48 protein-coding genes and 2 tRNA genes (2 of these 50 cut by a window edge) are annotated in these 56,689 nt (G+C 65.3%); 16 read left to right on the top strand and 34 right to left on the bottom strand.

What is annotated here, in order from left to right; all coding sequences use genetic code 11:
• The 3 genes in view from ACW177_RS08385 to ACW177_RS08375 are tightly spaced (each overlapping or abutting the next) and all read right to left on the bottom strand, a layout consistent with a single transcriptional unit that may run on beyond the window.
• On the bottom strand, positions 1-486 hold the 5' portion of the coding sequence (locus ACW177_RS08385; RefSeq protein ID WP_492025274.1) for an NADH-quinone oxidoreductase subunit C. The gene continues 144 nt to the left of window position 1, outside the view; the window shows 486 of its 630 coding nt (coding positions 1-486); it begins with the start codon at positions 484-486; its stop codon lies off the left edge, out of view.
• On the bottom strand, positions 483-1,094 hold the full coding sequence (locus tag ACW177_RS08380; protein ID WP_492025273.1) for a NuoB/complex I 20 kDa subunit family protein: 612 nt from the start codon (positions 1,092-1,094) through the stop codon (positions 483-485). Before ACW177_RS08380 ends, ACW177_RS08385 begins: the two co-directional genes overlap by 4 nt.
• A complete protein-coding gene (locus tag ACW177_RS08375; RefSeq protein ID WP_492025272.1) occupies positions 1,064-1,441 on the bottom strand; it encodes an NADH-quinone oxidoreductase subunit A in 378 nt (125 codons plus the stop codon). Before ACW177_RS08375 ends, ACW177_RS08380 begins: the two co-directional genes overlap by 31 nt.
• 205 nt (positions 1,442-1,646) lie before the next feature.
• Here ACW177_RS08375 and ACW177_RS08370 point away from each other — a divergent pair, with 205 nt between their 5' ends.
• The gene (locus ACW177_RS08370; protein ID WP_492025271.1) at positions 1,647-3,278 is read left to right on the top strand and encodes an AbgT family transporter; all 1,632 of its coding nucleotides are present in this window, start codon (positions 1,647-1,649) and stop codon (positions 3,276-3,278) included.
• Here the strand turns inward: ACW177_RS08370 and ACW177_RS08365 are convergent.
• From ACW177_RS08365 to ACW177_RS08350, 4 genes are read right to left on the bottom strand one after another with little or no spacing between them, the layout of a single operon-like run.
• Positions 3,259-3,885, bottom strand: a complete 627-nt coding sequence (locus ACW177_RS08365) for a TetR/AcrR family transcriptional regulator (RefSeq protein WP_492025270.1) — start codon at positions 3,883-3,885, stop codon at positions 3,259-3,261. The genes ACW177_RS08370 and ACW177_RS08365 overlap by 20 nt on opposite strands.
• Positions 3,886-3,922: 37 nt before the next feature.
• Positions 3,923-5,335, bottom strand: coding sequence for an efflux transporter outer membrane subunit (locus ACW177_RS08360; protein ID WP_492025269.1), 1,413 nt, complete (start codon positions 5,333-5,335; stop codon positions 3,923-3,925).
• Positions 5,332-8,499, bottom strand: coding sequence for an efflux RND transporter permease subunit (locus tag ACW177_RS08355; RefSeq protein WP_492025268.1), 3,168 nt, complete (start codon positions 8,497-8,499; stop codon positions 5,332-5,334). Before ACW177_RS08355 ends, ACW177_RS08360 begins: the two co-directional genes overlap by 4 nt.
• A 3-nt stretch (positions 8,500-8,502) precedes the next feature.
• Positions 8,503-9,669, bottom strand: a complete 1,167-nt coding sequence (locus ACW177_RS08350) for an efflux RND transporter periplasmic adaptor subunit (RefSeq protein ID WP_492025267.1) — start codon at positions 9,667-9,669, stop codon at positions 8,503-8,505.
• Between the two features lie 100 nt (positions 9,670-9,769).
• Here ACW177_RS08350 and ACW177_RS08345 point away from each other — a divergent pair, with 100 nt between their 5' ends.
• Positions 9,770-10,384, top strand: coding sequence for a TetR/AcrR family transcriptional regulator (locus tag ACW177_RS08345; RefSeq protein ID WP_492025266.1), 615 nt, complete (start codon positions 9,770-9,772; stop codon positions 10,382-10,384).
• 47 nt (positions 10,385-10,431) lie between these two features.
• Here the strand turns inward: ACW177_RS08345 and ACW177_RS08340 are convergent.
• The 3 genes from ACW177_RS08340 to lon all read right to left on the bottom strand — a co-directional run bounded on the left by ACW177_RS08340 (position 10,432) and on the right by lon (position 13,322).
• Positions 10,432-10,508 (bottom strand) — tRNA-Val (locus ACW177_RS08340).
• Between the two features lie 32 nt (positions 10,509-10,540).
• On the bottom strand, positions 10,541-10,816 hold the full coding sequence (locus ACW177_RS08335; protein WP_492025265.1) for an HU family DNA-binding protein: 276 nt from the start codon (positions 10,814-10,816) through the stop codon (positions 10,541-10,543).
• 109 nt (positions 10,817-10,925) lie between these two features.
• Positions 10,926-13,322: an endopeptidase La gene (gene lon / locus ACW177_RS08330; RefSeq protein WP_492025264.1), complete on the bottom strand. Its 2,397-nt coding sequence runs from the start codon at positions 13,320-13,322 to the stop codon at positions 10,926-10,928.
• A gap of 1,091 nt (positions 13,323-14,413) precedes the next feature.
• On the opposite strand from lon, the gene ACW177_RS08325 reads away from it, so the two are divergent.
• Positions 14,414-15,352 (top strand): IS110 family RNA-guided transposase, encoded by a 939-nt coding sequence (locus tag ACW177_RS08325; RefSeq protein WP_492025263.1) that lies wholly within the window; start codon positions 14,414-14,416, stop codon positions 15,350-15,352.
• Between the two features lie 344 nt (positions 15,353-15,696).
• Here the strand turns inward: ACW177_RS08325 and clpX are convergent, their stop codons facing one another.
• Entirely contained in the window at positions 15,697-16,965 is a 1,269-nt protein-coding gene (gene clpX, locus ACW177_RS08320) for an ATP-dependent Clp protease ATP-binding subunit ClpX (RefSeq protein WP_492025262.1), read from the bottom strand.
• 194 nt (positions 16,966-17,159) lie between these two features.
• Here clpX and ACW177_RS08315 point away from each other — a divergent pair, with 194 nt between their 5' ends.
• Positions 17,160-17,816 (top strand): HAD-IB family hydrolase, encoded by a 657-nt coding sequence (locus ACW177_RS08315; RefSeq protein WP_492025261.1) that lies wholly within the window; start codon positions 17,160-17,162, stop codon positions 17,814-17,816.
• Positions 17,817-17,832: 16 nt separating this feature from the next.
• Here ACW177_RS08315 and ACW177_RS08310 read toward each other — a convergent pair whose 3' ends face one another.
• The 4 genes from ACW177_RS08310 to tig all read right to left on the bottom strand — a co-directional run bounded on the left by ACW177_RS08310 (position 17,833) and on the right by tig (position 21,420).
• Positions 17,833-18,153 carry a hypothetical protein gene (locus ACW177_RS08310; protein ID WP_492025260.1) on the bottom strand — a complete coding sequence of 107 codons (321 nt, stop codon included), beginning with the start codon at positions 18,151-18,153 and terminating at the stop codon, positions 17,833-17,835.
• A gap of 74 nt (positions 18,154-18,227) precedes the next feature.
• Entirely contained in the window at positions 18,228-18,875 is a 648-nt protein-coding gene (locus ACW177_RS08305) for an ATP-dependent Clp protease proteolytic subunit (protein ID WP_271166410.1), read from the bottom strand.
• Positions 18,876-18,972: 97 nt separating this feature from the next.
• Positions 18,973-19,890, bottom strand: coding sequence for a hypothetical protein (locus tag ACW177_RS08300; protein WP_492025259.1), 918 nt, complete (start codon positions 19,888-19,890; stop codon positions 18,973-18,975).
• Between the two features lie 186 nt (positions 19,891-20,076).
• Complete coding sequence (tig, locus tag ACW177_RS08295; RefSeq protein WP_492025258.1) at positions 20,077-21,420, bottom strand: trigger factor; 1,344 nt, start codon at positions 21,418-21,420, stop codon at positions 20,077-20,079.
• 192 nt (positions 21,421-21,612) lie between these two features.
• Here tig and ACW177_RS08290 point away from each other — a divergent pair, with 192 nt between their 5' ends.
• The gene (locus ACW177_RS08290) at positions 21,613-22,314 is read left to right on the top strand and encodes an MBL fold metallo-hydrolase (RefSeq protein ID WP_492025257.1); all 702 of its coding nucleotides are present in this window, start codon (positions 21,613-21,615) and stop codon (positions 22,312-22,314) included.
• Positions 22,315-22,472: 158 nt separating this feature from the next.
• Here the strand turns inward: ACW177_RS08290 and ACW177_RS08285 are convergent, their stop codons facing one another.
• Positions 22,473-22,766 (bottom strand): hypothetical protein, encoded by a 294-nt coding sequence (locus ACW177_RS08285; RefSeq protein ID WP_492025256.1) that lies wholly within the window; start codon positions 22,764-22,766, stop codon positions 22,473-22,475.
• A gap of 120 nt (positions 22,767-22,886) precedes the next feature.
• Here ACW177_RS08285 and ACW177_RS08280 point away from each other — a divergent pair, with 120 nt between their 5' ends.
• Together ACW177_RS08280 and ACW177_RS08275 are read left to right on the top strand one after the other, a co-directional pair.
• The gene (locus tag ACW177_RS08280) at positions 22,887-23,051 is read left to right on the top strand and encodes a hypothetical protein (RefSeq protein WP_492025255.1); all 165 of its coding nucleotides are present in this window, start codon (positions 22,887-22,889) and stop codon (positions 23,049-23,051) included.
• A 116-nt stretch (positions 23,052-23,167) separates the two neighbouring features.
• Entirely contained in the window at positions 23,168-23,386 is a 219-nt protein-coding gene (locus ACW177_RS08275; protein WP_492025254.1) for a con-10 family general stress protein, read from the top strand.
• Positions 23,387-23,513: 127 nt separating this feature from the next.
• Here ACW177_RS08275 and egtB read toward each other — a convergent pair whose 3' ends face one another.
• From egtB to ACW177_RS08245, 6 genes are all read right to left on the bottom strand, one after another.
• A complete protein-coding gene (egtB, locus tag ACW177_RS08270) occupies positions 23,514-25,676 on the bottom strand; it encodes an ergothioneine biosynthesis protein EgtB (RefSeq protein ID WP_492025253.1) in 2,163 nt (720 codons plus the stop codon).
• Between the two features lie 117 nt (positions 25,677-25,793).
• Positions 25,794-27,005 (bottom strand): acyl-CoA dehydrogenase family protein, encoded by a 1,212-nt coding sequence (locus tag ACW177_RS08265; RefSeq protein WP_492025252.1) that lies wholly within the window; start codon positions 27,003-27,005, stop codon positions 25,794-25,796.
• A gap of 102 nt (positions 27,006-27,107) precedes the next feature.
• Positions 27,108-27,413 (bottom strand): SCP2 sterol-binding domain-containing protein, encoded by a 306-nt coding sequence (locus ACW177_RS08260; protein WP_348684333.1) that lies wholly within the window; start codon positions 27,411-27,413, stop codon positions 27,108-27,110.
• A 275-nt stretch (positions 27,414-27,688) separates the two neighbouring features.
• Positions 27,689-27,967: a SemiSWEET family sugar transporter gene (locus tag ACW177_RS08255; protein WP_492025251.1), complete on the bottom strand. Its 279-nt coding sequence runs from the start codon at positions 27,965-27,967 to the stop codon at positions 27,689-27,691.
• Positions 27,968-28,013: 46 nt separating this feature from the next.
• Positions 28,014-29,657 carry an amidase gene (locus tag ACW177_RS08250; protein ID WP_492025250.1) on the bottom strand — a complete coding sequence of 548 codons (1,644 nt, stop codon included), beginning with the start codon at positions 29,655-29,657 and terminating at the stop codon, positions 28,014-28,016.
• Positions 29,658-29,685: 28 nt separating this feature from the next.
• Positions 29,686-31,947 (bottom strand): S9 family peptidase, encoded by a 2,262-nt coding sequence (locus ACW177_RS08245; RefSeq protein ID WP_492025249.1) that lies wholly within the window; start codon positions 31,945-31,947, stop codon positions 29,686-29,688.
• A gap of 108 nt (positions 31,948-32,055) precedes the next feature.
• Between ACW177_RS08245 and ACW177_RS08240 the strand changes: the two genes are divergently transcribed.
• Complete coding sequence (locus ACW177_RS08240; protein ID WP_492025248.1) at positions 32,056-32,883, top strand: ferredoxin--NADP reductase; 828 nt, start codon at positions 32,056-32,058, stop codon at positions 32,881-32,883.
• A 150-nt stretch (positions 32,884-33,033) separates the two neighbouring features.
• The gene (locus ACW177_RS08235) at positions 33,034-33,378 is read left to right on the top strand and encodes a chorismate mutase (RefSeq protein WP_492025247.1); all 345 of its coding nucleotides are present in this window, start codon (positions 33,034-33,036) and stop codon (positions 33,376-33,378) included.
• Here the strand turns inward: ACW177_RS08235 and ACW177_RS08230 are convergent.
• Genes ACW177_RS08230 through ACW177_RS08215 form a run of 4 tightly spaced genes read right to left on the bottom strand, consistent with a single transcriptional unit; the run spans position 33,375 to position 35,618 of the window.
• Positions 33,375-33,641, bottom strand: a complete 267-nt coding sequence (locus tag ACW177_RS08230) for a type II toxin-antitoxin system RelE/ParE family toxin (protein WP_492025246.1) — start codon at positions 33,639-33,641, stop codon at positions 33,375-33,377. The two genes, ACW177_RS08235 and ACW177_RS08230, sit on opposite strands and share 4 nt — an antisense overlap.
• The gene (locus ACW177_RS08225; protein WP_492025245.1) at positions 33,629-33,811 is read right to left on the bottom strand and encodes an antitoxin; all 183 of its coding nucleotides are present in this window, start codon (positions 33,809-33,811) and stop codon (positions 33,629-33,631) included. The genes ACW177_RS08230 and ACW177_RS08225 overlap by 13 nt, the downstream gene beginning before the upstream one ends.
• Before the next feature lie 32 nt (positions 33,812-33,843).
• Positions 33,844-34,197: an Hpt domain-containing protein gene (locus ACW177_RS08220; protein ID WP_492025244.1), complete on the bottom strand. Its 354-nt coding sequence runs from the start codon at positions 34,195-34,197 to the stop codon at positions 33,844-33,846.
• Positions 34,197-35,618: an amino acid permease gene (locus tag ACW177_RS08215; RefSeq protein ID WP_492025243.1), complete on the bottom strand. Its 1,422-nt coding sequence runs from the start codon at positions 35,616-35,618 to the stop codon at positions 34,197-34,199. Before ACW177_RS08215 ends, ACW177_RS08220 begins: the two co-directional genes overlap by 1 nt.
• Positions 35,619-35,775: 157 nt before the next feature.
• Between ACW177_RS08215 and ACW177_RS08210 the strand changes: the two genes are divergently transcribed.
• The 4 genes from ACW177_RS08210 (at position 35,776) to ACW177_RS08195 (ending at position 40,411) form a co-directional block, all read left to right on the top strand.
• A tRNA-Lys gene (locus ACW177_RS08210) sits at positions 35,776-35,851 on the top strand.
• Between the two features lie 275 nt (positions 35,852-36,126).
• The gene (locus tag ACW177_RS08205; protein WP_492025242.1) at positions 36,127-36,687 is read left to right on the top strand and encodes a hypothetical protein; all 561 of its coding nucleotides are present in this window, start codon (positions 36,127-36,129) and stop codon (positions 36,685-36,687) included.
• 1 nt (position 36,688) lies between these two features.
• A complete protein-coding gene (locus tag ACW177_RS08200) occupies positions 36,689-38,209 on the top strand; it encodes a PepSY-associated TM helix domain-containing protein (RefSeq protein ID WP_492025241.1) in 1,521 nt (506 codons plus the stop codon).
• Between the two features lie 123 nt (positions 38,210-38,332).
• Complete coding sequence (locus tag ACW177_RS08195; protein ID WP_492025240.1) at positions 38,333-40,411, top strand: TonB-dependent siderophore receptor; 2,079 nt, start codon at positions 38,333-38,335, stop codon at positions 40,409-40,411.
• A gap of 2 nt (positions 40,412-40,413) precedes the next feature.
• Here ACW177_RS08195 and ACW177_RS08190 read toward each other — a convergent pair whose 3' ends face one another.
• Together ACW177_RS08190 and ACW177_RS08185 are read right to left on the bottom strand one after the other, a co-directional pair.
• Positions 40,414-42,234, bottom strand: coding sequence for a phosphocholine-specific phospholipase C (locus ACW177_RS08190; RefSeq protein WP_492028099.1), 1,821 nt, complete (start codon positions 42,232-42,234; stop codon positions 40,414-40,416).
• A gap of 75 nt (positions 42,235-42,309) precedes the next feature.
• Positions 42,310-44,958, bottom strand: coding sequence for a TonB-dependent receptor (locus ACW177_RS08185; RefSeq protein WP_492025239.1), 2,649 nt, complete (start codon positions 44,956-44,958; stop codon positions 42,310-42,312).
• A gap of 161 nt (positions 44,959-45,119) precedes the next feature.
• On the opposite strand from ACW177_RS08185, the gene ACW177_RS08180 reads away from it, so the two are divergent.
• The gene (locus ACW177_RS08180) at positions 45,120-45,881 is read left to right on the top strand and encodes a DeoR/GlpR family DNA-binding transcription regulator (protein WP_492025238.1); all 762 of its coding nucleotides are present in this window, start codon (positions 45,120-45,122) and stop codon (positions 45,879-45,881) included.
• A 116-nt stretch (positions 45,882-45,997) separates the two neighbouring features.
• On the opposite strand, the gene ACW177_RS08175 is transcribed toward ACW177_RS08180, so the two are convergent.
• From ACW177_RS08175 to ACW177_RS08165, 3 genes are all read right to left on the bottom strand, one after another.
• On the bottom strand, positions 45,998-48,862 hold the full coding sequence (locus ACW177_RS08175; RefSeq protein ID WP_492025237.1) for a TonB-dependent receptor: 2,865 nt from the start codon (positions 48,860-48,862) through the stop codon (positions 45,998-46,000).
• A gap of 254 nt (positions 48,863-49,116) precedes the next feature.
• Complete coding sequence (locus ACW177_RS08170; RefSeq protein WP_492025236.1) at positions 49,117-49,692, bottom strand: HD domain-containing protein; 576 nt, start codon at positions 49,690-49,692, stop codon at positions 49,117-49,119.
• Positions 49,693-49,745: 53 nt separating this feature from the next.
• Positions 49,746-51,884, bottom strand: a complete 2,139-nt coding sequence (locus ACW177_RS08165) for a phosphocholine-specific phospholipase C (protein WP_492025235.1) — start codon at positions 51,882-51,884, stop codon at positions 49,746-49,748.
• A gap of 183 nt (positions 51,885-52,067) precedes the next feature.
• Between ACW177_RS08165 and ACW177_RS08160 the strand changes: the two genes are divergently transcribed.
• On the top strand, positions 52,068-52,787 hold the full coding sequence (locus tag ACW177_RS08160) for a UTRA domain-containing protein (RefSeq protein ID WP_492025234.1): 720 nt from the start codon (positions 52,068-52,070) through the stop codon (positions 52,785-52,787).
• Here ACW177_RS08160 and phnX read toward each other — a convergent pair.
• Both phnX and ACW177_RS08150 read right to left on the bottom strand, forming a co-directional pair.
• On the bottom strand, positions 52,774-53,589 hold the full coding sequence (gene phnX / locus ACW177_RS08155; RefSeq protein WP_492025233.1) for a phosphonoacetaldehyde hydrolase: 816 nt from the start codon (positions 53,587-53,589) through the stop codon (positions 52,774-52,776). The two genes, ACW177_RS08160 and phnX, sit on opposite strands and share 14 nt — an antisense overlap.
• The gene (locus ACW177_RS08150; protein ID WP_492025232.1) at positions 53,586-54,719 is read right to left on the bottom strand and encodes a TIGR03364 family FAD-dependent oxidoreductase; all 1,134 of its coding nucleotides are present in this window, start codon (positions 54,717-54,719) and stop codon (positions 53,586-53,588) included. Before ACW177_RS08150 ends, phnX begins: the two co-directional genes overlap by 4 nt.
• Positions 54,720-54,793: 74 nt before the next feature.
• Between ACW177_RS08150 and ACW177_RS08145 the strand changes: the two genes are divergently transcribed.
• The gene (locus ACW177_RS08145) at positions 54,794-56,080 is read left to right on the top strand and encodes a DUF5690 family protein (protein ID WP_492025231.1); all 1,287 of its coding nucleotides are present in this window, start codon (positions 54,794-54,796) and stop codon (positions 56,078-56,080) included.
• 28 nt (positions 56,081-56,108) lie between these two features.
• Here the strand turns inward: ACW177_RS08145 and ACW177_RS08140 are convergent, their stop codons facing one another.
• Positions 56,109-56,689: the 3' end of an MFS transporter gene (locus tag ACW177_RS08140; protein ID WP_492025230.1), read on the bottom strand. The gene runs 712 nt beyond the window's last position; only the last 581 of its 1,293 coding nucleotides appear in the window; the start codon falls outside the window, past its right edge — the gene reads right to left on this strand; the stop codon is at positions 56,109-56,111.

The raw sequence follows: 56,689 nt of genomic DNA, 5'->3' as shown, positions 1-56,689 counted from the left end.
GTAACGGACCTCGACATAGCCCGACATCGGGAAATCCTTGCGCAGCGGATGCCCCTCGAACCCATAGTCGGTCAGCAGGCGGCGCATGTCGGGGTGGCCCGAGAAGGTCACGCCATACATGTCGTAGGCTTCCCGCTCGAACCAGCCGGCGGACGGATAGACATGGCAGACGGTGGGGACGGGCTGGACCTCATCGGTCACGACCTTGACGCGAACGCGCGCGTTCCGGGTCAGCGACAGCAGATGATAGACAACCTCGAACCGCTCTTCGCGGTCCGGATAGTCCGCGCCGCAGACGTCCAGCAGCTGCTGGAAGCCGAAACGGTCACGCAGGCCGGTCATGACCTCGACGATCCGCTCGCGCGGCGCCACCAGGGTCAGCTCGCCGAACGCCACCTGAGCCTCGACGCCCAGCGCGCCCACCAGCTCGGCGCCCATCGGCGTCAATGCGGCCTCAAACTGGGCCTGAACAGCCAGCGAGCTCATCGTTCGATGGTCCCCGTGCGGCGAATCTTCTTCTGCAGTTGCAGCAGCCCATAGAGCAGCGCCTCCGCCGTCGGCGGGCAGCCAGGCACGTACACGTCCACCGGCACCACGCGATCGCAGCCGCGAACGACGCTGTAGCTGTAGTGGTAGTAGCCGCCGCCGTTGGCGCAGCTGCCCATGGACACGACATAGCGCGGGTCGGGCATCTGGTCGTAGACCTTGCGAAGTGCCGGGGCCATCTTGTTCGTCAAGGTGCCCGCGACGATCATCACGTCAGAGTGGCGCGGGCTGCCGCGCGGGGCCATGCCGAAGCGTTCGACGTCGAAGCGCGGCATCGACATCTGGATCATTTCGACGGCGCAGCAGGCGAGGCCGAAGGTCATCCACATCAGCGAACCGGTGCGCGCCCAAGTGATGATATCGTCCAGCGAGGCCGTCATGAAGCCGCGCTCGCCCAGCTCCGTATTGACCACCTCGAAGAATTTGTCGTGGATCTTGGGATCATAGCCCTCGACCATCGACCGGGCGGCCGAGTTGGCCGGAACCAGTGCGCCAGGGAGCGGCGATGAAGGTGCGACTATTCCCATTCCAGGGCTCCCTTCTTCCATTCGTAGATGAAGCCGATGGTCAGGACGCCGAGGAAGACCATCATCGACCAGAAGGCGAAGATCATCCCGGCGTGCGACAGGTCGAACATCGACACCGCCCACGGGAACAGGAAGGCCACTTCCAAGTCGAAGATGATGAAGAGAATCGACACCAGATAGAAGCGGACGTCGAACTTCATGCGCGCATCGTCGAAGGCGTTGAAGCCGCATTCATAGGCGGACAGCTTCTCTGAATCCGGATTTTTGGGCGCCAGCAGCATCGGCAGGGCGATGAAGAGCACGCCGATGAAGGCGGCTATGCCGGCGAAGATCAGGACCGGCAGATATTCGAGCAGAAATGCGTTCATTCAAAGAACCTCGGCCGCCGGGGAGAGGCGGGATTCGGCGCTTCTTAGACCCAACGTTCGCGCGGTTCAAACCCCTGCTGTGATTGGTTTTTTGTTGAGAATGGATCGCAAGTCGCGAGGCCATATGTCGCACCGGCGTCGCTTGCCGATTCAGGCCGGTCCGGCCCCTATTGTGACGTTGAAATCGTAACCGAAAGTCATCTGGATGAGCGCTGGCAGCCGTGTTCTGAACGCCGTCGAAAGGGTGGGAAATCGCCTGCCCGATCCCGTCTTTCTCTTTCTGTGGCTGATCGGCGCGCTGATCGTGCTCAGTCTGATCGGCGCCGGTCTGGGATGGTCCGCCGTCAATCCGGTCACGGGGGACCAGTTGGTCGCGCAGAGCCTGCTGTCGCCGGAAAACCTGGAGCGGCTGATCATCGGCATGCCCCGCACCCTGGCGGATTTCCCGCCGCTGGGAATCGTCATCACGATTATCTACGGCGCGTCAGTGGCGGAAAGGACCGGCCTGTTCGCCACAGCGATTCGCGGCGCCCTGCTGAATGCGCCGCGCGCCATACTGACGCCGGTCGTGGTGATCACCGGCATGGTCTCCCATCATGCCTCGGACGCCTCCTATGTGGTGGTGATCCCCCTGGCGGCGGTGATCTTCGCGGCCGCAGGGCGTCATCCCCTGGCCGGGCTGGCCGCGGGTTTCGCAGCCGTATCGGGCGGTTACGCTGGCAATCTGTTCCCCGGCGCGAGCGACGCCCTGATCCTGGGCATCACCGAGCCGGCGGCCCATCTGATCGATCCCTCCTATTCGGTGAACATAGCGGGCAACTGGTTCTTCATCGTCGGCGTCGTGGTCGTCTTCACGCCCATCGTCTGGTTCCTGACGGATCGGGTCATCGAGCCCAGGCTGGGTCGCTGGACGCCGTCCGAGGGCATCGCTGCACCCGCCACGTCGGAAAAACAGCCCCTGACCGCCGCAGAGAAGCGGGGCCTGTCATGGGCGGGCCTGGCCCTTGTCGGCATGATCGCTCTTTGGACCTTGATCACCCTCCTGCCCGGCTCGCCTTTCGTGGATCCTGAGGCGGTGGCGGAACAGAGGTTCAACCCGCTGTACCGCTCGCTGGTCGCCTTCTTCGCCGTGACCTTTTTCGTGCTGGGCGGGGCCTATGGAGCCGGGGCCGGCTCGATCCAGTCCCACCGCGACCTGGTGAAGATGATGCGCGACGGCATCGCTCAGCTGGCGCCCTATATCGTCCTGGCCTTCTTCGCCGCCCATTTTGTCGCCATGTTCAACTGGTCGGGCCTAGGGCCGATCCTGGCGGTCAACGCCGCCGCGGAGCTGAAGAGCCTGGCCCTCCCCGCCCCCCTGCTGCTGATCTGCGTCGTGCTGGTCTCGTGCGTCTTCGACCTGTTCATCGGCTCGGCCTCGGCCAAATGGTCCGCCCTGGCGCCTGTGGTCGTGCCGATGTTCATGCTGCTGGGGATCTCGCCCGAGATGACGACCGCCGCCTATCGGATGGGTGATTCGGTCACCAATATCGCCACGCCGCTGATGAGCTATTTCCCGCTGATCCTGACCTTCGCCCAGCGCTGGGATCCGCGTTTCGGCCTGGGGTCGTTGATGGCGACCATGCTGCCCTATGCGGGCGCCTTCCTGATCGCGGGCCTGGCCATGGTGGCGGCCTGGGTGGCGTTCGACCTGCCCGTGGGTCCGGGCGTAGGCGTCCACTATGAACCGCCGGCCCCCGCCGTCGCTGCACAGGAACCCGCAACAGGGGGATTAGCGGGGCCGCACAGCCCGCCGCAGGCCGCCGCAGTCGCCCCTGCTACTGCGCCAACACCTTAGAGGACGCAGCCATTGTCGCAGACGTGGTCGAGGCCGTCAGAAGCTCACGCACGACGCTCGTGATGAACGGCTCCATGGCGTCCGACTGAAGGGCGGAAATCGCGTGGCTGTCGCGGATCACTTCGATCCCTGCCGCCAAAGCGAGCAAGAGCCTTGCTCGCTCCTTGGCTCCATCCCCTCCCAGCGCATGCGCCAGCGGCGGGATAAGACGGCGTTCGAAAATATCGCAGATCAAGGCCGTCGCCGTCGGATCCGCAGCGGATCGAACCGCAACCAGGACCAGGTCGTCGATGCGATCCGGCGCGGCCAACAAGCGCTCTGCGGTCACATCACCGTCGGCGCCGCCTATCGCTTGATCGAAAATCTGGTTGAAGAGGTCCGTCTTGGACTCGAAATGCCGGTACACCAGGGCATGATCGATCCCCGCTTCTACCGCGATCTCGCGTAGACTTGCGCCGAACCCGCGCTGGATGAAGAGTTTGCGCCCAGCACAGAGGATGGCGTCTCGCGTGACCTGCTGACCGGGGCGGCGTCGAACAGTTCGGCCATTCTTTGTCGTCGCGGACGAACCCGCTTCCGAGGAGCCGGGGACGCGCGGACGTGTCATGATGAGATCATGGCACGGGCGACGTCCCCGGCGCAGATCACCGCAGCCCTCCGCCGAGCGCGCGGTACAGCTCCACAAGATTGGTTTCGCGGCTCAGACGCGTGGTCAGCAGTTGTTGTTCAGCACTATAGGCGGTGCGCTGAGCATCCAGAGCCACCAGGAAGGACGACACTCCGACCCGGTAACGGGCTTCGGATATGGTGGCCGCCGCCCGCGCCGATTCAGCCCGCGCCGTCTGAGACGCGACCTGTTCGTTGATCGTGCCGCGTTGGGCCAGGGCGTCGGCGACTTCGCTGAAGGCCGTCTGGATGGCCTTTTCGTAGGTCGCCACGGCGGACTGCGCATTGGCCTCAGCCAGCCTCACATTCCCAAGCCTGCGGCCTGCATCGAAGATCGGCAGGCTGACGCTCGGCGTGATCGTATGAGAATAGCTGCCGTCCGAGAACAGATCGGACAAGGCCGTGCTGGCGCTGCCGTAGGAGGCCGTCAACGAGATCGTCGGGAACAGCGCCGCACGGGCAGCGCCGATGTCGGCGTTTTCCGCGCGCAGCTCACGCTCGGCTTGCAGCACGTCAGGACGCGCCAAAAGGACCTCGGACTGAACGCCGGTCGGCAGTTCCGCCAGCGTGGCGCCGGCGGCTGTCAGACCCTCGGGCAGCAGGTCGGATGCGACCGGCGCCCCAACCAGAAGTTCCAGCGCATTGCGATCCTTGGCGACCGTGGTTTCCAGGACGGCCACGTCATTGCGCGCGGCCTGATACTGGACGTCCGCCTGACGCGCCTCCAGCTCGGACGTCGTACCCAGCCGGAACTGGGCCTGAGTCAGAGCCAAGGTCGCCGCGTAGCTGTCGAGGGTCTGGCGAGACAACTGGAGTTGGTCCTGATCCGCCGCGAGCGTCAGCCAAGCGGTCGCGATTTCCGCGATCAGGCTGATACGGGTCGAACGCTGGCCCTCCTCAGTCGCGAGATACTGCTGAAGTGCGGCCTCGCTCAGATTGCGAACCCGACCGAACAGATCGATCTCGAAGGCGGAGATCCCCAGATCAGAGGAATAGGATTCCACTTCTGAACCGGCGGCGGAGCCAGCGGCCGCGACCTGCGACGGGTTGTCCGTATAGGTCGCCGAGCCGCTGAGAGAAGCGGTCGGCAGCCGGTCGGCCCGTGTGACGCGGTACTGGGCGCGCGCGGCGAGAACATTCGCCGCCGCCACTCGCAGATCGCGATTGTTTTCGAGCCCTTGAGCAATCACGTCCCGAAGACGCGCGTCGGTGAAGAAGTCTCGCCAGCCCAGGTCAGCGACGGCCACGGGGTTGGACGCCGCGTCTGGATATACGCCGCCCTGCGGGAGCGCCGCCGGGACGACGCCTTCTGGCCGGATATAGGCGGGAGCGAGATTGCACCCCGTCAAAAGGGTCGCGCCGGCCAGGACGATTGAAATCGGCTTGATCATGGTTTGACGCTTTCAGCGGTATCGTCGCTTTGAAAAGAGGTGTCGGACGACGTCTTGCGCGACTGGAACAGGCTGGTGACGACGACGAAGAACATCGGCACGAAGAAGATTGCCAGGATGGTCGCGCTGAGCATGCCGCCGATCACAGACTGACCAATGGCGTTCTGTCCCCCTGCACCCGCGCCGGTCGAGATCGCCAGCGGCAGGACGCCGAAGATGAAGGCCAGACTGGTCATCAGGATCGGCCGCAGCCGTAGACGCGCCGCCTCGACCGCCGCCTCCATGGCGCCCATGCCTCGACGCACGCGCTCCTCGGCGAACTCGACGATCAGGATGGCGTTCTTGGCCGCCAGACCGATTGTCGTGATGATGCCGACCTGGAAGTAGATGTCGTTGTTCAGGCCGGTGAGATGCGCCGCCAGAACCGCGCCCAGCACGCCCAGCGGCACCACCAGCAGCACCGCAACGGGAACAGTCCAGCTCTCGTAAAGGGCCGCAAGGCACAGGAAGACGATCAGAAGCGACAGGCCGTAGAGCGCCGGCGCCTGGCCACCAGACATCTTCTCTTCATAGGACAGACCCGTCCATTCCAGCCCAGTCCCCGGAGGGGTCTTGGCGTGGAGTTCCTCCATGGCCGTCATGGCGGCGCCAGAGCTGACGCCAGGGCCCGATCCGCCCTGGATTTCCATGGCAGGCTCACCGTTGAAACGGGTCAGCTGGACCGGCGCCTGGGTCCACGAAGGCGTGGAGAAGGCGGTGAAGGGAGCCAGTTCGCCCGAGGCGCCGCGAACATAGAAGTCGCTCAGGCTCTCCGGCTTCAACCGATAGGGCTGGTCGGCCTGGACATAGACCTTCTTGACCCGACCGCGATCGATGAAGTCGTTGATATATGTACCGCCCCAGACCGTGGAGACGGTGCTGTTGACGGTCGCCAGATCAAGCCCAAGCGCGGCGATACGGTCTTGGTCGATGTTGATCTTCAGTTGGGCGGCGTCGTCGAGCGACAGAGGACGCACCTGGGACAGGCGCGGATCCTGAGCCGCCATGCCCAACATCATGTTTCGCGTCTGCAGCAGGCTTTCATGACCGGCGCCAGCGCGATCGACCAGCCACATGTCGAAGCCGGTGGCGTTGCCCAGTTCGGAAACAGCGGGCGGCACCAGGGCGAAGATCATGGCGTCTCGGTATTGCGAGAAGGCGCCCATGGCCCGACCTGCGATGGCCTGGGCGGTATTGGCGGGACCTTTACGCTCTTCCCAATCCTTCAGACGAACGAAAGCAAGACCGGCGTTCTGACCCTGGCCGGCGAACGAGAAGCCGCTGATCGTGAAGACGCCCTCGATGTTGGCGGCCTCAGCCTTCAGCAGATGGTCGCGAACCACGTCCAAAGCCTTGTCGGTCCGACCGAGCGTCGCGCCGGACGGTCCCTGAACCATGGCGATCATCATGCCCTGGTCTTCTTCAGGCAGGAATCCGCCCGGCAGGCGCATGAAGGCGAAAGCCATTACGCCGAAGATCAGGATATAGACCAGGCCCGAACGTTTCCAGCTGCGGGCGGTCTTACGCACTCCGCCTTCGTAGCTGACCGTCGCCCGGTCGAAACTGTCGTTGAACCAGGCGAAGAAGCGGCCCAGCGGTCCAGTCCCGTGGCCCTTGGACGGATCGTGCGGTTTCAGGATGGTGGCGCACAGAGCCGGCGTCAGGATCATGGCGACCAGCACCGACAGGACCATGGCCGTGACGATGGTGATCGAGAACTGACGGTAGATAACGCCCGTCGATCCACCGAAGAAGGCCATGGGCAGGAAGACCGCAGACAGGACCAGGGCGATACCGACCAGAGCGCTGGTGATCTCGTCCATCGACTTGCGAGCAGCCTCCTTGGGAGACAGTTTCTCGGTCTGGATCAGACGTTCGACGTTCTCGACCACAACGATGGCGTCATCGACCAGCAGGCCGATGGCCAGCACCATGCCGAACAGCGTCAAGGTGTTGATGGAGTAGCCGAACAGACTCATCACCGCGAAGGTGCCCAACAGCACGACCGGAACGGCGATGGTCGGGATCAGGGTGGCCCGCCAGTTCTGCAGGAACAGGAACATGACGATGAAGACCAGGACCACGGCTTCGATCAGGGTGTGAATGACCTGTTCGACGGAGAGCCGCACGAAGGGCGTGGTGTCATAGGGATAGGTGACCTTGACACCGGCAGGCAGGGTCTCGGCGATGCGGGCCACTTCGGCCTGAACAGCCTCAACAGTGTCCAGAGCATTGGCGCCGGGCGCCAGCTTGACGCCGAAACCGCTCGCGGGCTTGCCGTTGTACTGGCTACGGAACCCATAGGACTCCGCGCCCATTTCGACGCGGGCGACATCGCGCAGACGCACAATCGCGCCATTGGTATTGGTCTTGACGCGGATCGCGCCGAATTCTTCCGGAGTCTGAAGGCGCGACTGAACTGAAACGGTCGCGTTCAGCATCTGGTCTTCAGGCGAGGGCAATGCGCCGATCTGGCCTGCAGAGATCTGAGCGTTCTGGGCTTCGACAGCGGTGGTGACGTCGGCGGCGGTGACCCCGTAACCCGACATCTTCAGCGGATCGAGCCAGATCCGCATGGCGTATTGGGAGCCGAAGGTCTGTATCTCGCCCACGCCGTTGACCCGGCTGATCGGGTCCTGGAACTTCGAGACGACCAGATCTGACAAATCGACCTGGGTCTGGGAGCCCGTGTCGGAATAAAGGGCGGTGATCAGCAGGAAGTTGCTCGACGACTTGGCCACGGTGACGCCAAGGCGTTGCACCTCCGTAGGCAGTTGCGAGGTCGCGGCCTGCAGCTTGTTCTGGACCTGCACCTGGGCGATGTCAGGATCCGTGCCCTGTTCGAAGGTCAGGGTGATGGTCGCACTACCGGCCGAAGACGAGGACGACGAGAAGTAGCGGAGGTTATCGATCCCCTTCAGCTGCTGCTCGATCACCTGGGTCGTCGTGCGCTCCAGGGTTTCTGCGTCGGCGCCGGGATAGTTGGCCGTGATGGTCACGGCCGGCGGGGCGATGGTCGGAAACTGCGCGATAGGCAGACTGTTGATCGCCAGCACGCCGGCCAGCATCAGACCGATCGCAAGAACCCATGCGAAGATGGGTCGATCAATAAAGAAGCGGGACATGGATCAGTGCGCCTGCGCCGGAGTTTGACCGGGCTTGCCGGAGGGCGCCGACCCACCGGCCTGATAGGGCGAGGCCTTGACCGGCGTCCCCGGCATCAGGTTCTGCGCGCCCTCGACAACCACGCGGTCTCCGGGCTGAAGGCCGGACGTCACCATCCAATCCTGACCCACGGTGCGGCTGGTCGTGATGGGGCGAGGTTGCAGTTTGCCGTCAGCCCCGATCACCATGACCACGCCGGCGCCCTTCGCGTCACGGCTCACAGCGCGTTGCGGCGCGAGGATGGCGTTGGAGGTCGAACCTTCGACCAGGACCGCGCGGGCAAACATGCCCGGCAGCAGCAACCCATCCGGGTTGTTGAAGATGGCGCGAATGTTCTGACTGCCGGTGTCGGCGTCGACAGTGACGTCGGCGAACTGAAGCGTTCCGTCCTGGCCGTAGGTCGAGCCGTCTTCCAGCAGCAACTTGACCCGGGCGCCGTTTGCATCACGGGACAGAGCGCCGGACGCGATCTGCTGGCGCAGCTTCAACAGGTCCCCGCTGGACTGGGGGATATCGACGTAAACGCGATCAATCCGTTGGATCGTGGCCAGGGGCGAGGCCTGGGATGCGGTGACCAGGGCGCCGACGGTGAAGCTGGAACGACCGATCCGGCCCGAGATCGGTGCGCGGACAGTCGTCCGGGCCAGATCGATCTGAGCGGTGCGAAGCGCTGCAACCTGAGCTTGAACATCGGCTTCGGCCTGCTGCGCGCTCGTCAGGGCGTCTTCCAGCTCCTGCTGCGAGATGCCGTTGATCTTGACCAGTTCCTGATAGCGACGCGCCAGACCGGCGGTCGAGGCGACGGCTGCCCGTGCCCGGGCAAGGCTCGCCTGGGCGCTGGCGACCTGCGCCTCATAAGGGGCCGCGTCGATGCGATAGAGGGCCTGCCCAGCACGGACGAAGTCGCCCTCTTCAAACAGCCGCGCCGTCACGATGCCGTTCACCTGCGGGCGAACGTCCGATGTCTCAGCCGCGCTGATACGGCCCGGCAGTTCCGTCGTCAGGGTGACGGGGCTCGTCTTGATCGTGACAAACGAAACCTGCGGGGGCCCTGCGGGCGGCTGCTGGGGCTGAGACGAGCAGCTCGCGAGCAGCAACGCCAGACCAATCGCCGGAGCGACAACTTTCATCGTTAACCTCTCGCAAACCATATGTGAACGAACGTTCACTCACTGTTGCGCCGGTGTTAGTCGTGCGCTATGGGTCCTGTCAAGTGAGGATGAATACCTGATGGCTTTGGCGACGAAGGCGAGAGAGGAGCGGGCGGACGCGCGGCGCCAGGCGCTGATCGACGCAGGACGCGTGCGCTTTTCAAAACAGGGCTTTCACCAAACGGGTATGGCGGAACTCGCTGCGGCCTCCGGCATAAAGATGGGGCAGATCTACCGGGACTTCGGCAGCAAGGACGACATCATCGCGGCCATATGCGAGCAGGACATCTCGTTGCTGCTCTCAGACGTGAGGCTGTTCGACGACGCCAAGAGCGGCGGGCCCGAGGCTCTGCGAAACTGGATCGACGATTATGTTGAGCATCAGCCTGTGCTGGACCAGTGCCGGATGATGACCGAGATTTCAGCGGAAGCCGGAAGAAATCCGCGCGTCGCCCGCATATTGATCGACCTGGAGTCCCGCCTACTGGAAAAGTTGGACTCGACGCTGAACGCCCTTACCGAAGGCAAGATCGCCGCCGCCGACCGCCGCCGCCTCGTGAAACTCATGTTCACCCTGAACCTTGGCCTGATGATCCGCAGGGCGGCGGAACCCGATCACGACGCCAGGGCCACAATGCGCGCGGCCATGGTTTTGATTCTGCGGGACATTGAGCGCCTGATCGGCGAGAAATAGTCCCTGCCCGTCGGTTCGTTACAGCGCTGCTGGTTCTCAGCAGGATATGGTAGGCGGCGACGGGTTCGAACCGCCGACCCTCTCGGTGTAAACGAGATGCTCTGACCAGCTGAGCTAGCCGCCCTTGGACCGAAGCGGGCTTATGCCCTGCCCCCTTCAACCGTTCAAGGCGCTTTTCAGACCCTCGCCGGGGCGAAAGCGCGCGGTGCGGGAGGCGGCGCGGGCAATGGCTTCGCCGGTTTGGGGATTGCGGGCGACGCCGGCCTTGCGATCGACGGGGGTGAAACTGCCGAAGCCGATCAGTTTGACGTCCCTGCCCTGAGTTAGGGCTTCCACCACGCCCTCGGTGAAGGCTTCGAGCGCGGTCTTGGCCTGGTCGCGGCTGATGTTCGCGGCCACAGCCATGCGGCCGATAAGTTCGGCTTTTGTCATGTCGTCCTCCCAGGCCGATCAGTAAACGGCGGATCGACAGTCGCGTCAAAAGCGAAAACGCCGCCGACGGGTATGTCGGCGGCGTTTGTACTAAGACTTAGGTCGCGTCTCAGTGGCTGACGGTGGCCGTCGCCCCGTCAAGCGGGGGGACGGGCGCGGGCAGAGGCTCGGCCGCCTCGTCCCATTCGACCGGCGTCAAGATGCCGACGAGAGCCCATTTCAGGGCCTCGTCCGCCGTGGAGATCGGCACGATCTCCAGCGCCGACTTCACATTGTCGGGCACGTCGGCCAGGTCCTTCTCGTTCTCCTGCGGGATCAGCACCGTCTTGACGCCCGAGCGGAGCGCCGCGAGCAGCTTCTCCTTGAGGCCGCCGATGGCGGTGACCCGGCCACGCAGGGTGATCTCGCCGGTCATGGCGATGTCCTTGCGGATCGGGATGCCCGTCAGGACCGAGACCATGGCCACGGTCATGGCGACGCCGGCGGACGGACCGTCCTTGGGCGTGGCGCCGTCCGGCACGTGGACGTGGATGTCGGTCTTCTCAAACACCGGCGGCTTGACGCCGAAATCGAGCGCGCGCGACCGGACATAGGAGGCCGCCGCAGAGATCGACTCCTTCATCACGTCTTTCAGATTGCCGGTCACGGTCATGCGGCCGCGGCCCGGCATCTTGATGGCTTCAATCGTGAGAATGTCGCCGCCGAACTCGGTCCAGGCCAGACCGGTGACGATGCCGACCTGATCCTCCTCGTCCGTCTCGCCGTAGCGGAACTTCTTCACGCCCGCATAGTCGGCCAGCTTTTCCGCATCCACGGTGATCGAGGCGACCTTGGTCTTGGCCATCTCGCGCACGGCCTTGCGGGCCAGACCGCCCAGGGCGCGCTCCAGCGAGCGCACGCCGGCTTCACGGGTGTAGTAGCGGATCAGGTCGCGGATGGTCTCTTCCGGCACGACCAGTTCGCCGGCCTTCAGACCGTGGTCCTCAAGCTGTTTGGGCAGAACGTGACGCTTGGCGATCTCGACCTTCTCGTCCTCGGTGTAGCCCGACACCCGGATGATCTCCATCCGGTCCATCAGCGGCTGCGGCATGTTCAGGCTGTTCGCCGTCGTGACGAACATGACCTGGGACAGGTCGTAGTCGACCTCCAGATAGTGGTCGCCGAAGGTCGAGTTCTGGGCCGGGTCCAGCACCTCGAGCAGGGCCGAAGACGGGTCGCCGCGCCAGTCGGCCCCCAGCTTGTCGATCTCGTCCAGCAGGACGAAGGCGTTGGTCGTCTTGGCCTTCTTCATCGACTGGATGATCTTGCCGGGCATGGAGCCGATATAGGTCCGGCGGTGGCCGCGGATCTCGCTTTCGTCGCGCACGCCGCCCAGCGACATGCGGACATATTCACGCCCCGTCGCCTTGGCGATGGACTTGGCCAGCGAGGTCTTTCCGACGCCGGGAGGGCCTACGAGGCACAGGATCGGCCCCTTCAGACTGCCGGTGCGGGCCTGGACGGCCAGATATTCGATGATCCGTTCCTTGACCTTCTCCAGGCCGAAATGGTCCTCCTCGAGGATCGCCTCCGCCTTGTTGAGGTCGATCGGCTTCTGCTTGGCCTTGCCCCACGGCACGGACAGCAGCCAGTCGAGATAGTTGCGGACCACGGTCGATTCCGCCGACATCGGCGACATGTTGCGCAGCTTCTTGACCTCAGCCTCGGCCTTGGTGCGGGCTTCCTTGGACAGGCGCGTCTTACGGATGCGCTTCTCCAGGTCCATGATCTCGTCGCGCGCGTCGTCGGTCTCGCCCAGTTCGCGCTGGATCGCCTTCATCTGCTCGTTCAGATAATATTCGCGCTGGGTCTTCTCCATCTGACGCTTCACGCGCGAGCGGATCTTCTTCTCGACCTGGAGGACGGAGATCTCGCCCTCCATCAGACCATAGACCTTCTCCAGCCGCTTGGGCACGTCGATGGTTTCCAGCAGGCCCTGTTTGTCGGCGATCTTGACCGACAGGTGGGCGGCGACCGAATCCGCCAGCTTGGAGGCGTCGGTGATCTGGGGGATGGAGCTGAGGGCTTCGGGCGGGACCTTCTTGTTCAGCTTCACATAGTTTTCGAACTGCTCGACCACGGCGCGCAGCATGGCTTCGGCCTGGGAGGCCTCGCCCGGCTCGTCCTCGATCTCGACAGCCTCGGCCTCGAAATAGTCCTCGCGGTCGGTGAAGCGGGTCAGGCGCGCGCGGCCCTTGCCCTCGACCAGAACCTTGACGGTGCCGTCGGGCAGTTTCAGCAGCTGCAGCACGCTGGCCAGCACGCCGATGGGATAGATGGCGTCGGGCGACGGATCGTCGTCGACGCTGTTCTTCTGGGTGGCCAGAAGGATCTGCTTGTCGCCCTTCATGATCTCGTCGAGGGCCTTCACCGACTTCTCGCGGCCGACGAAGAGCGGCACGACCATGTGCGGGAAGACGACGATGTCCCGCAGCGGCAGGACGGGCAGGATCTTGGATTCAGTCATGGATGCGTACTCCAGGGCCATTGATGATCGCCGGCCCGCCGCCAGGGTCGTTCGGACAAGAGGCCCGACCGACGCATGACAGCCCGTCGATTCCGACGGCGTTCGGATGAGTATGTGGTTTGAAAGCGCTTCGGTTCAAGCGTAACGGCGGAACCACCCACATCTGCGTGGCTTGGACGCATCGGCGACGCAGACGAACGGAGGCGCCGACGCGCCTTCGCTGCGAAGTTCGGGGAGGGCGTGGGACGCCGGGTCTGCACCCGGGGTTTGGAGTTTTAAGTACCGTTTCGGCGCAGTCGTCGTCCCACGCGGTCGTTTTCCACACGCACTCCGGCTGGCGGCCCTCCTTTTAGAGCCTTGCCGGATCGGCGGGCCGCCTTGCGACGGCTTCGCCGGGGCGGACATGCCGACGAAGGTCGACAGCGGTCCGCTTTCCTAGGCGTGCGGCGAGCAGGAGACGGCATCCATCGCCGCCCCTAAGGACCCCGGCGGTCTCCTCCCCACCGGCTTCATCGCTCGACCACAGCCCCGCCGCCGTCAGGGCGCTGGATCCGACGCCCTCCCCATCGGCGGGGATGAGAGGAGGTTACGCGCGATTGTTCCTATGGCGCGGAAGTCGGGGCGAGATTCTTCTAGGACTTTGAAATTGTTCGATTCAGACCAGCGTCATTGTGCGCGTTGGCTCACCTCTCCGCGCGCGAAGGCGCGGGGGGAGGACAGGTCGCGCTTGCGACCAGGCGGGGGCGACTCCGGCAGTGGTGATGACCGACCCAGCGTCTGACACCGAGTCGCCCCCTCCTGGCGCTCGCTGACGCTCCCGCCTGTCCTCCCCGTTCGCCTTCGCGAACGGGGAGGTGAGTGTGTGGAGGCAGCGTCATTGTGCGCGGTGCGGCGTCAAAGAGCCCCTTGTGTGTTGGCATTGTGATTGAATGTGGATGCGGGCGGCTGTTCACGCAGCCGCCCGCCGCGGCCTTGAACCCGTATACCCCCTGGTCGAGAGACCGTGACGGAGCCTGGGTCAGGCTGTGATCTTCCAAACCCGAACAGTTGCACGGGACGAGGATCCCGCACTGGCAAGGAAGGGTCGCAAGATGACACAGGATAGAGTGTTTGTCGGCATTGATGTGAGCAAGGCGAGGCTGGATGTCGCCCTGACGACGGGCGAGGTCTGGTCGGTGAGCAATGATCGGGCGGGCTGGAGCGCCTTGATCGACCAACTCCAGACGATCAGGCCTGAAGCCGTCGGGCTGGAGCCTTCGGGCGGCTACGAACGGGACCTGGTCGAGGCCTTGACGCAGGCCGGCCTAGCGGTGCGGCGGGTGGAGGCCGGTCGGGTGCGCGCCTTCGCGGGTGTTCTGGGCCTGAAGGCCAAGACCGATCTGATCGACGCCCAACTGATCGCCCGCTTCGTCCAGACCCTGCCGGGACGGACGGTGGAGCCCAACGCCCGCGCCCAGGCTCTGGCTGAGTTGGTCGATGCCCGCCGCGCCCTGTGCGAGGAACAGGTTCGGGTCCGCAATCAGGTCGAACAGGTGCGCGACCCAATGCTGCGCCGCATGGCCGCCCGCCGCCTGAACCGGATGAAGGCCGACGTCGTGCTGCTGGAGAAGCGTCTGGCCGCCACCGTCGCCGCCGATCCCGACCTGGCCGAACGCGACAGGTTGATGCGCTCGGTCCCCGGCGTCGGCCCGGTGTTGAGCTGGACCCTGATGGCCCACCTGCCCGAACTTGGTCGGCTGAGCCACAAGCAGATCGCCGCCCTCGTCGGCGTCGCCCCCTATGACCGCCAGAGCGGATCCTTGAAGGGCCGAAGCATGATCCGAGGCGGACGCGCCGTGGTCCGCAACGTCGCCTATATGGCCGCCCTGATCGGGGCCCGCCACAACCCTGTCCTGGCCGCTATGAAACAGCGCCTCGCCGCAAAGGGAAAACCCGGAAAGGTCATCCTTGTCGCCCTGATCAACAAGCTGATGACCCTGCTCAACGCCGTCGTCCGCGACCGTTCCGAATGGAGGATCGCAACCCACTGACAAACACAGTTGCTCCGTCTCGCCGCTGCGCGTCGATCCACCTCCCCACTGCGTGGGGAGGAGACAGGTGGTCTGTGCGTCTCCTCCCCGCTTTGCGGGGAGGGGGACCGCCGCGCCTCTTGCGCGGTGGTGGAGGGGCTCTTGGCCGCGAATTCGCTCTCTGGCCCTGAGCGCGGCCGGGCCGAGGCGAAAGCCCACCCCGGTCATGTGCTGATGCTGGGCTAAGAACAGGCCCCTCATCCGGCCCTTCGGGCCACCTTCTCCCCCAAGGGGAGAAGGAAGACAAAAAAGGGCCGGAGCGTTGTCGCTCCGGCCCTTCATTTCAGTGCGAAGTCGATGCCCGATCAGGCGGCGCCGTCAGCCTTTTTCTTGGTGGCTTCGGAATAGATCAGCAGGGGCTGGGCCTTGCCGTCGATGACCTCGGCGTTGACCACAACCTCTTCGACGCCTTCGAAGGTCGGCAGTTCGAACATGGTTTCGAGCAGGATGCCTTCCAGGATCGAACGCAGACCGCGCGCGCCGGTCTTCCTAGTAATGGCCTTCTTGGCGACGGCGATCAGGGCGTCGTCGGTGAAGGTCAGTTCGACATTCTCCATCTCGAACAGGCGCTTGTACTGTTTGACCAGGGCGTTCTTGGGCTCGGTCAGGATGGTGACCAGGGCCGTTTCGTCCAGGTCTTCCAGGGTCGCCAGAACGGGCAGACGGCCGATGAACTCGGGGATCAGGCCGAAGCGCATCAGGTCGTCAGGCTCGACGCCCTTGAGGATGTCGCCGGTGCGACGCTCGTCGATTTCCTTGACCTGGGCGCCGAAGCCGATGGAGGCCCCTGCCCCGCGCGCCGAGATCACCTTCTCCAGGCCGGCGAAGGCGCCGCCGACGATGAAGAGGATGTTGGCGGTGTCGACCTGCAGGAACTCCTGCTGCGGATGTTTGCGACCGCCTTGCGGAGGCACGGAGGCGACGGTGCCTTCCATGATCTTCAGCAGGGCCTGCTGCACGCCCTCGCCCGAAACGTCGCGGGTGATCGAGGGGTTATCCGACTTGCGGCTGATCTTGTCGATTTCGTCGATGTAGACGATGCCGCGCTGGGCCCGTTCGACATTGTAGTCGGAGGCCTGGAGCAGCTTCAGGATGATGTTTTCGACGTCTTCGCCCACATAACCGGCTTCGGTCAGGGTGGTGGCGTCGGCCATGGTGAAGGGCACGTCGATGATGCGGGCCAGGGTCTGGGCCAGCAGCGTCTTGCCCGAACCGGTCGGGCCGATCAGCATGATGTTGGACTTGGCCAGTTCGACGTCGTTGTTCTTCGTCGCGTGGTTCAGACGCTTGTAGTGATTGTGGACCGCGACCGAGAGGACCTTCTTGGCGTGCGACTGGCCGATGACGTAGTCATCCAGGACGTCGCGAATCTCCTTCGGCGTGGGGACGCCGTCGGTGGTCTTCTTGAACCCGATCTTGTGCTCTTCACGGATGATGTCCATGCACAGTTCGACGCACTCATCGCAGATGAATACGGTCGGGCCCGCAATGAGTTTGCGGACCTCGTGCTGGCTCTTTCCGCAGAACGAGCAGTACAGGGTGCTTTTGGCGTCGGTGCCGGCTGCTTTGGTCATAGACCCTTATCTCACTCCCGCGGAGCGAACCGAAATGGTCCGAAACGCGCTTCCTCCACGTTGATTCCAGCACTCTGGACGCAAAGGTCTTCAAAAAATGACAATCACCCATCCCACGTTCGACGACAACCCCGAAGGCGGCATGGGATTGTTGCAGTGCGTGGATGGATCAGTGTCGTTGGGGATCAAGGCGAATGTCTGACATGGGAAGCCTGCAGGATTTGCGCCAGCCCCGGACCAAATCGGGACAGGCGGCGCCCATCGTGGCCTTCGATTTCGACGGCACACTGACCGTGCGCGACAGTTTCACCGAATTCCTGCGCTGGAAGGCCGGGCCGGGCGGCTGGGCCCTGGGGCTGGTCAAGCTGGCCCCTGCCCTGGCGGCCTATGGGCGGCACCGGGACCGGGGCCGGATCAAGGCCGCGTCGGTGAAGGAATTCCTGGCCGGCGAGGCCCGCGAACAGCTGGAGGCCGAGGCGGAGCGGTTCGCCGAGGTCATGTGGTCGCGGCTGATGCGGCCCGACGCCCTGGCGGTCTGGGACGACTGGGGCCGGCGCGGCGCACATCGCGTAATTGTGACCGCCTCGCCCGAGACGACGGTGGCGCCCTTTGCCCGAAGACTGGGGGCCGAGGCTCTGCTGGGGACGCGGCTGGGATTCGATTCGGAGGACCGGGTGACCGACGCCTTCGCCGGGCCGAACTGCCGGGGTGAGGAGAAGGTGGTTCGGCTGAAGGGCGCCTATGGCGAAGACATGACGTTGAGCGCCGCCTATGGCGACACCTCGGGCGACCGCGAGATGCTGGCCATGGCGCAGGAGGCGGGGTTCCGGGTGTTCAAGGCGCAGCCCTGAACGGATCCTGAGCCGATCAACGGCCGTCGGCGTCGACGTCGAAGACCACGGCCTTGCCGCGCGAGGTCGGATCCCAGCCGGCCTCGATGGCGGCCGCCACGGCGTTGCGGACGGCGTCGACATTGACCCGCTGTTTCTCGACGTCCGGCCGGCCGTTCGGCCGCAGGGGCGGCGGAAACTGGATGATGGCCTCGCGCTTGAAATCGACGTGGCGCAGGGAGACGGCCATGCCCTCCCAGGCGTTGCCGCCCTTGGGCTGGGGCTGGCGACGGATTTCCCAGGCGTAGGTCTCGCCGTCGACCTCGACCGTGCCGCTGGGATCGCGTGTGAACTGCATCTGGGTTCCGATAGTCGAAAATGGAAAAGGGCGCGCCGCCAGGACGCGCCCCCTTCGCCGTGTGGTGGAAGGGCTTAGTGGCCCGGAGTCTTGACGCCGTCGGCGTCGGCCTGTTCGCGACGGTCATAGACGTGGTCGACGATGCCCCAGGCCTTGGCCTCTTCGGCCGACATGAAGTGGTCGCGGTCCAGGGTCTTTTCGACTTCTTCGTAGGTCCGGCCGGTGTGGTGGACGTAGATCTCGTTCAGGCGGCGCTTGGTGTAACGGATGTCGGCGGCGTGCAGCTCGATGTCCGAGGCCTGGCCGCGGAAACCGCCCGACGGCTGGTGAACCATGATGCGGGCGTTCGGCAGGGCGATGCGCTGCCCCGCGGCGCCGGCCGTCAGGATCAGCGAACCGGCCGAGGCCGCCATGCCCATGACCACGGTCGAAACCGGGCTCTTGATATATTGCATGGTGTCGTAGATCGCGAGCGCCGAGGACACCTGTCCGCCGGGGCTGTTGATGTACATGGAGATTTCCTTCTTGGGGTTCTCCGACTCCAGGAACAGCAGCTGGGCGCAGATCAGCGAGGCCATGCCGTCCTCGAACGGCCCCGTCAGGAAGATGATCCGCTCGCGCAGCAGGCGCGAGAAGATGTCGAAGGAGCGCTCGCCCCGGCTGGACTGCTCGACCACCATGGGGACGAGGTTCATGTTCATCAGTTCGATCGGATCGCGCATATGGGTCCTTGGAGGGAATCGGCCGCTCTCGCAGCGCCGCTACGCCAACCATATCGCGTCGCATCGCCCACGACGCAAGCCTAGGGCAGACACAGGCCTAGGGCGAAGGCGTCCGGTCACCGGCCATGGAGCGGGCGATCTCGTTGAGCTGAAACCGCGAGCGCACGGGGGAGATGCTGCCTGAAATCCGAATTTCCGCCTTATAAAGCCCCTTCAGATAGGCCCAGTCCCAAGTCGTCATCGCCGGGAGATCCGCCTGTCCGTCCCAAAGGTTGAGGATGGTGGGAAACTTCTGCGTGTCTGCGTCGGGGTCCACTTCGGCCAAGGCGACCATGGCGATGTAGTCCGCGAGGGCTTCGCTCGAAACGCCATTGGTCTGACCCGCATCGACGACGACAATGGACCGGATGATCGCTCGGACCTGATTCTGGTTCATGTAGATCTCCCCCAGATCAGCCGCCCGGATCGGCACACTGCCGTTGTGCTCCCCGTCCAAACCAAATTGACCGCCGTCGCCTTGAGTCGGCGTCAAAAACGCACCGTGCCGCGTGCTGAAGTCGCCGGACATGGTCCACCAGCGGACAGGCGCGTTGGTCGTTTCGAACTTGCTTAGTTCACCGCGGTCGCCCTGCGGCTCGCCGGCTTTCAGTCGAAAGAGGGACGGCATGGCGGAGACCAGATCGGTCGCGGTTGCTGCGCCGTCCGACGTGAAAACCACGACCAGATTCGGTCGGCATCCCTCTCCGACCTCGATTCCGAGGTTCTGCGCCCGGGCGACGATACGCGCCGATACGATCGACTTCGCCTCAGGGGCCAGGTTTTCGACCAGCAGACACACGGGCGTCCGCCACGTGGCCAGACTTAAGGCGCGAAGGGGAGGATTGGCGACGTGATCGACATAGGATCGGGCGACCTCCGGCGTCAGGGGAGCCGCCGTCACCACCACATCGTCGAGAACGGCGGACGGATCCTGGGTCGCAAGCGCGAGAGACAGGGCTAAAAAGGCCGACGACATCTGCATACCTCCGCTTTTACTAAAGCGAGGCTACCTCAAATCAGCAGGAACACAACGGCGGGACGAAGACGTTGGTCGGCGAGGGCACGCGCTTCTTGCGGTCAAATGAAAAAGGGGCTCGCGCAAGCGCGAACCCCTTGATCATAAGCATGTTCGTCAGAACAGGACGAAGGTCGGAAAAACCGATCAGCCCTCTTCGTCTTCCTTCAGCAGCTCTTCCTTGGTGATCGGCTTGTCGGTCACTTCGGCCAGGCCGACGATCAGGTCGACGACCTTTTCCTCGTAGATCGGGGCGCGCATCTGGGCGGCGGCGTTGGGGTTCTGGCGGTAGAAGTTCAGGACGGCCTGTTCCTGGCCCGGATAGTTGCGGGCTTCCTGAAGCAGGGCGGCGTTCAGTTCCTGGTCGGTGACCTGGACGTTGTTGGCGCGGCCGATCTCGGCCAGGACCAGACCCAGACGCACGCGGCGCTCGGCGATCTTGCGGTATTCGGTCTTCAGGTCCTCGTCGGACTTGGCGGCGTCCTCTTCCGGCAGGCGGCCGGCGGTCTTGTCGGCCTCGACCTGTTGCCAGATGCCGTCGAACTCGGCCTCGACCATCTTCGGCGGCAGCGGGAAGTCATGGGCGGTGTCCAGCTGGTCCAGCAGGGCGCGCTTCAGCTTGAACCGGGCGGCGCCGGCATATTGCTGGTTCAGGTTCTGGCTCAGCAGTTCCTTCAGCTTGTCTAGCGATTCCAGACCGATGCGCTTGGCGAACTCATCGTCCACCTTGGCTTCGACCTCGGCCTTGATCGCCTTCACCTTGATGTCGAAGGTGGCCAGTTTGCCGGCCAGATGGGCGGCCTGATAGTTTTCCGGGAAGGTGACCTCGATGGTCTTTTCCTCACCGACCTTGGCGCCGGTCAGTTGCTCTTCGAAGCCGGGGATGAAGCGGCCCGAGCCGATCACCAGGTCCGCGTCCTCGGCGGCGCCGCCGTCGAAGGGCTCGCCGTCCAGCTTGCCCAGGAAGTCGATGGTCAGTTGGTCGCCCTCGGCGGCCTTGACGGTCTTGCCCTTCTTGTCCTCGTAGGACTTGGCTTGGCCGGCCAGCTCGGTCAGGGCCTCGTCCAGATCGGAGTCGGAGGCTTCGTAGGTCGGGCGTTCCAGCTTCAGGGTCTTGGGATCGACCGGGGTGAAGTCCGGCATGATTTCCAGCGCCATTTCATAGGCCAGGTCTTCCTGACCGGCCATGACCTTGTCCATGTCGGAGGTCAGTTTCATCTCGGCCGGAGCGGCCGGACGGATCTTGGCCTCGTCGAGGGCCTTCTGGCTGGTCTCGTTCAGTTCGGCGTTGATGATCTCGCCCATGAACTCGCGGCCGAAGGTCTTCTTGACGTGGGCGACCGGCACCTTGCCCGGACGGAAGCCTTTCAGCTTCACCTGCGGGGCGACTTCCTTGACGCGGGCTTCGAGCTTCTCGTTCAGCTCCGCGACGGGAATGGTGACCGCGAACACGCGGCTGAGGCCTTCGTTCGACTTTTCGACGACTTGCATGGTCGGGATTTCTGACGCTCTGGGGCGCATGGACCGTCGAAACGGTCGGCGCGAAATGGATAAAGCAAGAAGGCCGCCCCTTGCAGAGCGGCGCCTCGAAGCCCGCCCTTATGTCGAGAAGGGCCCCAAAGGTCAACGCGAGCGTGGCGTCAGGCGGTGGTTTCGCGCCGCAGGGGCGATTATGTAGGACGGATGAGCCAGCCCGCCTCCCCCATCGGCGTCTTCGTCACGCCCGTCACCCCGCTTCAGCAGAACTGCACCACCGTCTGGTGCACCGCGACCAACAAGGCGGCGGTGATCGATCCGGGCGGGTCGGTGGATGCGGTACTGGGCGAGGTGGCGCGACGCGGCCTGACCCTGGACCAGATCTGGATCACCCACGGGCACCTCGACCACGCCGGCGGCGCGGCCGAGATGCAGGAGAAGACCGGGGTCCAGATCACCGGGCCGCAGAAGGCCGATCAGTTCTGGATCGACCGGATCGTGGAAAGCGGCCGAATATACGGCCTGCCCGACGCCCGCCCCTTCACGCCCGACCGCTGGCTGGAGGACGGGGATACGGTCAGCCTGGGCGAGACGACCTGGGAGGTGCGCCACTGCCCCGGCCATACGCCAGGCCATGTGATCTTCTTCAACCGCGCAGCGCGATTCGCCCAGGTGGGGGATGTGCTGTTCAAGGGATCAGTCGGCCGCACTGACTTTCCGATGAGCGATCCGCCCGCCCTGATCCGCGCCGTGGTCGAGAAACTGTGGCCGCTGGGCGACGACGTGACCTTCGTGCCGGGGCACGGGCCGATCTCGACCTTCGGCGAGGAGCGGCGGACCAATCCGTTCGTGTCTGACGCGGCGCTGCAAAGGGCGCCGATACAGCGGGAGCCGGTGGGTCCGGCTTAGATTCCTTCCTTCTCCCCTTGCGGGAGAAGGTGGCCCGAAGGGCCGGATGAGGGGTCCGGCGGTGGGCCAGCTCGCACCACCTTACCCCTCACCCTTTCGCGCAAGACTGATCGCTACGCTCTCAGGCGCTCAAGCCCTCTCCCGGCGGGAGAGGGTATTTAGCGGCGCATCATCATGCCGATGATCACGCCGACGCCCAGGGCGTAGAGGGTGGTCTTCACCGGTTCGTCGCGGATGCCGTCGCGGGCGGTTTCGACGCGGCCGATCACCTTGCTGCGGATCAGCTCAGCGTCTTCGCGCAGGGCTTGGCGGATCGAGGTGGTGTCTTCGAAGCTGCGGGCTTCGCCTTCGGCCAGGATGGCGTCGGCCTGACGGTCCAGACGCTGGGTCAGGGTGTCGTCTTCCAGGACGATGTCGTCGGGGGATGCGGGGGCGATAGGAGTCTGGGTCATGAGGATCTCCGGGGGTTCGGACACTGAACCGGCGCGCCCCGATCCAGTTCCCCCGGCCCATCAAGGTCGGACAGTGAACATTGCGGGTCGCACAGCGTTCTCAAGCCAGAGGAGAACACCATGACCTATGTCGAACCCACGCCCCCCGGAACGCCGCAACCCGAGATCCAGCCCGAGCCGACGCCCCAGCCCGAAATCGATCCGTCCGACACGCCGGACGAAATGCCGCCAATGGAACCGGGCGGCGGCGGCGAAGGTGATTCCCGGCCCTATGGAGCCGCTTGAAGTCAAACCACAAAGTCGTTCCGAGGCGGGACAGTAAAACGGAGTTCCGCACGGAACCGTCACCGAGTCACAGGGTTCTTTCGGCAAGCGCAACGGCAGCAATGAAAGGAACACCGATGGACAGCCAGCCCACGCGACCCTCCGGCGTTTCCAAGCGGGGCTTCGCCTCCATGGATCCCGAACGTCAACGCGAGATCGCGCGAAAGGGGGGCGCCAGCGTCCCCAGCGAAAAACGAAGCTTCTCACAAGACCGCAGCCTGGCGGCTCAGGCCGGACGCAAGGGCGGCGAGGCCTCGCACGGGCCGAAGAAGGACGCGACGTCCGAGGGGGAGTGATCTCCGCTTCAGCGAAATTTCAGGGCGGCGCGTCGATGATGCGCCGCCTTTTTTGTGTCCCGCCGTTTAATCCCGTCACCCTCGGGCTTGTCCCGAGGGTGACGGGTGGGGTATCTGCGGGCAGGGCTTACTCCCGCAGCACGGCAAGGGCCACGCTGGGTTCGGGAGAGACTTCGAAACCGACTAGCGACCAGCCGGACTCCTTGGCCAGGGCGGCGACCGAATCCCGCGTGAACTTGCGCGAGCTTTCGGTGTGGATGGTCTCTCCGGCCATGAAGGTGAAGGCGCTATCGCCGACGCGGGCGGCGGTTTGGCGTGTGGCCTGGAGGTGCATCTCCATGCGCGACTGATCCGGGTTCCAGACGGCGCGGTGGGCGAAGGCGTCCAGGTCGAAGTCGGCGTCCAGCTCGGCGTTGGCGCGGACCAGGAGGTTCAGGTTGAAGGCGGCGGTGACGCCCTGGCTGTCGTCATAGGCGGCGACCAGGGTGGCGGGATCCTTGACCAGATCCACGCCCAGAATGAACAGCGCCCCCTCCCCCAGCATCCGACGCGCCGAGGCGAGGAACCGCACCGCTTCTTCGGGCTGCAGATTGCCGATGGTCGAGCCGGGGAAGAAACCGATGCGCCGGCCGTGCGGCAAATCGTCCGGCAAGGGCGCCAGATGTTCGAAATCGCCCAGCAACGGCTGGACCCGCAGGGCGGGATAGTCGGCGCGAATGCGGGTGGCCGCATCCAGCAGGGCCGACTCGCTGATGTCCAGCGGCACATAGGCGCCGAGGTCGGGCGCGGCCTCCAGCAGGAGACGGGTCTTTTCGCTGGCGCCCGATCCGAACTCGATCAGGACGGCGTCGGGGCCGAAGTCGGCGGTCAGGGCGGAGGCGCGGTCGCGCAGCAGGGCCGTCTCTTGCCGGGTCGGATAATATTCCGGCAGGGCGGTGATGTCCTCGAACAGGCGCGAGCCCTCGGCGTCGTAGAACCATTTGGGCGGTACGGCCTTCTGGTCGCGCGACAGGCCCTCGACCAGGTCCCGCCGGAAGGCGGCGGTCTGGACGTCGACCTCGGGGGAACCCCTGCGCTCGTGCGGGGCGTCTTCGGCTAGTCTCAGACCCATGAAGGCCCACCTCTGTTGGGGGTAGAAGAAGTTGCGATAGGTGATGCGGTCGTGGCCGGGGGGCGTGGCGAAGGCGCCGCCGCGCAGGACCATCTGATTGGCCATGAACTTGCCGTTGTACTCGGCCGCCGTGCCCGGCGTCGGCTGGAAGCCGGGGTATGGGGCGTAGGCGCTGGACGTCCACTGCCAGACCTCGCCCGACAGGTTGGAGAAGGCGTCGGGGGCCGTGGTCGCGGCGTGCTCCCACTCGGCCTCGAACGGCAGGCGTTTGCCGGCCCAGCGGGCGTAGGCGTCGGCCTCGTAGAAGCTGATGTGTCGCACGGGGGCGGTGAGATCGACGGGCGTGCGGCCGGTCAGGCTAAGGACCGTCCAGTCGTCGCCGTCGCGGCGCCAATAGAGGGGCGCGGTCCAGGCCTCGGCCTTGACCGTGGCCCAACCGTCGGACAGCCACAGCTCGGGCCGGGCGTAGCCGCCGTCGGCGATGAAGCCCAGCCAGTCGCCGTTGGTCACGAGGTCTGCCACCAGGGCGAAGGGCTCCAGCCAGACCCGGTGCGCCGGACCCTCATTGTCGAAGGCGAAACCGGCGCCGACGTGGCCGATCGAGACTAGGCCGCCGTCAAAGGCGACAGCGCCGCCGCGCGGGGCCTCAAGCGGAGCCTGTCGCGGCTCGACCGCATAGCCGGCCGGGTCCAGCGGCGAGCAGGACATCAGGTTCAGCAGGTCCATCAGGAACAGCTCCTGATGCTGCTGGTCGTGGTGCAGGCCCAGTTCGAACAGATAGAGTTGCTGACCGCTGGACGGCCCCGAGGCCAGCCAGGCGGCCATGCGGCGGTCGATCTCGCGCCGATAGGCCAGGACCTCATCGACGGAGGGACGGGTGATCAGGCCCCGCTGGGGCCGGGGCACCCGTTCGCCCAGGGCCTCATAGTAGGAGTTGAACAGTTGCTGGAAGCGCGGATCGACCGACTGATAGTCCGGATCGGCCGACAGGATCATGGCCTCGAAGAACCAGCTGGTGTGGGCCAGGTGCCATTTGCCGGGACTGCAATCCGGCATGGACTGGGCCGACAGATCCTCGGGCGAGAGACCCTGCGCCAGGGCGGGCATGGCGGCCCGGGTCTCCCTGAAACGGGCCACGTCGGACGCCGCCCGCGTACCGGGTTCGAAGCGAGCATTCATGTCAGCCGTTCCGTCCCGCGTCAGCCTCGCCGCCCCGCCGGGCGTCGCGTCGTCCAAGCAGAACGAACGTCACGCCTCAGCTGGAGTTCCCCTGACGTAGGAAGCGTCGGCGTGATTTCAACGCACCGGCTTGCCGCCGTGTTTGGCGTATTCCAGCCGGGCGATGGCGCGGTTGTGAACCTCGTCCGGGCCGTCGGCGATCCGCAGGGTGCGCACCGTGGCGTAGAGTTCCGCCAGCGGCGTGTCGCCCGAGACGCCGGCGCCGCCGAAGGCCTGGATGGCGTCGTCGATGACCTGAAGCGCCATGCGGGGGGCCGCGACCTTGATCTGGGCGATCTCGGAGCGGGCGTTCTTGGCCCCCGCCTCGTCCATCATCCAGGCGGCCTTCAGCACCAGGAGGCGGCACATCTCGATATTGATGCGGGCGTCGGCGACCCGCTGCTCCCAGACCGAATGCTCGGCCAGCTGTTTCCTGAAAGCGGTGCGGTTCAGCAGCCGCGTCACCATCAGCTCCAGCGCCCGCTCGGCCGCGCCGATCACGCGCATACAGTGGTGGATCCGGCCGGGGCCGAGGCGCCCCTGCGCGATCTCGAACCCCCTGCCCTCGCCGGCGATCAGGTTTTCGACGGGGACGCGGACGTTTTCCAGCACCACCTCGGCATGGCCGATGGGGCGCTCGTCATAGCCGAAGACCGACAGCATCCGCTCGACGCGGAAGCCGGGCGTGTCCACGGGGACGATGATCTGGGACTGTTGGGCGTGGGTGGCGGCGTCGGGGTCGGTCTTGCCCATGACGATGCTCACCGCGACGTTCGGGTGGGCCATATTGGTCGACCACCATTTGCGACCGTTGACGACATAGTGGTCGCCGTCGCGCTCGATCCGGGTCTGGATATTGGTGGCGTCGGACGAGGCGACCTCGGGCTCGGTCATCAGGAAGGCCGAGCGGATTTCGCCGGCCATCAGCGGCTTGAGCCAGCGGTCCTGCTGGGCCGCGTCCCCGTACATGTGCAGGACTTCCATATTGCCGGTGTCGGGGGCGTTGCAGTTGAACACCTCGGACGACCACAGATGGGCCCCCATCATCTCGGCCAGGGGGGCGTAGTCGAGGTTGGTCAGGCCGGCGCCGTGGTCTCCGGGCAGGAACATGTTCCACAGGCCCGCCTCGCGCGCGGCGGCCTTCATGGCCTCCATGACCGGGGGCTGGCGGTCCGGGTTCTCGCGCACCTGGGCGAAATATTCGGCCTCGCGCGGGATCACCTGTTCGTCGAGGAAACGGCGCACGCGGGCGTGCCAGTCCAGGGCGCGGTCGGAATGTCTGAAGTCCATGTCGTTTCCTTTTTCTCGTTCGCGCCTCTGACGGGCGCTGATACGAAAACGGCGCGGCCCCGAGGGGAGCCGCGCCGCAATCAACTGTTGCTCAGCCTGGCATCAGCGCTTCAGCAGCGGGGCCAGCTTCTGGGCGATCATCATGTCGCCGGCGATCTTCAGCTTGCCCTGCATGAAGGCCATCATCGGGTCCAGCTTGCCTTCCGACAGGGCCATGAAGTCGTCCCACTTCATCGAGACGGTGGCGTCGGCGGGCTTGTCTTCGTTGGTGACGGTGTTCGGCACCGAGGCGCCGTCGATGAAGATCTTGCCCTCGTCGCCGAGGTCGAGCTTCACGGTCTTGCCCAGACCGGAGTTGTCGCCGACGGCGTTGCGGATGTGGTCGGTGACTTGTGCGAGATCAGGCATTGGGGGCGTCTCCCTTGGACGTTGAGACCCATGCCGTAACCCGCATCGCGCGGGGCGCCAAGATCACGTCGGGTAAAGCTGTCGTCACTTATCCTCGGACGAGCGCGAATAGAGGCTGGCCAGGCCCAGCGCGCCCATGAAGAAGACGAAGGCCGCGACGATGGCGGCGACGAAGGGAATGGCGTCCTGGGGCATGAGGATATCTCCTTTACCCCACCCTGGCGCGGCCCCGCCCGCCCCGCCTTGATCCGGATCAAACCTGCAGGATCTGACCGTCAGGCCTCGGGATCGCCGTCGCGAAAACGCCATTTCATCGCCAGCACGCCCGAGGCCATGACCAGTGCGCATGAGTTGGCGACGGTCACCGGCCAGGCCTGGGTCATGACGCCATAGACGACCCACAGGGCGAAACAGGTCACCGTCAGGGAATAGGTCTTCAGACTGACCGAGGAGGCGTCGCGCTCCTTCCAGATCTTGATCGCCTGGGGCGCGAAACTGGTCACCGAACAGACCGCAGCGGCCGAGCCGACGATATTGGCGATCAGGTCGCTCATCTCAGGCTCGTCCGCTGTTCATGAAGACCCAACAGCGGACGGCGGATCAAGGTTCCTGAACTGCCGGCGCCAGGAGAGGCGCGACGGCGCGGACGGTGTTGAGAGAGGCCGCAAAGCCCGGCGCCACCCGTTGCGGTCCCAGCTGTTCATAGGCGTAGCCCAGCGCCAGCACCCTGGCGTCCTGCCATTGGCCGCCGATGAAGCTAATCCCGACGGGCAAGCCGCCCACCTGGCCCATCGGCACAGTCAGGTGCGGATAGCCCGCAACGGCCGGCAGGGTCGAGGCCGAGCCCAGATAGTTGTCGCCGTTGACGATATCGGTGGTCCAGGCCGGGCCGGTCGTGGGCGCGATCAGGACCGCAACGTCATTGTCCTTCAGCAGCCGATCGATGCCCTCAGGGCCGGCGAGACGAAGCGAGGTCTGGCGCGCCGTGACATAGGCAGGGTCGGCGAGCCCGCCCGTCGCCTCGGCCTTCTCGAACAGGTCCTGGCCGAACAGGGCCAGTTCGCGCGGCGTGGCGCGATTGAAGGCGATGACGTCGGCCAGGGTGCGGGTCTTGACCTGGGTCGGATCGGTGGTGGCGAGATAGGCGTTCAGATCGACCTTCAGCTCGGTCAGCAGGACGGTGAATTCCGCGCTGCCGATGACGTCCATATCCGGCCCGTCCTTGATCTCGACCAGAACGGCGCCGGCCTGGCGCATCCGCTCAAGATTGGCCTCGAAAACGGCGTCCGTGCCGGTGGAATATCCGGTCAGGAACCGGGCGACACCGATACGAACGCCACTCAGGCTGGCGCCGTCCAGCGCCGCCGCATAGTCGGTCTTGCGCGCGTCGGCCTCGACCGTCGCGGGATCAGCGGGATCAGTCCCGGCGATGACGGTCAGCACAATGGCGGCGTCCCGGACAGTCCGGGTCATCGGCCCGGCCGTGTCCTGGCTGTGGCTGATCGGCACGATGCCCGTCCGCGACACAAGCCCGACGGTGGGCTTGAACCCGACCAGACCGTTCATCGCCGCCGGACAGGTGATCGACCCGTCCGTCTCGGTCCCAATGGCCACAATGGCGAAACCCGCCGCCACTGCGGCGCCTGATCCCGAGGACGAGCCGCAGGTATTGCGGTCGCGGGCATGGGGATTGCGCGTCAGCCCGCCCACGGCGCTCCAGCCGCTGATCGACCCGGACGAGCGGATATTGGCCCATTCGGACAGATTGCTCTTGCCGATCAGCACCGCGCCCGCCTGGCGCAGACGGGCCGTGATCGGAGCGTCGCGGTCCGGCTGGTTTGCGGTCAGGGCCAGCGACCCCGCCGTGGTAGGCATGCCGCGCGCCTCGACATTGTCCTTGATGACCAGGGGCACGCCGTCCAGCGGCAGGGTCTGTCCGGCGAGGCGGCGGGCGTCGGAGGCGCGAGCGTCCTCAAGCGCCGAAGGGTTTATCGAGATCAGGCTGTTGATCGCGGGACCGGGGGTGCCGAACCGGCCTTCGACGTCATAGCTGCGTATCTGGCTGAGGAAGAACCGCGCCATCTCTTCCCACGAGCCGTAGGGCGTTCGTTCGCCATGAACCCAGGCGATGTCAGCGTCCGGCGGCGGAGGCGGTGGAGGCGGCGTGCGCGCCGAGGCGAACGGCGGTGCAGCGCTCGCCAGGACGACGGCGAACACGCCGGCCATAAGCTTGGTCTTCGACATGTTCGCCCCTCGCGTTCGGTTTCAGCCGTCAGTCATCCGTCGTTTCCGCCCGCTTGCCGATCGTGCGGTCGAGGAAGTCGAGATAGGTGCGCCATTGCTGAAGCTGCCTCGGTTCGCCGCGGACGCCGTGTCTCTGGCCGGGATAGAGCATCATCTCGAAGGGCGTGCTCTTGGCCTGAAGGGCGTCGATGACGCGGGTGGCGTTGCCGAAGATGACATTGTCGTCGGCCATGCCGTGCAGGATCAGCAGACGACCGGTCAGATCATCCAGGCGCGGCAGGACGTCGGTGGCGGCGTAGCCGTCCGGATTGTCCTGGGGCGTGGACATGTAGCGTTCGGTGTAATGGGTGTCGTAGAGGCTCCATTCCGTCGGCGCGGCGCCGGCGAGCGCCGAGGCCAGTCCCGCCTCCGGATCGGTCAGGGTCAGCAGGCTGAGGAAGCCGCCGAAGCTCCACCCCATGACCGCGATATGGTCTGGATCGACATAGGGCAGTGTTTTTAGCCATTTGGCGGCCAAGGTCTGATCCTCGACCGCAGGAATGCCGAGCCGGCGATAGATGCTGGTCTCGAAGGCCTGGGACCGGTCGCCCTCGCCGCGGTTGTCGACGCGGAAGACGATATAGCCGGCCTCGGTCAGCAGTTGGTTGGTCAGAGGCTGCCAGCTCTTCTGCACGCCCGCACCGGTGCCGGGGCCGCCATAGACCTGCATCACCACCGGGTATTTCTTCGACGGATCGAAGTCGGGCGGCGTGGTCATGCGCCAGACCAGGGTTTCGCCATGGCTCTGGATCGTGCCGAACTCGGGCGTCCGCAGACGCGAGACATAGGGGGCGAAGGCGTGGTCGGCGTCGAGCTTGTTTTCCTCGATCCAGCGCACGCGCGTGCCGTCGATCCGGTACAGGGCCGATTGGGGCGGGGTCTTGGGGTCGGAATAGTTGCCGACATAGGCCGTCGCCGGCCCATTGACCGAGACGTTCCACCAGCCGCCGCCCGACGTCACCGCCACCGGATCGACGGTGCGGTTCAGGCTGGCGCGGAACATCTGCTGTTCGATCGGCAGTTCCTTGCCGTCGCGCATCGAGGCGGTGAAATAGACCTCGCCGGTCTTTTCGTTGACGCCGTCCAGATGTTTGACCGGATAGTCGCCGCGCGTGATGGCCCGCAGTTGGCGCCCGTTACGGTCGTACAGATACAGGTGGCGCCAGCCGCTGTCCTCGTTCGACCAGATGAACCGACCGTCGGCCAGCACGTGGAAGTCACTGTTCAGATCGACCCAGGCCTGGGCCTTCTGGCTGAGGATCACGCGCGAGGCGCCGGTGGCCGGATCGACGCTGAGCAGGTCCAGCGTCTTCTGATCACGCGACTGGCGCTGGACGTACAGGATCTTGCCGTCGTCGGACCAGTCCACCCGCGCCAGATAGATGTCGGTGTTCGACCCCAGGTCCACCTTGACCCGTGCGCCGCTTTGCAGGTCGCGAACATAGAGCTCGACCAGGGCGTTGGGGCGGCCGGCGCGGGGATAGCGCTGCTCGACCATGGTGGCGCCGGCGCCGGTGATCTCGAAGCGGGGAACGATGTCCACCGGGCTTTCGTCCACGCGGGTCAGGGCGATGTAGCGTTCGTCCGGGCTCCACCAATAGCCGGTGTCGCGGTCCATCTCTTCCTGGGCGATGAACTCGGCCGTGGCCCAGGTGATCAGGCCGGCGCCGTCCTCGGTGATCGGCATCTCCTTGCCCGTGGCCAGATCATAGATCACCAGGTTCTGGTCGCGGACCCAGGAGACGTAATTGCCCTTGGGCGAGACCTTGGCGTCGATCTCGTCGGCGGCGGTCTCGGTCAGGCGGCGCACCTTGCCGTCGGCGCGGCTGGCCAGGAAGATGTCGCCTTCCAGCGGCGCCAGGATGTAGCGGCCCTGCTTGTCCCAGGAATAGTCCACCACGCCCCGGGCGCTGATGCGCATCCGCTCGCGCCGGGCCTTCTCGGCCTCGGACAGTTCGCCGGCGTCAGGCACCAGGGCGCGGGCGTCGATCAGCTTATAGGCCTCGCCCTCGCCGGTCGGGGCGGCCCACAGGTCCTGAACGTCCACATTGTCTTCGCGCGAGCGCAGAAAGGCGACCAGTTGGCCGTCCGGCGACAGGCTGACCCCCTTGGCCACCGGGCCGTTCAGGCTGGGGCTGGAGAAGACGCGCTCGGGCGTCAGGATGTTGGAGGGCGACTCCTGAGGGGTGGTTTGGGCGAACGCCGAACCGGCCGAGAGGAGGATGGTCGAAGCAAGGAGAACTGTGCGCATGGTCGGTGACGCTAGCGGCCCTTCTGCAAGCCGTCACGAGGAAAAGTCGCCGGTCGGACGATGGCTTTTTCTTCCCTGCGAGCGGGTCTCAGATTAGAGAGACGCACGATGACAGACGCAGCCCTCTCCCCCGCTCCTGTGCCCGCTCCTGTGAAAGCCAGCCCGTTCAACGAACTGGAGGTTCTGTGGGTCCGCCACTGGACCGACAGCCTGTTCAGTTTCGTGGTGAAACGGCCCGAGGATTTCCGCTTCCGCTCGGGCGAATTCGTGATGATCGGCCTGCCGGGCGAAGATGGCGGCAAGCCGGTGTTGCGCGCCTATTCCATCGCCAGCCCCTGCTGGGCCGAGGAACTGGAGTTTTTCTCGATCAAGGTCGCCGACGGCCCCCTGACCTCGCGGCTGCAAAAGATCGTGGCCGGCGACACGGTGCTGATGGGCAAGAAGCCGACCGGCACCCTGGTGCTGGACGCCCTGACCGGCGGCGAGCGGCTGTTCCTGATCGGCACGGGCACGGGCCTGGCCCCCTGGCTGAGCGTGGCGCGCGATCCCGAGACCTATTCCCGCTTCGGCCATGTCTATGTGATCCACACGGTGCGCGGCGTCGCCGACCTGGCTTACCGCGACTTCTTCACCCGCGAGATCCACGACGATCCGCTGATCGGGGACGAGGCCAAGGCGCAGCTGACCTATTATCCGACGGTCACGCGCGAGGCGTTCGAGACCCCCGGCCGGATCACCGACCGGATCAAGTCGGGCGATTTCTTCCGCGACCTGGGCCTGCCCGAGGGCTTCGCCCCCTCCCGCGACCGCGCCATGCTGTGCGGCTCCATGGCCATGATCAAGGAAGCCGGCGAACTGCTGGAGACCTATGGGCTGAAGGAAGGCTCCAACGCCGAGCCCGCCGACTATGTGCTGGAACGCGCCTTCGTCGGCTGACGACTTGAATAATCCGCTCATCCCGGCGAAAGCCGGGACCTAGTTCTTTGGGCGATCCGTCTCTCGCGACGATCCGCGCCCTTGATCCCAGACACCAGTGTGGCGAAAGCACTGGGTCCCGGCTTTCGCCGGGATGAGCGGAAAGTTTTGATGCACCAGCCTGCCCCCGTCGCTGTTCCCGTCGCCGTCGACGCCCGCGTCGATCCCGCCGAATGCCAGTCGATGGCCGAGGTCCGCCAGGGCGTCGACGCCCTGGACCGCGCCCTGGTCGCCCTGCTGGCCGAACGTCAGCGCTATATGGAGGCGGCCGCCCGCATCAAGCCCGACCGCGACGCCGTCTTCGACCAGGCCCGCATCGACGACGTGGTGGCCAAGGTCCTGACCGCCGCAGAAGCGCATCACCTGGCGCCCGAGATCGCCGAGCCGGTCTGGCGCCTGCTGATCGACCGGTGCATCGCCCACGAGTTCGCGACCTACGACCGGACTCGAAGCTAGCCCAGAGCCGAGTGGCGAATTTCTACGACAATCACCCGATCACCAACCACCCGGTATCGGATGATGTAGGGCGGGATCAGCGTCAGTTCCCGATAGCCGCCTTCGGCTAGACGCCCGCGATTTGAGAATTGCTCTAGGGATTCGGCAGCTGAGATCAGGCGGTTGGACAGGCGACGGGCCGCACTGGGATTGAACTCCGCGACATAGTTGCGGATCGCGATCACATCGAGCGCCGCACGGCGCGTCCAGATTACTTCAGCCAAGACTTAGGCGGAGGGCCTTCCTCGGGCGTGCCCCAGGTCCGGACCCAATCCATGATTTCCGCGTTTGGAATCAGCCGACCGGCCGCAATATCAGCCTCAGCCTCAGCCAGACGCGCGGCGTCATCCGCTTCGTCTCGGTGATCGAAGATGGATTGTTCCGGCTGGGCCATGGGGTCAAGCTAACACCAAACCGCTCACCGGTCTAACCTCGCAACCCCCGCAACATCAGCTCGTGCCGATAGGCGGCGACGTCGGCCAGAGCCGCCTCAAGCGCGTCACGGACCCGCTCGAGCGCCGGCGCCGCCAGGGCCTGTTCCGCGGCTTCCGCCTCGGCGCAGGTCGCGGCCAGCTCGCCGGCCCCGATGCCCGCCGCCGCGCCCCGGATGGTGTGGACCCCGTCACGCCAGCCCTCGACCTTGGGGTTCAGCAGGGCGGACCAGAGGGCGGCCTGTTCGACGAACAGGCCCAGCACCTCTTCCGAAATCGCCGCGTCGCCGCCGGTCATGCCTTCCAGCACGCTGAAGTCGACGGCGCCGGTCAGGTCACGACGCGCCATCAGGCGGCTTCTTCCTCGCCCTTGGCCAGGCGCGAGTTCTTGGACGACCACAGCAGATAGATGGCCACGCCGGCGACGTTCCAGATCAGGAACCATTCCTGGGTCTTCTGGGGCAGGCTGAAGAGTAGATACAGGCAACCCGCGATGCCGAGCGGACCGACGATCCAGGCCAGCGGGGCCTTAAACACCCGCGTACGCACCGCGTCGCGGACCCTCAGGACCAGCAGGCTCGCGCAGACGGCGGTGAAGGCCGCCAGCGTCCCCGCATTGGCCAGGGCCGCGATCTCGTCCAGCGGCAGAAGGCCGGCCAGGATGCTGACGATCACGGCCGTGAACAGGGTGACCACCACCGGCACCCCGCGCTGCGACACCCGGCCCAGACGGCGGGGCAGCAGTCCGTCGCGCGCCATGACGTAGAAGATGCGGGTCTGGCCATAGAAAAAGGCCAGGATCACCGTCGGCACGCCTACGATGACGGCCGCGGCCACGATCTGGGCCGCCAGGGGCTGGTTCAGGATGCGCAGGATCAGGGCCAGGGGCTCGCCACTGTCGGCGAACTGGCCAAACGGCATGGAACCGACCGCCAGGGCCGCCACCAGCATGTACAATATGGTGCAGATGATCATTGAGCCCAGGATGCCGATGGTCAGGTCGCGCGCCGGATTGCGCGTTTCCTCCGCCGCGGTCGCCACGGCGTCGAAGCCGTAGAAGGCGAAGAAGACGATGGCCGCCCCCGCCATGACCCCGACCTCCGCCCCCGCCGGGCCGTTCTTGTTGAAGCCGTAGGGCATCAGCGGCTCGAAATTGGCCGGGTCGAACGCGGGCGCGACCACGGCGATGAAGACCAGCAGGGCGCTGCACTTGATCACCACCAGCACGGCGTTGACCGTTGCGCTTTCCTTTGTGCCCAGCAGCAGAAGGCCGGTCACGGCCAGGATGATGGCGATAGCCGGGACATTGATGATCCCGTCCGCATGAGGCCCCGCCGCCAGGGCCTGGGGAATGATGATGTCGAGCGTTCGCAGGAAACCGACCGCATATTCGGACCAGCCGACGGCCACGGCGCTGACCACCAGCGAATATTCCAGGATCAGACTCCAGCCGATGATCCAAGCGATCGCCTCGCCGAGCGCCGCATAGCTATAGGTATAGGCCCCGCCTGAGGCCGGCATCATGGTCGCCAGTTCGGCATAGGCCAGGGCGACGCAGGCGCAGATCACGCCCACGATGGCGAAGGCCACGATGATCCCCGGTCCCGCCTTTTCCACCCCTACGCCCGTCAGCGTATAGATGCCCGTACCCACGATGGCCCCGATGCCCAGCAGCATCAGATGCGGCCAGCCCAGGGTCTTCTTCAACGCCGGCCCGTCGTGCGGCGCCGTCATGACGTCGATCGAACGACGCCGGTTCCAGAAGGCCATGATGCTCACTCCCCACGCCGCCCCACGCGACCGATTCCACCGCGACCATGCCCGTCAAAGAAAGTTTGCGAAAGCGCTTGCCAACCCCCCGTCGGCTGGGTAGTAGGAGCGCCCTTCGGCAAGGCAGTCGCCTCCGCCGCAGACAAGACGACCGGTCGGGTGATTAGCTCAGTTGGTAGAGCAGCTGACTCTTAATCAGCGGGTCGTAGGTTCGAACCCTACATCACCCACCATCGTCTTTTTGATTTCATTGAAAATTTGATCGGCACCCCTCCCGCCCCGTTTCTCTGCTAGAGAAAAACGGTCTATTTTGCGGCCGTGGGTAGCCTCCCGCGCGGGCCCCTCCCGAGACAGCGTCCATAGATAAAACATATATCCGCGCCTTCTAACGATCTCCAGTAGCGACATCGGGCCTGAAACCGCAGGGCGGATCAACAAACCGCGCACCCTTAGTGCGAATGCGTCTCAACGTCCTTGATTGAGGCATTGCCTTTGCTATGACACGGGGATGACATCCATCCTCATCGCTCTATTCGGGTTCGCCGTCGGCGTCGGCGCCGTGACCTTACTGTACCTGAGATGGCGCGGCGATCTTCAGAACTCTGGCTGGGTGGCCGTGGGTTGGACGGCCGCAGCTGCATCCATCGGCCTGTGGGCGATTGCGTTTGAGCCGGATGTAGGCGCGGCGTTCGCCGTCCTGGCCATGACGGTCGCTGCTCTGGGCCTGGTCGGTCGAGGCGTCGATTTACCCGCTCTGGGGCGGTTTCCCAGTGTACGGCGCATTCCCAACCCTGAACCCGGCGGGAAGCCCTCCTGGTCCGGCGTCGCCGCGCGTACGCTCGCGGTCGTTGCGGCCGCCCCCGCCGTGAGCATGAGCCTGGGCCTGCTGGTCTGGGTCGTGACGCCGGTGCATGAATCCACCCGATTCGTCCTGGCCGTGTTCAGCTTCCTTCTCGCCTTCGCCGCCCTTCTGGTCTGGGGCCTGAGCGCGGTGCGGCCCTGGCGCGCACTGGGCCTGATCACGTTGCTCGGCGCAGCGGTCGCGGTTCCCGTCGCGGCGGCGCTTTAGGATGGCCCGCTCGATCTGGCCTAAGTCGCCCCCAGGCTTCGTCCGGCGCCTGCTGGAGGGCCACAAGGTCCTGGGCCTGGCCCTCGGCGGCATCCTGTATCTGATCTGCCTTACCGGCTGGATCGGCGTCTATTACGTCGAGGTCGAACGTTGGGAGCGCCCCAATCTGCCCGAGTTCAGCGCCGTCTCGCCCGAGGCCGCCGCCCTGGCGATTTCGGACAGCCGCCGCGCCATGCTGGCCGACACGCTCCGGGGTCCGCTGGACACCGATCTGTTCATCGGCATGCCGACGGAGGCCATGCCGCGCATGATCGGCGGCTGGGGCCACGAGGCCCGGGCCTATGACGCCGCAGGCGCCTATGCCGGCGACGCCCGTCATGACCTGACCCATTTCCTGACCGAGCTTCACTATTATCTGCATCTGCCGGAGACCTTCGGCATGATCGTCGTCTGCCTGTTCGGCGTGGGCATGATGGCGCTGCTGATCGGCGGCGCCCTGGCGCATCCCCGGATGTTCCGCGACGCCTTCTCGCTTCGGCCGCGCAAGGAGGGCCAGCTGGCGCGGGTCGATGTTCATAACCGTCTGGGGACCTGGACCCTGCCCTTCGCCCTGGCGATCACCCTGACCGGGACGATGATCGGTCTGGCGCAACTGATGGCTCTGGCGCTTGGAACCTTCGCCTACGACGGCAACGTACTGAAGCCCTATGAGCCGATCTTCGGCGCCCAGTCCGAAATCGAGGCCGCGACCGGAGGGCGGGTCCTTCAGGGGGATCCCGCCATCCTGAAGGCGATTCAGCAGATCCGCACGGCCCAGCCGGAGCAGCCGATCAGTTTCATCGCCATTCACATGGTCGGCACGCCGCAAGAATCGATCGAGATCACCACCAAGCCGCCCCATCGGCTGGTCTATGGCGAAACCTGGCGGTTTGACGCCGACGGCAATCTGGTCGGCAGCCACAATATGTCGGACGGTCCCGCCGGCCGTCAGGTGGCCGCCAGCGTCTACAGCTTGCATTTCGGCGATTTCGGCGGGCAGCCCGTGAAGTTCATCTATGCGCTCCTCGGCCTCGCGCTGACGGTGATGATCGCCGCCGGCATGGACATCTGGCTAGTGAAGTCGGCGAGCAAGGGGCGTCCGCGCCCCGCGCTTCACCGGCTCTGGATCGTGCTGGTCTACGGCGCGCCGGCGGCCATCGCCCTAACCTTCGCGGCCGCCATGCCGACCGGCCTCAACCCCGTCGTCCTGTTCTGGAGCCAGATGGTCATTCTCGGCGTCGGATCTCTGGCCAGCATGCGCTTGACTGACGCACCGGCGGCCGAGACGTCGCGGTGGATGCGGTTCGTGCTCGGCGTTTCCGTCCTGGCCATGCCGGCGAGCCACCTGCTGGTGCATGGGTCCATGACCCAGGCGGCCCTCCAGATCAGCCTTCCACTGGCCCTGATCGGCCTGCTCCTGGCGACGACAGCCTTTCCGCGCCGGGCGGCGGCCAAGGCCCGCCAAACTGTCCCGGCCGAGTAGCGCTCTTCAAGCCACAGTCGCCGCTTTTCCCCCGCGCCCTCGGAAGACGCCTTGACCTGGCGAAGTTCATAATGCGATGCAGTCTCAATTACGAACTTCCTGCTCTCTTCAGAGGCCGCCCCCATGCTTCGCTCCGTCCTGCTCGCTTCGGCTTCGATTTCGCTTCTCGGCCTGGCCGCCGGTCCCGCCCTGGCTCAAACGGCGACGACGGACGAGGTCGGCGAAATCGTCGTCATGGGCAAGCGTGTGATCCGCGAGTCGGCCGGCGCGACAGGCCTGGATCTGTCGCTGCGGGAAACGCCGCAGTCGGTGACCGTTATCGGCGCAGCCCAGATCAAACAGTTCAACTTGACCGACGTGAACCAGCTTCTGGCGACCTTGCCCGGCGTCAACGTCGAGGCGGTCGAGACGGACCGAACCTATTACACCTCCCGCGGCTTCGACATCGTGAACTTCCAGGTGGACGGCGTAGGCCAGCCGCTGGACTGGGGCCTGCAGGCCGGCGCGCTGGACGTCGCTCAATATGAACGGGTCGAGGCCGTGCGCGGCGCCAACGGACTGATGACCGGCACCGGCAATCCCTCGGCCACGATCAACTATATCCGCAAGCGTCCGACCGAAGACTTCCAGGCCTCCGCCTCCGCCGGATACGGCACCTGGGACGAGACGCGCCTGACGGCCGACGTCTCCGGCCCGCTCAATGACTCCGGGACGGTGCGCGGCCGCGTGGTCTACGCCAACACCGACAGCGACTCGTACCTCAACTACTATGGGGTCAACCGGAACCTCTACTACGGCATCCTCACCTGGGACGTGACGCCCAAGCTGAACGCCACGGCGGGCTTCTCGCGTCAGGACAATCTGGCGACCGGCGTGAACTGGGGCGCCCTGCCGCTGGTCTATTCGGACGGGACGCAGATCAATTATGATTCGTCGGAAACCACGGGCGCGCCCTGGACCTACTGGGACACCCACCACGACATCGGTTTCGGTGAACTGTCCTATGCGTTCGACAACGGCTGGACGATCAAGGGCGTCTACACTCATCGCGAATCCGAGGAAGACGCCAAACTGCTGTACGCCTACGGCAACCCCGATCCGGTGACGGGTCTGGGCGTCGGCGGCATGAGCGGCAAGTATCCGTCAGAGCTCGAGCAGAACATGTTCGACGTGATCGCCAACGGCGATTTCGGTCTGTTTGGACGGCGCCACCAGGTGGTGCTGGGCTTCAATACCTCGACGAACGACAGCAAGAAGTGGGAGGCCTTCGCCGACTATTTCGACTATCCAGCCTATCAGGGCAGCCACGTCGTCGCGCCGACGGAACCGACCTATCCGGAGGGTTATCTGGCCGAAGACGTGGAAGACCGGCTGACCCGCGCCTATGGCGCCGTCCATCTGAACCTGACCGACAGCCTGACCGCCGTGCTCGGCTTCAACGCCATCGAGGTGAAGACCACCGGCTATTCCTACGGCGTGTCTCAGGCGCGAGATGAGAACAAGGTCAGCCCCTATGTCGGCGTGGTCTATGACCTGAACGCCAATATCTCGCTCTACGCCAGCTATTCGGACCTGTTCACGCCCCAGTCCGAAAGCGACATCAATCGTAACCGGCTAGACGCCGCCGAAGGCCGCAGCTACGAGGCCGGGGTTAAGAGCGAATGGCTCGATGGCCGTCTGTACGCCACGGCGTCCATCTTCAAGTCGGAGCAGGACGGGCTGGCGGAATACAAGGGCTACATTGAGGGCACCTTCGACAGCTACTACGTCGGCGTCGACACCGTCGCTCAGGGCTATGAGTTCGAGGTGGCCGGCCGGATCACGCCGCAGTGGACCGTGGGCGGCGGTTTCACCGACCTGTCCATCGAGGATGGAGCAGGCGCAGACACCCGTCTTTATATTCCGCGCCAGTCGCTGAAGCTGAACACTACCTACACCCTGCCCCAGTACAACAACCTGACCCTGGGCGGCTCCGTTCGGTGGCAGAGCGAGATCTCCACGACCGACCTGGGCACGACGGTCACCCAGGACGCCTATGCCGTGGTCGATCTGCTCGCCGCTGTCGATCTGACCGACCATGTCCGCGCGACGGTCAACGCCAAGAACCTGTTCGACGAAGCCTATTACGGCAGTCTGATGTGGACCCAGGCCTTCTACGCCCCGCCCCGTAGCGTGATGGTCACCCTGGATTATCGCTTCTGAGGTCAAGCATCGCCGTATCCACGTGTGAAATGGTCGATCAGGCCTGAAGGGCCCAGCACCCAGAGATCATATTGTCCCTGGTCCCGCGCCAGGGGCCATACGCCCTTCAGGCTTTCGCCTGGCCCGACGGTGTAGCGGCGAGGAATTCGGTCCAGGTGAAGCCGATCATAGACATGGAACACGGCCGCAAGCTCGCCCTGGACGGAGAATGTCAGCGTGGCCTCGCTCTTGTCTGCATTCAGGTCGCAGGTCGTTTGCAGCCGATATCGGGTCGGACGGGTCGGCCTTTCGCCTGGTTCCTGACGCGGCCGGCTGTGATCGGCAGGGAGGACGGGCGTGGGCTGGTGCGGGATGGCTGCGGCCCGCGTTCGGGCGTCCGTCGTGTCCGGCAACAGCCGGGTGAAATCGGTGTCGTTGGGCGTCGCGAAATCGAAGGCGGTGGTCAGGTCGCTGCACACCGCGCGTCGCCATGGCGATATGTTGGGCTCCATCACGCCGAAGCGGCGCTCCAGAAAACGGATGACAGAGGTGTGGTCCGCCACTTCCGAATGGACCCAGCCGCCGCGCGACCACGGTGACAGGACATACAGGGGCACGCGCGGCCCCAGACCATAAGGCCGCCCCCGGAACTCCGCCGTGTCGCCGTCGGCGCCCAGCGCGGGAAGGCGATGGTACTCGCCGGCCGTCGAGACCGTTGAGGCGCCGGCGAAGCCCCCTGGCGCCTCCGGATCAGGCGAAGGCGGCGCGGGCGGCGGCACATGATCGAAGAAGCCGTCATTCTCGTCGAAATTGATGAACAGCACCGTCCGCGCCCAAACCGCGGGATCGGCGGTCAGGGCGTCGATGACCCGCGCGATATAGTCCGCGCCCTGGGCGGGGCTGGACGGGCCGGGATGCTCGGACCCCTCGGCCGTCCCGATGATCCATGACACCTGAGGCAGGCGACCGCTCAGCACATCGGCCTTCAGCTGGTCCAGGTCCCGCGTGGTCAGGGCGCGCTCCTTCAGCGCCGGATCCGAGCCGGGCTCGTCGCGCCAGGCCCGCCGGTAGGCCATGAAGTTCTGGACGGGATTGTCGCCGAAATTGTCGGCGAGGTCCTGGTAGTGGCGCCAGTCGATTCCCGCCGCCTGAAGCCGCTCGGCGTAGGTGGTCCAGTTGTAGCGCGGCTGATCGTCGTCGGGCTTGTTCAGGTCGTCATCGACATTGTCGATCACCGGACCGCCGGCCAGACCCTGGGGGTCATTGGTTCCGCTGAACAGGAACAGACGGTTGGTGTTGGTGCCGGTCTGGACCGAGCAGTGATAGGCGTCGCAGAGGGTGAAGGCCTCGGCCATCGCGTATTGGAAGGGTATGTCCTGGCGCGTGTAATAGCCCATGGCGCGCTGGGTTTTGGCCTCGGGCCAATTGGCCATCCGTCCCTGGTCCCAAGCGGCCTGAGCGTCGGGCCAATGGTGCGGCGTGCCCTGCATCCGCATCAGGTCGAAGTTTGAGGCGGTGGACAGGTGAAAGGGACTGACGAAGGCAGGCGGCTGAGCCGTGCGGTCGGCCTGGGCCCAGACGTCACGCGGGGCGCCGTCAGAGCCGTGCGCCACCGGAATGGGATGGGGATCGCCGAATCCCCGCACCCCCGCCATCGCTCCGAAGTAGTGATCGAAACTGCGGTTCTCCTGCATCAGGATCACCACATGCTCCACATCCTCGATCGTGCCCTTGCGGACATCGGCCGAAATGGAAAGGGCCCGCGCCAGAGACGCCGGAAGGCCGGCCGCCAGGGCCGCGCCCAAACCGCCCGTCAGAAGAGATCGCCGATCAACAGACATGATGTTTCCAAAACGGGGGCCCGCGCCGATCTTATGACCGGCGCGGGCGACAGGCTTAGGACGATGAGGCGAGCCGCCTCAGCGACGCCAGGTCAGGCCCAGACCCAGCATCCGCGGCGCGGTCTGGTAGCCGATGGTGTAGCGTTCCGACTTGCCGCGCGTGGCCCAGTAGCCGGCCTCGCCCGTCAGGTTCTCGCCATAGAGGCTGAGCACCAGTTGGTCGGTCAGTTGCAGGCGTGCGCCGAAATCGAGCGTCGCCTGGGGCTGAATATATTCGTCCAGGGCATTGGCGCGCAGGGTCGCGATATAACGACCCCGGTAGCTGTAGCCCAGGTCGGCGTCGAACCGGTCGCGCTTGTAACCGATGCCGATATTGCCCAGCACTTCGGGCGCATTGGGCAGGCCGACTTCGACGCTGTCGCGCCAGGCGATGCCCGGATCGGCCTTGCTCGGCTGGTAGGTGTAGTTGGCCCAGGCCGAGAAGCCGGCGATCAGATCGCGGCGGCCGGCCAGTTCGACACCCCAGATGCTGGCGTCCTTGCCGTTGGCAGAAGTGGTGATCGGCACGCCGTCTTCGCCCACGATGACCTGAGATCCGGCCGACTGATAGATGAAGTTGTCGATCTCCTTGCGGAACAGGCCCGCCGAGAAGAAGCCCTGGTCGCCGGAATATTGAACACCCAGATCGAAGTTCAGGGCTTCGGCCGGCTTCAGGTCGGGATTGCCCTGTGAGATCGAGACGATCCGCGTCCCGTTGGATTCGACATTGATCCCCTTGGAGATGTCGGTGAAGTTCGGTCGGGCGAACGAGGTCCAGACGGCGGCGCGAACGGTCCACGCATCATTGGGGCGCCAATCGACATGCAGGCTGGGCAGGAACTCGGTGTAGCTGGCCTCGGTGGTGCCGGTCGCGCCGCCGAACTCACGCTTGACGGCGCCTGTGACCGCGTCCTCGGTCGTCACCAGCGCCTCGTTGTGAACATCCGTCCGCTCGACCCGAGCGCCGGCAGTGGCCGACCAGGCGCCCCGCTCCACCACCGCCATGGCGTAACCGCTATAGCTGGTCTCGTGGCCGGTGGCGTCGTTCAGGTTCCAGGGATACTCCTCGTCGGTGACGCGCGGCGCGGCCTGCAACAGGGCCAGCACCCGGTTCATCTCCAGGATCGTGCCGAAACGGGTCCGATCCCGATAATGATCGTCGTCGAAATGGTCGATCGAGCCCGCGATCAGGTCGCTGTTGCTAGATAGGGACGAGCCGCTGGCCAGGCCGGGAATGTCGTGCGTGCCGCTATCGACGTCCTGCTGCTGGTCATAGTCCCGCTGAGACCGACGGAAGCGGAACCCGCCCTTGACCGTCTTGATCAGACCCTCGCCCTCGGGCGACCAGGTCAGATTGGTCGAGGCGAAGGCCTGGGAGTCTTCAGAAATACGACGGTACAGTTCGGCATAATCGAACTTCAGGTTCGCCGGGTTCAGCATGGCCGAAGATTGGGCTTCGCTCATAACCCAGGTCGGATGCTTGCTGTCCGACGTATCAAAGCTGATCGGGGTATTGAAGATCGGCAGACTGTCGTCCGTGACGTATTCCGTATACCACTGGTTGGGCGTCTCAGTACGGCCGTAGGTATAGGCGATGTCGTAATCGAGTTCGAAAGCGCTGCGGACGTGGCGGCCGCCGAAATCGATCATGGCCAGCCGGTTGTCTTCCTGCTTCACCTCGGCCCCCATCAGGGACGAGAAGCCTTCTATCTCTCCAGCAGAGTTCAGCTTGGTCTTGACGTCGACATAGTCGTGCAGCTGGTCATTCTTCCACTGTGAATAGAGGCCGCGCAGATGCAGATCATCGTCTGCCGAGGGGCGGTATTCCAGAGTGAAGTTGCCGCCGGTGCGATCAATGTCGTTCACGAACCGGTCCAGGCCGTGAGAAACCAGGCGCAGCTCGGTGCTTTCAGGCAGGACGACGTTGCTTTCAGGCAGTTCACCGGCCGGACGCCAGCTGGTGTTGTAGCTGATGTTCTCGTTGCGCTCGCCGGTGATGGTCCGCTCAGTGTGGAAGATCACGCCGTAAAGACCCAGGGTCTTTTCCGGGTTCAAATAGGTCGAGAAGGCCCCGGTCAGGTCGATCGCCGTCTTGTCGGCGATGTTTTCACGACTGGCGCGGACCGACAGCGTGGCCAATTGCTCGTTGAAGTCGAAGGGGCTGGGCAGACGGAAGTCGATGGTGCCGCCGACGGCGTCGCCGTCCAGGTCCGGCGTCACGCTCTTTACGACCCGAACATTGTCCAGGCCGTCCGGCGGCAACAGATCCAAAGCGACGGCGCGGTTGTCGCGACCGGAGGTCGCCAGACGCACCCCGTTCATGGTGTAGACGTTCAAGGCGCCGTCCAGGCCGCGAATGGTCACGAAACGCGCGTCGCCCGTGCCCCGGTCGTTGACGGTGCTGACGCCCGGCAGCCGCTTCAGCGCCGCCGCCACGCTGGTGGAGGGAATGGTCAACAGTTCATCGGCCGAAATCACCTCCGACACGATGTCCGCCTGGCGTTGCTCCGCCTCGGCGCGACGGGTGGCGTTGCGCGCGCCCGTGACGATGATTTCGGCGAGACCAACGGGTTCGACCTGCGTCTGACCCGGCTCGGTTTGCGCCCAGGCTGAGGCGGGCAGGACTGCCGCGAGCGCGACCCCGCACAACAGGGCGCGCGCACCGAAGCGCGTGTTTGATAGAACCATAATGACATCCCCTGAATTGGACGGCGCCAAGCCGTCTTGGGGAGCGATCTAGGCGGCCCCTGTGACATGGATGTGAACTATTGTGGTATTTTGTGTTTTCGTGTGGATTTATGTGAGAATGAATGTCACATACCACAGGCAAGGACAGCTAGGGGGACGCGTTGAATCAAACGGCTAGGCTAGACGCCATTCTTTCGGCCCTGTCGGATCAGGGATCTTGCACGATCACGGACCTCGCCACGACCTTCTCCGTCTCGGAAGAAACCGTGCGTCGCGACATTCGGCGCCTGGAACAGGATGGGGCGGTGCGAAAGGTGCACGGCGGCGTCCGCCTGCGCGACCGGCGCGCCGAAGCGCCCTGGCGTCAGAGGCTCAACGTCAATGCGGAGATCAAAAAGCGCATTGCTGCTCGCGCGGCGGACCTCGTCGAGCCCGGCATGACCGTGTTGCTGGATTCAAGCACGACGGCTTTCTGGATGGCGCGCGAGATCGCATCGGTGCGCAACCTGACCGTCGTCACAAATAGTCTTGAAACCGCGTGCGAGGTGTCAGCGACGTCGGATGCGCGTCTGTTTCTGGCGGGCGGCGCCGTCAACACGACCTATCGTGCGGCCTTTGGCCCTGAGGCGGCGGCATACGCCAACCGGTTCGTGCCCGACCTCGCCGTCTTCTCCATCGTCGCCATAGACGCCACGCGGGGCTTTCTGGACCACGAGCCGGAAGAGGCTGAATTTGCGCGAGCGGTTCTGCCGAACGCCCGCAAGACGATCTGCCTCGCCGATGCCTCGAAGTTCGGAGCGTCCGGCCGGATCGTTGCAGCGGACTGGTCGCAGGTCGATCTGATCGTGACCGACTCCCCTGCCCCGTCCGATATCGAAACCGCCGCGCGGGAAAGCCTTACAGACGTCTTGATCGCGGGCTGAACCCGCGCGCCGGGCCAGGCTACAGCGCAATCGCCGGATAAGGATCTGGGCGCGCCGGCAGCCGCTTAGCCCGCCCCCGATCACAGGATCGGGGGCGGGCCGGCGTCGTCTTCGGATCAGTAGGAATAGGCCAGGCGGACGAGGAAGTTCCGACCGGGCTCCATATAGTCCTTCTGGTACGAGGGGCTCTCGCCCTTGGTCGTGTAGTAGCGATGGCCGTCCAGGATGTTCTGGACGTCGAAGTCCATCGTCAGACCCGGGCGGAAGTTGTAGCGCGAGTGGAAGTCCAGGCTCTTGTTCGGCTGGACCCATTTATCGACGGCGTTGTCGCGCAGGTCTTCGATATAGGCGCCCTGATACTGATAGGACAGGCGGGCTTCGAAGCCGTACTTCTGATAGGTCAGCGAGGCGTTGTAGATCAGGTCCGGCGCCTGGATGAACGAGATCGACCGGCCCTTGCGGTAGTCGATACCGGTCTCGGCCTCGCTGACCTGACTGGTCAGATTGGCCTCGACCCCGAAGCCGTCGAAGGGCGCGCCCATGCCCTCGAAGGACTTGATCAGGTTCAGTTCGACGCCCGTGATCTTGGCCGTCTCACCGTTCTTGGGTTGGCTGATGGTGATCGTGCCTTCCTTGGTGTCCGCATCGACCGCGCTGTTGTTGGTGAAGATGAAGTGGTCGATCTTCTTGTGGAAGACGCCGATCGACACCAGGCTGGAGCGGTCGGGATAATATTCCGCCGAGAAATCGAGGTTCAGGGCCTCGGCGGGCTTAAGGTCCGGATTGCCCCGGCTGATCGAGGTGATTTCACCCAGGGCCTCGCCCGGCCTCCGTTCTGCCCGGCCGACGCTGACTCCGCGCGAGATATTGCTGAACTCCGGCCGCGAGAAGCTGGTCCAGATCGCGCCGCGATAGACGAAGTTGTCCGAAGGACGATAGATCGCCGTCACGCTGGGCAGGACATTGGTGTACTGGCTGTCGGTGTCGCCGAAGCCGGTTTGGTTGCCGTCTTCGATCCAGTTGGTGTTGCTGACTTCGGTGTGCTCGACCCGCACCCCGGCGACCACGTCCAGGGCGTCGAACTGGAAGCTCGCCAGGCCGTAACCGGCGTAGATGGTCTCTTCGCCGCGCTTATCGCTCGAGTTCAGATCGGCGTAGGAATAGTTGACCGGATTTGCCTTCTGGGCGGCTTCGATGGCGGCCGTCACCTTGTCGCGGTTGAGGATGGCCCCGTAGTAATAGCGGCCGTTCAGAACGCTGGAGACCTCGCGGTCGATCAGGCCTGATTGACCCAGGCTCTTGCCTGCCAGGGGCGTGTTGGCGAAGGATCCGCCCCAGATCGGGGTGGCGTCGTATTCGCGCTCGGACCGCAGGATCTTCACCCCCGCCTTCAGATGACGGACGACGCCCTCCATGTCGTAAACCGCATCGAAGCGGAAGGCCGTGCGCGCGTCGGTCTGTTTGTCGCGGCTACGACCACCGCCGTCATAGGGCAGCAGATTGGGATCGCTCTGCGCATTCTCGGCGAAGGCCGGCAGTTGCGGCATCGGGAAGCGCGGATCGTAGGACGACCACAGCAGGCCGGTCTGGTTGAACGGAGCCGAACAGGCGTCGCAGTTGTAGCTGATCGAGAAGCTGTCGGGTCCGCCCTTCTCGCCCGCACTGTAGCTGAGGTCATAGTCCAGGGTCAGGCGGTTCAGACGGCTTTGGCCGCCGAGGTTGATGGTGCCCAGGGTCGAGGTCTGGTCCAGGGTCTGGAAGGTGCGGGCGAACTGGAAGGTCTCGGGCTTCCACACGCCGGACCGCCCGTACAACGACCAATAGGACGAGCTGCTCTTGCGGTCGGCGTCGGTGATCAGGCCATCGGCGTCGAAGTCTTTGATCTGGGCGGTGGTGTAGCTGTAGACGCGCCCCTTGGCGCCGTAGCCGACCACAGCGTTGTCGGGCTGGATCAGGCTCGTGTCTTCCACATTGACCTGCTGCAGCCGCTTGGTCTTGCGGCTGCGGAAGTCGGTGTAGTCGTTGGTGCCGGTCCGTTCCAGACGGCTGTACTGACCGCGCAGATAGAAGTCGTTCGTGTCGCCGCGATAGTCGAGCGAGAAGTTGCCCCCGAACCGCTCTTGCTCGATGCGGCGGTAGTCGAGGTCGATGCCGGGCAGGTACATCGAACGGTCGTCGATCTCCTCCGTGCTGTTTTTACGCCAGTGATAAGGCTCCCACTCGCCGTCGTTTTCGGTTTCTTCGTTCAGGCTGTTGCTCTTGCCATAGTTGAACGAGACGAAGGCGCCGAAGCGGCTGTCGGAAGACAGGCGGCTGGCGAAGTCCATTTGGATCTGGCCCGAACCGTCTTCTTCCCCCTGTTCCTGCGCACGGTCATTGATCCCGTAGCTGAGGAAGGCGCGCGCCACCGGCTTGGTGAAGTCGAAGGCCGTCGGGGTCTCGAAGTTGACCGAACCGCCGATGGCGTCCCCGTCCATGTCCGGCGTAAGGGTCTTGGAGACGGTGATGCTCTTCAGACCATTGGGCGGCAGGACCGTCATCGACATCTTGCGGCTGTCGGGATCGGTCAGGGCGACGCGGACGCCGTTGATCGAATAGGCGTTGAAGGTGCCGGCCAGACCCCGGACCGAGACATATTCGCCCTCGCCGGTCTCCTGGTTGACGACGACGTTGATGCCGGGCGCGCGGGCCAGGGCGTCGGCGACGTTGGCGTCGGGCAGTTTGCCGAGGTCGTCGGACGAGATCACGCTGGAGACCACGCCCGACTTGCGCTGCGCCTCGATGGCGTTGGCGGTGCTGAGGCGCTGACCGGTGACGACGACCTCGTCCAGCTCGGGCGCAGCCGGGGCCTGGACTGTCTGGGCGTGGGCGGACGAGGCCGCAAGAACGGCGGAGCCCGCCAGAAGCACCGCGCGCAGATTGGCGCCGGCGAAGACTTGATTATGAACGGCCCGCGCGCGGGCGATGACATGACGTGACATGACTGTCTCCATTGATACTGATGTGTTTCGGGTCGGCCGATCAGGGTCAGCGTCAGGCAGCCGCCAGCGACCAGCGGCGCGCGTGCGCGCCCTGTCGTGTCGATCACCTTGTTGGATCCCTCGGCCGATTATGTTCGGCTGTAACGACGTCGCGTCAGGCGACGTCGGTCATATTCTTGCTGGTCCGCCTATCCGGACCGGCGACGATTGAACCACTTACTCATTCAACAACCCCCCATTCGTTGAAATGAAAACTAGGTTTCCGCCCTGCGGGTGATCAGGTCGCAGAGAAGCTCGCGATAGGCCTCGAAGTCGGCGACCTCGACGCCCTGGGCCTTGCCCAGTTCGTCGTAGCGCCGCAGCCGAAGGGCGGCTTCGGCCGCCGGCAAGACCATGAATTCTTCCACCTCGGCCGGGCTCATCGGCCCACCCTGCAGGGCCAGGCTCTGAAGCGAGGCGGCGCTGAGACGATCGACATAGCCCGGCGCAGTCGTCGCCAGACACCGTTTGGCCGCAACGTGAAGCCGCACCGGCTCGGTCACCTCGGGCCCGAAGGCGCGCGACAGATAGCCGGCGCTGATATGTTCGTGGCGGGTGTCGATGCCGCGATCGGCGGCGTCCTCGCCGGCCTTCTGCATCATATGGCCGACATCGTGCAGCAGGGCCGCCGCGACCAGGGCCGGCGGCGCCCCGTCGACGCGCGCATGGTGCGCGGTCTGTACGGCATGCTCCATCTGGCTGACGTCCTCGCCGTAATGCAGCCCGCCCAACCGGGTGAACAGCTCCAACAGTTCGGAGAAGAAGGCGTCGGCGTCCACAGGAGAAGTCATTGAAAGTCCGTCTTGAAACTGGGTCGAAATCGAGCTGGCGGCCAGGGCGTGCGTCATAGACGCATGCGCCCGATGGCCGGGTCGGTACGGCTTGAACGACCGGTCTCCACATGACCGGCCAGGCGTTGGATGAAGGTCGGATCATCGGCCAGTGTCACGGTCAGATCGTACCAATGATCGCTGCCGCGCAGATCCCAGGCCGTACGAACCGCAACGCCCGGCTTGAGCGCCAGCGGGCGACGCGCCTCGCCTTCGGACAGGGGATAGGCCGCGTCCATTTCTAAGGTCGCGAGGGGCGCCGCATCGGCCGCCCCGATCACGCCGACTGTCAGGAATCCCCTGGGATCGGTGGAGATGGTCACCTGGGGCTGAGGCCGACCAGCGTCGCCGGCGAACCGACGATAGAAGCCGTTCGGACCGTGAACCGTCAGATCATAGACGCCCGGCCGGCCGTCGTTCCAATGTCCTGCCGTATAGGTTTCCCCTGCGCCCAGGGTGAAGCGCCAGGGCCCGGCGCGGTCGGCGCCGTCGAACACCTGGAAGACCGCGCCGGTTCGGCCGGTGTTGACCAGATCGATCAAGACCGCCCCATCGACGACCCGAACCTCGGCGGCCAGCTCATAGGGCAAGGGGCGCGCGCCCCGCTGGGGTCCGTCCTGCACGGCCGGCGTCTGGCGCTCGGGAATGCGCAGGCTGGGCGCGGCCTTGGACTGGGCCACGCGCTGCATGTAGTCGGCCGTGGCCGGTAGAGACAGGGCCGCCCAGTCCTGGTTCGGACGCGCAAAGTCGAAGGCGGAGGTCAGGTCGCCGCAGACCGTCCGGCGCCAGTCGCTGATGTTCTCTTCCCTCACCCCGAACCGCTTCTCCAGGAACTGGAGCGTTGAGGTGTGGTCGAACACTTCCGAACAGACGAAGCCGCCGCGGCTCCAGGGTGACACCACGATGGCGGGCACCCGGATGCCCAGTCCCAGCGGATGAGCGCCGCGATGAGACGGGTCGGCGTCAGGGCCATAGATCTTGGCTTCGCCGGCGACGGAGACCGTGCTGTAGCCCTGGTCGAGCGTCAGGGGCGGCATGGGCGGCTGAACATGGTCGTAGAATCCGCCAGCCTCGTCATAGTTGACGATGAAGACCGTCTTGGAAAAGACCTCCGGATGATCGACCAGGGCCTCGATCAGCTTGGCGCAGACGTGTTCGCCCTTCGACGGCTCGGCCCGGGGATGTTCGGACAGATCCGCCGCCGTGACGATCCACGACACCTGGGGCAACCGCCCGCCGGCGATGTCGGCGCGGAAGGCCTCCACCAGTTGCTCGCCGTCGGAACGGGTGCGGTCCGGGCCGGTCTTGTCTTCCGACACCCAGGCGCGGCCGCGCTGATACAGGGGCGAATCCTTGGGACACGGCCGGAACGGCTTGAACACCGACAGGATGTTGTCGCCGAAATTGTCGTACTCCTGATAGACCTTCCAACTGACGCCCGCCGCCTGGAGCCGTTCGGCGTAGGTGGTCCATTCGTGCGAACCGCGGGCCATCGGCCTGTCCTCGGCCATGTCGGCGCTGGGGGTCTCGTCCTCGCCGTAGTTGCTCATCTCCGGATCGCCGCCGACCTTGCCGCCGCCGTTGCAGCCGGTCCAGAGGTGGAGCCGGTTCGGATAAGTCTGGGTCTGGGTCGAGCAGTGGTAGGCGTCACAGACGGTGAAGGCGCTGGCCAGAGCGTAGTAGAACGGCAGGTCCGAGGCCTTGTAATAGGCCATCCGCTTATGCAGCTCGCCTGAATGGCCCCACTGGTCGTACCGGCCGCCGTTGACGATGGTGATGGCGGCCTTGTGCCCCTGGTCCGATCCATCGACCGTATAGGCGTTGGTGGTGCGTGAATCCCCATGGAAGGGGATGACGAAGCCGTCGGGGTGCTGGTCGCTGGGTTGACGCCAGACACTGGCGCCGCCCGGCAATCTCTGCGGTCGCGGATCGCCGAAGCCGCGGACCCCGTTCAGAGCCCCGAGATAGTGATCGAAGGCGCGGTTCTCTTGCATGAAGATGACCACGTGCTCGACGTCCATGATGGTGCCGGTGGCGTTGTTGGCCGGAATGGCCATCGCCTTGCGCACCGTCGCCGGCAGAAAATTCAACGCTGCGCCGGCCGCTACGCCGCCCAGCGCGCCCCGCAGGAAAGACCGCCGATCATTTGACATGGATCAAATCCCCCTCTTCAATTTTGGTATAGACCAGTTGGAGGGCGACTTCGGCGAAATTTTCGTGAACCTTGAGCGGCGAATGGCTGAACCGTCAGGGTTCTGATTCGGTTCGCTTGACCCTTGGGGCCTGACTTCTCATTTTCCGATCAGGCGGGAATCGACCGTCGATCGAGCGATTCCATGACGCAGCCGGACAGTCTCCATTACCTTGGAGTGCGCGACGCCATCGCCGCGCGGATCGCGGGGGGAGAGTTGAAGCTCGGCGAACGCCTGCCGTCCGAACGTCAGTTGCAGGTCGGCGGCGGCGTAGCGCGCGGCACGATCCGCGAGGCTCTGTTCCAGTTGGAGGCCGAAGGGATCATCTATCGCAAGGACCGCAGCGGCTGGTACGTCTCTCCGCCACCGGTCGTCTATGATCCGACCCGCTGGGAAGGTTTCATGTCCTATGTCGAAGCGCAGGGCCGACACCCGGAGACGGAGACCCTGAGCAAGACCGAAATCGCCTGCACCCCGGTCCTGGCCCCCATCTTCGGCCGCCCGGTCGGCGCGCCGATGTATCGCATTCGCCGACGGCGTTCGGTCGACGGCCGCGCCGTGCTGGTCGAGACCATCATCGTCGACGCCGCCATGGCCCCCGACCTGCTCAGCCATCCGCTGGACGGCTCTCTGACCAGCGTCCTGAAGTCCACCTACAATATCGCCGTGGCCCGCAACCGGGTGGACATGCAGCCCTGCGCCCTGACGCGGGGCGAGGCCGAGGCGCTTCAGGTCAAGTCGGGACTACCCGGACTGAATGTGGTCCGCACCAGCTATGACGCCCAGGGCCGGGTGGTCGAGTTCGATCGCGAATACTGGCGCCATGACGCCCTGAAGATCAGCGTCGATATCAGGGTGCGGTAGAGGCTGATCTACGCGCCGCCTCGGCCTCCAGGGCGGGGATCAGGTCGGCGACGGTGTCGATGACCAGGTCGGCGCCGGCGGCGCGCAGGCTATCGGCGGCGACGCCCAGCAGGATCGCCCGCTCCGGGGCCTCCAGCGCAGCCAGGGCCTGGGCGGTCAGGCCGACCATATTGCCGGACGCCGCCACCCCGACGGTGAAACAGCCGGCGTTACGCCCTTCGGCGATCCCCACCGCCGCATCATCCACCTTGACGACACGCGACAGCGGCCAGACGCCCAGGTCGGCGCAGGCCTTATAGATCATCAATGGCGAAGGCCGCCCCTGCGGCGTCTCATGGGCGCAGACCACCAGGTCGGGTGCGTAACCCTGATCAGCCGCGCGCGGCAGGATCGCCTGCATCATCTCGCGAGTGTAGCCGGTGCAGGAGGCGACCTTCAGTTCCAGACCACGCAGATGCGCCACGGCGTCGGCGGCGCCGGGAATCAGATCCGCCGTCTCCTCGGCGAGACGGATCATCGGCGCCTGAAGTTCAGCCATCACCTGATCGACGGCCTGTCGGTCGGGAGCCGCGCCGTGAGCCGCCTGCCAGGCCTGGCTGACCCGCGGCTGTTCGAACAGGGCGCGGACGTGGTCGGCCTTGGCCCGGCCCATGTCGCGCCGCGCCTCTTCCTCCGTGACGGGAACGCCGAGGGCGGCGAAGGCCTCCATCAGCGCCAGCACGGGCGCCCGGCTGCCGAAATCGACCATGGTGCCGGCCCAGTCGAAAACGACCATGTCGAAGCTGTCGCGGATGGAGGTCATGGTTCAAAAGTCTCCTGAAACAGGTCTGCAATCACCTCTTCACCAAAGGCGAAGGCGGTGGAGGCGCCGTTGCCGGCGGTGATGAGGGCCAAACGGATACTGGGGTCAGGCGCCGCGATCAGATCGGCCTTGGCCCCGCGGGCGTAGGTTCCGGTCCAGCGCTGGAGAACCGCCGGCGCGGGCTGACCGGTGGCGGCGCGCCATTCGTCGAGGATCAGTTGATCGACCGCCTCGCTGGCGAACGGATCAGGGGTGTCGGCGTCGTGATGGCTGTCGCCCACGACCAGGGCGCCGTCGGCGTCCTGGACCGCGATCAGATGAACCCCGTCGGCCAGGGCCTGGCCCTGTTCGGCCTCCAGCCGCGCGCGTAGAGCGGTCGCCTCCGGCAGGTCGGCGTAACCGCCGTAGCGCACCAGCCCCAGGTCCGACATGAGGGGCGCAGGCAGGTCGAAGCCGGGCGAGGCCAGCCGCATCATCTGCAGTTTGCACCGCGCCAGACCGGCCTCGGCGAGCGCGCCGGGAAACAGGCTGACCAGATCGTCGCCGGGACAGACGACGGTCCGCTCGGCCTCGATCACGCCCCGACTGGTGACCACATGCGGCGGTTCGACGGCCTGAACAGCGGTCTGACGCAGGAAATCGACCCCAAACCGACCCGCCAGCCATGCGGCCAGACGCGGAACGGCGAGCCGCGAATCCACGCGCAGCTCGTGCGGGCTCCAAAGGGCCGCGACCGTTTGGGGTCCGATGATCTGGGGCGCCTGCGCACGCGCCTCCTCCGCCGTCATCAGCCGACACCCTTCGCCCATTTCGGTGGCCATAAAGGCCTCCAGCACGGCGACGGCCTCCGGTCGACGCACGGGCAGCCACAGGCCGCGCTGCAAGATCGGCACATCCGCCTCGCCCGCCACCTCGTCCCAGACGACACGGCTGCGATGAGCGCGGTTCCACACCCGGCCGCGCGGCTGACCTGTGACGGTGACGAACCCGAAATTGCGGATCGAGGCGCCGTTCGCCTGGGCGTCGCGGTCGATCACCACGACCGAAAGACCCCGCCGGGCCGCCGCCAGGGCGCAAGCCAGGCCGACGATTCCCGCCCCGACCACAGCAACCTCGTAACGTCCCTTCATCCCGCTATTCCCCGTCATTCAAGCGTCGCAGCAGTGGTCTAGACCACGCCTGTGCAACGGGATGATGTCAGATGATGAACCGGATGAGACTCTGGCTGGCCAAGGCCAACCCTGTCGTCTTTGTCCTATTCGCAGGCATGGCGGGCTTCTGCGCCTATTTTTCGATGTACGCCTTCCGCAAACCCTTTACGGCGGCGACCTTCGATGTGGTGGCGGGCTGGGACTTCGCCCTGGACTACAAGATCGCCTTGGTCATCGCCCAGGTCGCCGGCTACGCCCTGTCCAAACTGATCGGCGTCAAGGTCATCGCCGAGATGCCGGCCGAGCGCCGGGCCGTCGCCATCATGGTCTTGATCGGCATGTCCTGGCTCGCCCTGGTTCTGTTCGCCCTCGTTCCCGCGCCCTGGAACGTCGCGGCCCTGTTTCTGAACGGCCTGCCGCTGGGTCTGATCTGGGGCCTGGTGTTCGGCTTCATGGAGGGACGACGCACCAGCGAGGTTCTGGGCGCGATCCTGTGCGCCAGTTTCATCCTTTCATCCGGGGTCGTGAAGTCGGTCGGAAAGGCCTTGATGGTCGATTGGCAGGTCAGCGCCTTCTGGATGCCTGCCGCCGTCGGCGCCGTCTTCATGCCCCTGCTTGCCGTCTCGGTCCTGGCCCTCGCCGCCCTGCCCCCGCCCAGTCCGGCGGACGAAGCGGAGCGGGGCGCGCGCCGGCCGATGATGGCCAGGGAACGCGCCGCCTTTTTCGCGGCCCATTGGCCGGTGCTGCTACTTCTGGTCGCCGCCTATGTAATGCTGACGGCCTTCCGCGATCTGCGCGACAATTTCGCCGCTGAAATCTGGCAGGCCTTGGGTTACGGCGACGCGGCCTCGGTCTTCACCGCCAGCGAGGGACCGGTGGCGGCCCTGTCGCTGGTGGCGATGGGGGTGATGATCACGGTCAAGAACAACGGCCGCGCCCTACTGCTCATGCACGGGGTGATCTTGGCCGGTTTCACCCTGCTGGGCGCCTCCACTCTGGCCTTCCAGCAGGGACTGCTGTCGCCGATCAGTTGGATGATCGCCGGCGGCGCAGGTCTCTATCTCGCCTATACGCCGTTCAACGCCATGCTGTTCGACCGGATGATCGCCTATTCCGGCACCGTCGCGACCGCCGGCTTCCTGATCTATATGGCGGACGCCACCGGCTATATGGGCAGTGTCGCGCTGCTGCTTTTCAAGAATTTCGGCCCTGTAGACCTGCCTTGGCTGCCCTTCTTCGTGACTGCCGCATACGCCACCAGCTTGGCGGGCCTGCTATTGGTCGGAGGCGCAACAGTCCTGTTCCTGCGAGACCGTGGAGCCGGAAGCTCCGCTTCTTAAGAGACCATCCCTTCTGAAACGCGATGGCTCAGCCCTCGGCGGACGTCGTTTTGCGGGATAGCTGGGGCAGGACGATGAAGACCAAGCCGGCCGCGATGGTCAGGCACAAGGCCGGGAACAGCATCGGCAGGATGTCGCTGCCGGTGGCCTGTTTGATTGCGGGCACGACGGTCTGGGCGACGAAACCGCCGAGGTTGCCGATGGAGTTGATCGCGGCGATGCCGGCGGCTGCGCCCGCGCCCCGCAGGAAGGTCGGCGGCAGGCTCCAGAACACGGGCTGGGCGGCGAAGATGGCGGGGGCGGCGATGCACAGCAGGGCGAACTTGGCCACAGCCCCTGGAACCACGACGCTGAGCACCAGACAGGCGGCGCCCAGCAAGGCGGGCCCCGCGATATGCCAGGCGCTGTGGCCCACGCGGGCGGCGTGACGCGGCAGCCACCACAGGGCCAGGCCGACCAGGATCCAGGGAATGACGTTCAACATGCCGTTGACGGTGTTCGAGACCCCGAACCCCTTCACCACCGTCGGCAGCCAATAGCTGAGCCCATAGGCGGCCAGCGGGAAGCCGACGTACATCAGGGCCAGCAGCAGCACCCGGCGATCCAGCA

The organism is Brevundimonas sp. AVps23W (assembly GCF_058681395.1).
The sequence above is the reverse complement of the archived record's forward strand: the minus strand, read 5'-3'. Positions and strand labels throughout refer to the sequence as shown.

Coding starts and splice junctions, on each gene's coding strand:
- ACW177_RS08380 (WP_492025273.1), bottom strand. CDS start 1,094: ATGGAAGAAGGGAGCCCTGGAATGGGAATAGTCGCACCTTCATCGCCG.
- ACW177_RS08375 (WP_492025272.1), bottom strand. CDS start 1,441: ATGAACGCATTTCTGCTCGAATATCTGCCGGTCCTGATCTTCGCCGGC.
- ACW177_RS08370 (WP_492025271.1), top strand. CDS start 1,647: ATGAGCGCTGGCAGCCGTGTTCTGAACGCCGTCGAAAGGGTGGGAAAT.
- ACW177_RS08365 (WP_492025270.1), bottom strand. CDS start 3,885: ATGACACGTCCGCGCGTCCCCGGCTCCTCGGAAGCGGGTTCGTCCGCG.
- ACW177_RS08360 (WP_492025269.1), bottom strand. CDS start 5,335: ATGATCAAGCCGATTTCAATCGTCCTGGCCGGCGCGACCCTTTTGACG.
- ACW177_RS08355 (WP_492025268.1), bottom strand. CDS start 8,499: ATGTCCCGCTTCTTTATTGATCGACCCATCTTCGCATGGGTTCTTGCG.
- ACW177_RS08350 (WP_492025267.1), bottom strand. CDS start 9,669: ATGAAAGTTGTCGCTCCGGCGATTGGTCTGGCGTTGCTGCTCGCGAGC.
- ACW177_RS08345 (WP_492025266.1), top strand. CDS start 9,770: ATGGCTTTGGCGACGAAGGCGAGAGAGGAGCGGGCGGACGCGCGGCGC.
- ACW177_RS08335 (WP_492025265.1), bottom strand. CDS start 10,816: ATGACAAAAGCCGAACTTATCGGCCGCATGGCTGTGGCCGCGAACATC.
- lon (WP_492025264.1), bottom strand. CDS start 13,322: ATGACTGAATCCAAGATCCTGCCCGTCCTGCCGCTGCGGGACATCGTC.
- ACW177_RS08325 (WP_492025263.1), top strand. CDS start 14,414: ATGACACAGGATAGAGTGTTTGTCGGCATTGATGTGAGCAAGGCGAGG.
- clpX (WP_492025262.1), bottom strand. CDS start 16,965: ATGACCAAAGCAGCCGGCACCGACGCCAAAAGCACCCTGTACTGCTCG.
- ACW177_RS08315 (WP_492025261.1), top strand. CDS start 17,160: ATGTCTGACATGGGAAGCCTGCAGGATTTGCGCCAGCCCCGGACCAAA.
- ACW177_RS08310 (WP_492025260.1), bottom strand. CDS start 18,153: ATGCAGTTCACACGCGATCCCAGCGGCACGGTCGAGGTCGACGGCGAG.
- ACW177_RS08305 (WP_271166410.1), bottom strand. CDS start 18,875: ATGCGCGATCCGATCGAACTGATGAACATGAACCTCGTCCCCATGGTG.
- ACW177_RS08300 (WP_492025259.1), bottom strand. CDS start 19,890: ATGTCGTCGGCCTTTTTAGCCCTGTCTCTCGCGCTTGCGACCCAGGAT.
- tig (WP_492025258.1), bottom strand. CDS start 21,420: ATGCAAGTCGTCGAAAAGTCGAACGAAGGCCTCAGCCGCGTGTTCGCG.
- ACW177_RS08290 (WP_492025257.1), top strand. CDS start 21,613: ATGAGCCAGCCCGCCTCCCCCATCGGCGTCTTCGTCACGCCCGTCACC.
- ACW177_RS08285 (WP_492025256.1), bottom strand. CDS start 22,766: ATGACCCAGACTCCTATCGCCCCCGCATCCCCCGACGACATCGTCCTG.
- ACW177_RS08280 (WP_492025255.1), top strand. CDS start 22,887: ATGACCTATGTCGAACCCACGCCCCCCGGAACGCCGCAACCCGAGATC.
- ACW177_RS08275 (WP_492025254.1), top strand. CDS start 23,168: ATGGACAGCCAGCCCACGCGACCCTCCGGCGTTTCCAAGCGGGGCTTC.
- egtB (WP_492025253.1), bottom strand. CDS start 25,676: ATGAATGCTCGCTTCGAACCCGGTACGCGGGCGGCGTCCGACGTGGCC.
- ACW177_RS08265 (WP_492025252.1), bottom strand. CDS start 27,005: ATGGACTTCAGACATTCCGACCGCGCCCTGGACTGGCACGCCCGCGTG.
- ACW177_RS08260 (WP_348684333.1), bottom strand. CDS start 27,413: ATGCCTGATCTCGCACAAGTCACCGACCACATCCGCAACGCCGTCGGC.
- ACW177_RS08255 (WP_492025251.1), bottom strand. CDS start 27,967: ATGAGCGACCTGATCGCCAATATCGTCGGCTCGGCCGCTGCGGTCTGT.
- ACW177_RS08250 (WP_492025250.1), bottom strand. CDS start 29,657: ATGTCGAAGACCAAGCTTATGGCCGGCGTGTTCGCCGTCGTCCTGGCG.
- ACW177_RS08245 (WP_492025249.1), bottom strand. CDS start 31,947: ATGCGCACAGTTCTCCTTGCTTCGACCATCCTCCTCTCGGCCGGTTCG.
- ACW177_RS08240 (WP_492025248.1), top strand. CDS start 32,056: ATGACAGACGCAGCCCTCTCCCCCGCTCCTGTGCCCGCTCCTGTGAAA.
- ACW177_RS08235 (WP_492025247.1), top strand. CDS start 33,034: ATGCACCAGCCTGCCCCCGTCGCTGTTCCCGTCGCCGTCGACGCCCGC.
- ACW177_RS08225 (WP_492025245.1), bottom strand. CDS start 33,811: ATGGCCCAGCCGGAACAATCCATCTTCGATCACCGAGACGAAGCGGAT.
- ACW177_RS08220 (WP_492025244.1), bottom strand. CDS start 34,197: ATGGCGCGTCGTGACCTGACCGGCGCCGTCGACTTCAGCGTGCTGGAA.
- ACW177_RS08215 (WP_492025243.1), bottom strand. CDS start 35,618: ATGGCCTTCTGGAACCGGCGTCGTTCGATCGACGTCATGACGGCGCCG.
- ACW177_RS08205 (WP_492025242.1), top strand. CDS start 36,127: ATGACATCCATCCTCATCGCTCTATTCGGGTTCGCCGTCGGCGTCGGC.
- ACW177_RS08200 (WP_492025241.1), top strand. CDS start 36,689: ATGGCCCGCTCGATCTGGCCTAAGTCGCCCCCAGGCTTCGTCCGGCGC.
- ACW177_RS08195 (WP_492025240.1), top strand. CDS start 38,333: ATGCTTCGCTCCGTCCTGCTCGCTTCGGCTTCGATTTCGCTTCTCGGC.
- ACW177_RS08185 (WP_492025239.1), bottom strand. CDS start 44,958: ATGGTTCTATCAAACACGCGCTTCGGTGCGCGCGCCCTGTTGTGCGGG.
- ACW177_RS08175 (WP_492025237.1), bottom strand. CDS start 48,862: ATGTCACGTCATGTCATCGCCCGCGCGCGGGCCGTTCATAATCAAGTC.
- ACW177_RS08170 (WP_492025236.1), bottom strand. CDS start 49,692: ATGACTTCTCCTGTGGACGCCGACGCCTTCTTCTCCGAACTGTTGGAG.
- ACW177_RS08165 (WP_492025235.1), bottom strand. CDS start 51,884: ATGTCAAATGATCGGCGGTCTTTCCTGCGGGGCGCGCTGGGCGGCGTA.
- ACW177_RS08160 (WP_492025234.1), top strand. CDS start 52,068: ATGACGCAGCCGGACAGTCTCCATTACCTTGGAGTGCGCGACGCCATC.
- phnX (WP_492025233.1), bottom strand. CDS start 53,589: ATGACCTCCATCCGCGACAGCTTCGACATGGTCGTTTTCGACTGGGCC.
- ACW177_RS08150 (WP_492025232.1), bottom strand. CDS start 54,719: ATGAAGGGACGTTACGAGGTTGCTGTGGTCGGGGCGGGAATCGTCGGC.
- ACW177_RS08145 (WP_492025231.1), top strand. CDS start 54,794: ATGAACCGGATGAGACTCTGGCTGGCCAAGGCCAACCCTGTCGTCTTT.